This is a genomic window from Atribacter laminatus (assembly GCF_015775515.1).
Lineage (GTDB): Bacteria > Atribacterota > Atribacteria > Atribacterales > Atribacteraceae > Atribacter > Atribacter laminatus.
Window position 1 is genome coordinate 2998917 of sequence record NZ_CP065383.1, and the last position, 57671, is coordinate 3056587.

Below are 57671 nucleotides of genomic sequence, written 5' to 3' on the forward strand. Positions count from 1 at the left end.
TCGTAATAATAATCTTCCGGCTGAAGAATTTCCAATGTTTTTAGAAGAGCATTCCTCTCCAGTAACATTGAACCCAAGGTTGCCTGTTCAGCTTCAAGGCTTTGGGGAGGTACCCTTTCTATACTCAGGATTCTTTCACCTCTTTTGCATCATCCGGTTGAACACTTTCTTCAGGGACAATCTGAACTTGCACTGATCCATAAATGCCTTTCCCAAAATGGAGTTTAACTTCGGTTTCACCAATATCTTTGATTGGTTCTGGAAGATCAATAAACTTCCGATCCAATTCTAATTGCAGTTCTTCTCCAATTTTATCAGCTATTTCTTTTGAAGTTACCGAACCGTAAAGTTTTCCCTTTTCTCCAGCTTTTCTTATAAATTCAAGATGTAATCCATCTACCTTTTTCTGAAGTTGACGAATAGCGTCTAATTCTTTTTCTTCTCTTTGTTTTCTCTTGCGTTTCAAAACATCAATTTGAGTTAAACTCCCCTTGGTCGCTTTAATTGCCAATTTTTTTGGAAGGAGATAATTTCTAGCGTATCCTTCTTTTACCTCGATAACATCGCCTTCGTCACCGAGGTTCTCTACCTTTTGTAAAAGTATAAGTTGCATAGTATCACTCCTTTTCAACAATGAAACCTCTTTCCTCAAACTTACTAGTCCAACACAGCAAGAGGATTGAACTATTGAATTATCCCTTTGGTGAGCTCATTTTTCTAAAATCAAACCAGGTATCAAGAACTCCTAACCAGCTTAAAATTGTACTCAATATTGGTTGAAATACCACGAATAAAAGTATTATAATTTTTACACCGCGAGATTGAATATAGCGACTCAGAAAATAATATACAATGGCAACTCCCTGAACGATAAATAGAGATTGGGTTACAATCTGTAAGTTAAGACCTATTCTTCCGTATATGGTTTCCCCACCAAACAAGACAAACACCCAGCTCAGGACAAACATCCAAAAAACCGAAACCGGGAATTTCCAGTTTCGAAAAGCTGGATATTCAGGAAAAGGGATTCCTATTTTCTTCCCTACCCATGACCCCAAAAAGAAATTAATTGTTGTATCAAGTATGGAAGCTACTACCAATATTGCTGGGAGAGCAAGGTTTATTAAGGTAATTACTTGCTGAAAATTTTCCTCTCCAAACTCTCCGAAAATTTGAGAAGTCCTTTGGAAAGCTTCCTCCATGATTTGAAGGTTCTCAATAATCGGGTTGATTCCGGTGATGAGGAGTGCAAAACCGATTAATGCAATCTTGGATAAAAGCGATACCAAACTGCCAAAACCTATTACTTCAAAGAAAGAATATTTCTTTTTTATCGCATATCCTAAAAAAATCCCAATCAGAGTATAACTAATACAGATAAGAGCTGGAATTAAACCGGTAAAAGCGACTAAAAGAGTTGCTACACCAGCGGCTAAAGCACCAGTTCTTAAATCCCAGCGAACTACCAAAAACAATACCGGCAATGGACAAAAAAAGCTTAAAAAGAAACCAAATAACGGCAGATAAACACTCGATAAATACAAAACAACTGTTAAGGCAGCTAAAAAAGCTCCCTCAACAGTGGGTCTAAGTTTCCTCATTTTTTTCGATCGAGTCGAATTTAGTCAAGTGAATAGGGAAGCAAACCAATTTCCCGAGCTCTTTTGATAGCTATTGAAAGTTCCCGTTGATGCCTTGCGCAAACGCTGGTCACTCTTTTTGGGATAATCTTCCCTCTCTCACTAATAAATCGGCCTAAACGATTAATATCCTTATAATCAATTGGACCTTTTTCTACACAGAAAATACAATTTTTCTTCCGTGAACGCCTAAAAAATCTTTTTCCTGAATCTCGCTCAGTTCTCATCAGTATCTAACCTCTCTTAGCATTTTAATTTCTTATTATTGTTGAAGCCGAAAAATATCTTTAAGAATCACTTCAACTGTCGTTCTTTTCTGAGCACCCATTTCGCCAAAGGTGCGTATTTGTAATGATCCCTCACAATAAACCCAGCATCCTTTTTCAATTGACTGGTTGCAATAGAGGGCTTGATCATTCCAAGCAATAATCGGAAACACATCATATTCTTCTGCTTTACCGGTCGAGCTTGGATTTTCTCTGATCACTTCGACAGAAAAAGAACATATTGGAGAACCACTCGGTACATAACGAAGCTCTGGCTTATTGGTTACTTTGCCTATCAAAATGATCCTATTCAGATGGAGTTTGTACATCGTTGCTTTCAGGATCAGAGGCTTCTAATCCATCAGGTTGTGGCTCGGGACTGGCTGTATCTTCAGTCGTTTCCACCGGTTTTTTTTCTTTTGCAGCAGTCTTTTTCTTTTCATCCTTTACCAGGATATGGCGCAGAACTGAATCGATAAATTGAATAGTTCTAACCAGTTCCTTGACTGATTGGGGAGAAAGGGAAAAGTTGAGAAAAACATAAATTCCTTCAGTTTGTTTGTTGATGGGATGAGCGAGACGTCTCTTTCCCCATACATTGGTCTCGGTACACTCTCCTCCGAGCTCTGTTATCCGAGACTTTACATTTTCAACTACCTGATTCACTTCTTCTTCGTTCAAAGTTGAACGAAGAACCATTCCTAACTCGTATTGATTCATTTCATGTCCTCCCTTCGGTCGTTTGGTTTCATCATCTTGAAGATGAAACAGGGAAAAAATTCTTCATTTAATAAAAAAATTTAACTTCTGGATGATTGACTTTTATCGGATAACTTAAGTTCCTTCCTCCCAAGAAGCTAAATATTTCTTTTGACGAGGAGTGAGTTCCTCAATTTTAATCGACAAAGAAGAAAGTTTTAAATGAGCAACGTTCATATCGATATCATCGGGAACTTTATACACTTGATTTTCAAGCGAAGATGCCTGTTCTTTTAAAAATTTTACCGACAAAGCTTGGTTGGCAAAACTCATATCCATAACTGTTGGGGGATGGCCTTCGGCACAAGCCAGATTCACCAGCCGTCCTTCTGCTAAAAAGAAGAGTTTTTTTCCGTTAGATAAAGTAAACTCTTCAACCAATGGTTGGGCTTCCCTCCGGTTGACGCTCACCGATTCTAAATCATCTCGATCTATTTCAACATTAAAATGACCTGAGTTGCATAGAATTGTCCCATCATTCATTTGGAGAAAATGCTCCTTCCGAATGACAGAAATATTTCCAGTCACTGTTATAAAAAGATCCCCCCAAGCTGCGGCATCTAACATAGACATTACTTCATATCCGTCCATCAATGCCTCCAAAGCTTTTACCGGGTTAATCTCGACTATCCCGACTCTCGCACCCATTCCACGAGCTCGCATGGCAATACCTCTTCCACACCATCCATATCCGACTACCACAACTTTTTTCCCACTTAATAGAATATGAGTAGCTCGTAGAATTCCTTCTAAAGTACTTTGGCCGGTTCCGTACCGGTTATCAAAGAGATGTTTAGTATCAGCATCATTGACGGCAATCACTGGATATCGCAACTGCCCTGCCTTTGCCATGCTTTTTAAACGGACGACACCAGTGGTTGTTTCTTCCGTTCCACCGATAACCTGGGAAATCCGAGAACCACCTTTTTGATGAAGAGTTGACACTAAATCCGCTCCATCATCCATCGTAATCTGAGGGTTTCTTTCTAAAACTTCGTCAATATGTTGATAATAGGTTTCACGATCTTCACCGCATATGGCAAAGACGTTTATTCCAAAATCTTTCACCAATGAGGCAGCAACTTCATCCTGAGTACTGAGGGGATTGGAAGCACAAAGGGCAACATTAGCTCCACCTTCTTTTAAGGTGATCATGAGAACGGCTGTTTCTGAAGTCACGTGCAAGCAAGCTGCAATCTGTACTCCCTCCAAGGGCTTGTCTTTCTTCCATTGAGCTGCAATTCCTGATAGGACCGGCATCTCACGGCGAACCCACTCAATTTTTTTCTTTCCTGCCGGTGCAAGTTCGATATCTTTAATATGATGATCCATCTTATTCTCCTCTTACATCCCGGCTAAATCCTGGATGATCTCAACCTTATCAGTCTGTTCCCAGGTAAAATCGGGATCATTTCTGCCAAAATGACCGTAAGCAGCAGTTTTCTTGTAGATTGGTCTTCGAAGACGAAGGTCGCGAATAATTGCCCCTGGTCTTAGATCAAAGGTCTTCTTTATAATATCTAAAATCTCTTCATCGGTAATCCTACCAGTTCCAAAAGTTTCCACTGAAATTGAAACCGGTTTCGCCACACCGATGGCATAAGCAACCTGTATTTCACATCTATCGGCCAATCCAGCAGCGACAATATTTTTCGCTACATAACGAGCAGCATAACTGGCTGAACGGTCAACTTTAGTTGGATCTTTGCCGGAGAAACACCCGCCGCCATGACGACCGATTCCTCCATAAGTATCAACGATTATTTTTCTTCCGGTTAATCCTGTATCTCCTTGAGGTCCTCCGATAACAAAACGACCGGTTGGATTAATCAAAAAACGAGTTTGACTGTTGATATATTCAGCCGGAATCACCGGACGAATAACTTCTTCTACCAGATTTGTTTCGATAGTTTGATGGTTAATATCGGGATGGTGCTGAGCAGCAATAATTATCGTATCGATATTCCGAGGGATTCCATCAACATAATTTACTGTCACTTGAGTCTTTCCGTCAGGACGAAGGTAAGTAAATATTCCTTTCTTTCTGACTTCGGCTAAACGGTAAGCCAGTCGATGTGCCATTGCGATTGGAAATGGGAGCATCTCGATAGTTTCATTGGTAGCATATCCAAACATTAACCCCTGATCGCCAGCGCCCAGAGAAAGGTCTTCGTCTTCGGTTGTTTCACCCAATTTTGATTCGAGACTTTTATTAACTCCTAAGGCAATATCAGGTGATTGTTCATCAATGGCAGTAAGAACCGAACAGGTTGCATAATCAAATCCAAATTTGGCTCGCGTATAACCAATTTCACGAATAGTTTCTCTTGCCACTCGTGGAATATCGACATAACATGAGGTACTAATTTGACCTGCAATCATGACCATTCCTGTTGCTACTAAAGTCTCGACTGCAACACGACCTTGAGCATCTTGTTCGTAAATAGCATCCAGGACGGCATCCGAAATTTGATCTGCCATTTTATCGGGATGGCCTTCGGTTACTGATTCCGACGTTATTTGATATTTTTTTCCTGGCATTTCTTGACCTCCCTTACCATACCAACTTCATTTTTTCTTTAGCTATTTTATAAATTCGTATTCTTCCGCTGTCTCAACAGCATTTTTTACAATTTTAATAAAAAAAACTTTCTTTGTACTTTTTTACTTAGGGATTAAACTTAAAATAAGATGAGAACCCGAAGCTGTAAAATAACATATTCTCCAGCACAATGTCAATCTATTTCGTTAAACTTATTAACCTGCAATTCTTTTGAATAAACCAAAAGGGCATTTCTCCATAACTTTTCCAACTGATAATATTGTCTCTCTTCCTCTCGAAAAATATGAACAATAACGTCACCGTAATCCATAAGAATCCATTCGCCAGCATCGAATCCCTCAATATGAAAAGGTTGAACTGAGTAAGAGTCCAAGGTCTTTTTTATTTCCTCAGCAATGGCTTTGGTTTGAATAAAGGTCGCTGCACTTCCAATGATCCAATAATCAGCTACAGGAAATACATTTCTCAGATCAAGAACGACAACATCCTGCATTTTCTTTTCATCAGCAACTTCCAAAACGATTAAACATTTTTCCTTAGGATTCATTCAGCTGTTCCTCGACTTTTTCTTCTTTGAGAAAGAATTCGGCAATCAACTCTTTTGTTGTATCTAAATCTGGTTCCCAATAACTTACTCCTTCTATATAGGTAGCTTCTCCTGGCATCATATCAGTTATCATCACTCTTTCATTTAAGTCCTTAAACCAAAGGCCCAGGTTAATGAGTTCCTCATTGGAAAAATTGGTAACTAAAGCATGCCTGAGCTCTTGGATAATTTGGGGCATTTTCGGAAGGTTTAAGGGATTATCAATCTCATTAAACAAAGCCTGAAGAAAATTTTGTTGCCTTTTGATTCGACCAATATCTCCTAACCTATCATTACGAAACCGAACATATTGTAAGGCTTTATCCCCTTTCAGGCGCTGTTTACCTGCAGAAATATCAATTACCAAATCCTGGGCTCGATCAATGTATTTCATATCACTTTCTACGTCAATTTCTACTCCACCCAATAGGTCAATAACCTTTTCAAATCCTTGATAATTGATCTCCACTGTATATGGAACAGGAATGTTTAAGTTTTTTTCAATAGTTTCCTTGAGAAGCTGGATCCCGCCCTTGGCATAAGAATGGTTGACTTTATCATAACCATTGCCCGGCACTTCAATGCGGGTATCGCGCGGAATAGAAAATAAAAGGATTTCTTCACTCTTGGTGTTTAGACAAAGTAAAATAATGGTATCACTTCGTAAAGGCTTAATACTATCTTGCCCAACAATTAAAATAGTGGTATTTTCTGGTGGAGCATAACCCATAACTGTTTGCACCAATTTATTCCGAACATTATGATTATTGAGACCAAAAAAAAGGATTCCGCCTATAATAAATCCAATGATTAAATACAAATATTTATAGCTTTTCTTTCTTCTGCGTTTTATCATTCGTTTCCTCTAAGTATATTCCAATAATTTTGTTCCAAGCTTCCATGCTAGCTGGATAAATAATCTTTTTTGTTGCAAGTAAATAATTCACTTTCATTTCTATGGCTTTTATAAAAGCTGCTTGAAGTCCTCTTTGCAAGGCTTCTCGAATTGTATCACTTTCTTTGAATCGACGTCCACTTTCGGATAAATCGGCTACAAAAAGTATTTTATCAAAATTACTCATATCTTCACAGGCAGTTGCATGCCAGCAAACAGCTCGAAGTATCGAATAGTCGGTAATATCGAACTGGCTAGCAAGAAATCGGGGACCCGCAAAAGCATGAAATATAGCTGGAATAGAATATCCAATTGGAAGAAAAAAGGGCGGGAGATATTGGACCATCTCCTTACAAGAAAGAGCTCTTGCTGAATCATGGAGAAGACCTGCAATATAAGACTTTTCAGGATCTTCACCAAAATGAACAGCTAAATTCCTGGCTTCTTCGGCTACTCGAACTGAATGATTGAAACGTGAAGGAGAAATCATGCTTTTTAGTTGTTTAGTAATTAACTCATTCATTGACATAAAGCCCGTTTTTTTTAATATAGTTTTCAACAGCCTCGGGAACCAAATATTTAATTGATTCTCCCTTTTTAACCCGTCGCCGAATCTCTGATGAGGCAATAGCCAGAGCAGAGACCTCTATCATTTTCACCTTTTGCCGATATTTCTCTTCCATGCTCACCATTTTATAACCAGGTCGAGTTGCCGCTACAAAGGTACATAACCGGAAAAGCTCTTCAGGGTTGTTCCAGCTTGAAATCTGCGCAAAAGCGTCGGCTCCAGTTATAAAGAAGATTTCACTGTCATCTCCCCAAAATTCACGAAAATATCGCAAAGTATCAACGGCATAAGAAGGTCCAACTCGTTCCAACTCTACTCGGGAAACTCGAAAATAGGGATTAGTAATCGTCGCCAGCACCACCATTAAATAGCGATGTTCAGGGTTGGTTATCACCTGTCCAACTTTATGGGGTGGCCGTGCCGAGGGAACAAAAACTACCTCGTCTAAATGAAAATAATCTCTCACTTCTTCAGCGGTTACTAAATGTCCTAAATGGATCGGATCAAAAGTGCCACCCATAATACCTTTTTTCATAGAAACTATCTCTCCTTGGGATATCTGGTTCAAATAACCGTTATCTTATTTTAACTTTTCTAAGCGTTTCGAATCTGTCCGGTTCCATAAACCACATATTTTATTGTAGTTAATTCTTGCAATCCCATAGGTCCCCGGGCATGAAGCTTCTGAGTACTAATACCAATTTCAGCTCCCAAGCCAAATTGTTCTCCATCAGTAAAACGAGTCGAAGCATTGACATAAACCGCCGCCGAGTCAATCTTATCCATAAAATTTCTGGCATTCGAATAGTTTTCAGTAATAATAGATTCTGAATGGTGTGTTCCATAAGTGTTGATGTGTTCAACAGCTTCGTTAAGGTCCTTTACCACCTTAACGGCTATAATCAAGTCGAGATATTCAATTTTCCAATCGTCATCGGTGGCTGGAACCAAATCAGGAATGATTTGACGAGCTTGTTCGCAACCTCGAATCTCAACCCCGGCTTGTTTGAGAGAACTGGTGATTTGGGGGAGAAAAACTTGGGCAATTCCCTGGTGAACTAATAATGTTTCCGCTGCATTACATACACTTGGCCGTTGAGTTTTCGCATTCACCACAATCCTTTCTGCCATTGATAAATCAGCTTCTTCATCAACATAAACATGACAGTTCCCAACACCGGTCTCAATAACTGGTACTTGAGAATGATTCACAACATTATGAATTAAACCTGCTCCTCCTCGGGGGATCGCGACATCAATATATTCTCTTAAAGTTAACAATTGAGCAATGTCATCATGGCTAGTACTTTCAATCAGTTGAACCGAATTTTCTGGAAGAGAACATTGAAGGAGGGATTCACGAGCGAAAAGGGTTAGTAATCGGTTGGAATTGAGGGTGGAGCTACTTCCCCTCAAAACTAAGGCGTTTCCTGATTTAATTCCCAATCCGATGCTATCGATGGTCACATTCGGTCGAGCTTCATAAATAATCGCCAAGACTCCTAGTGGAACTCTCACTTTGGTTACCAATAAACCATTCGGTCTTTTCCAACCTGATATAACTTCCCCAACCGGATCAGCAAGTGCAGCTACTTGCCTTAAACCATCTGCCATTCCGTGAATTCTTTTTTCATTGAGGATTAAACGATCAATATACCCGGGTTTCATATTGTTTTTTACAGCATTTTTAACATCTCTTTGATTTTCTTGTTCAATCCTCGATTGTTCTGATTCTAAACGTTGAGCCAGATCATCGAGAAAATTATTTTTTTTCTGGGTTGAAACCGTTGCCAACAACTGAGCAGCCTTTTTTGCTTTTTGAGCTTGCACTTTCATATCTTCAACCATCGTTTTTCTCCCCCCCGATTAAATAAAACTAAGTTATCAACATGAATCACTTCAACACTTATCTCTTGATCAAAAAAAACTTCTTGTAACTCAGTCGTATGTAAACCACGTATTTTTTTTAATTCTGTCGATGAAAAGTTTACCAAGCCCTTGGCAACTGATTGGCCTTCTTCATTGACAACTTCAATACAGTCACCTGAATCAAAAATACCTTCTACTGCCTTTATCCCCGCTGGTAATAGGCTTTTATTTCTCATCAAAGCAGAATAAGCTCCTTTGTCGATGAAGACCCGACCTCGGGCCATCATTCCAAAAGCAATCCACCGTTTCCGGTTTTTGAGGACCTTGGTCTGAGGGTAAAAAAAAGTTCCAACCTCTTCACCAGCAAATATTCTTTGAATTACTGAAAAGTCTTTTCCTAAAGCCAAGATGACTCCAATACCTGAAAAGGTCGCCATACGACCTGCCATAATTTTGCTTTTCATCCCACCAGTCGAAATGTTACTTCCTTCCCGACCGGCCATTTTTTCAATATTATCGTCTACCCTCTCAACTTCTTTAATGAGAAGAGCCTTAGAATTTTTTTTGGGATCAGAAGTAAATAAACCCTCAATATCAGAAAGAATGATAAGCAGCTGGGCATTGATGAGCGATGCCACTAAAGCCGATAAGCGATCATTGTCACCAAATTTTAATTCTGCTATGGCAACGGTATCGTTTTCATTAACAATCGGTAGTACATTATAATCAAGAAGGGTTTGAAAGGTATTGCGGGCATTGAGATACTTATGCCGATTATGAACATCTTCCGGTGCCAACAATATCTGGGCTACTGGAATACCAATTCGTGAAAATACCTGGCAATAATTCTGCATGAGAATGCCTTGGCCCACCGCCGCCAAGGCTTGTTTGAACGGGATATCGTTTCTTTTCCGTTTCAGCCCTAAACGACTCATACCACAGGCCATTGCGCCTGAAGTTACTAAAATGACCTTTTTACCCCTTTGACGGAGTTGATGAATGCTTTGAGCTAATTCTTCTAATCGGGAAATTTCTAAAATATAATTTTTAACCAACAATGAACTTCCGACTTTTATAACGACCACCTGGCTGTTTTCAATAAAATCAATTCGCTTCATTGGTTTATTCAGTTTTTCATTGGGAATAGGTTTTATCGGTTTCAAGGTGTTTTCCAGTCCAAATAAAATTTAAATCTCCTATTTCAACTATTGATCCGGGTTTAATAGCCGAAAAATATCTTAGGAAGTCGGAATGAACTAATTTCTGATTAAATATAGAAAGCGCGTTATCGGAGTTCCAATCGATTTCAGTCATTAAACGATCAAGAAAAGGCGTTGAAAATCGATAATGCCGGGGCTGGGCGGGATTCGATCCAATATTTTTAGAATGAGAAAGAATTTCTTCGGTAATAATTTCGGGGGCATTTTTTAAAAATTCGATAATCGCATCGAGCAGTTGATTTATCCCTTCCTTGGTCAGAGAAGATATTCCAAAAACTGGAATATCTTGCTGTTCAAGAGTTGATTTAAACTCACCAAAATTTTGAGCAGCTTGAATAAGGTCAAGCTTGGTAGCCACGACAAAAAAAGGCTTAGCTGCCAAAGAAGAGCTATGGGCCTCAAATTCATGACGAAGGGTTAAAAAATCATCGTAAGGATTATTCTTAGAATAGAATTGGGATAGATCAACACAATGGAGGATAAGGCGTGTCCTTTCTATGTGCCGTAAGAATTCTAAGCCTAAACCAACACCTCGGCTGGCTCCTTCAATAATTCCCGGAACATCGACCATAATAAACTGCTGGTCATGATGGTTCACAACGCCTAAATTTGGATGAAGAGTAGTAAACGGATAATCGGCTATTCGTGGTTTCGCAGCACTTACCACTGAGAGGAGCGTTGATTTTCCTGCATTGGGCAAACCACTAATGCCAACATCAGAAATCAACTTAAGTTCTAAACGAATCTCTCTCGCTTCACCCGTTTCTCCTTTTTCAGCAATACGGGGAGCTTGATTGGTTGGTGTTGCAAATGAACTATTTCCTCGTCCACCTCGTCCACCTCGGGCAATTATGACTTCTTGCCTTTCTTTCGTCAAATCAGCAATGATTTGATTATCCTTTTGATCAATAATTTGAGTACCTATGGGAACAACTAAAACTGTGTCAACTCCGTCTTTTCCGTATTGGTTCTTCCCCTTGCCTGGTTGACCATCCGATGCTTCATAGACTTTCTGAACAGCAATATCATATAAAGTTTTTTTCTGAGATGAAGCAATAGCAACTACGTTCCCTCCTTTTCCACCACTTCCACCAGCCGGCCCACCTCGAGGGACATATTTCTCTCTTAAAAAACTGATCGCACCATCGCCACCACGACCGGCACGAACTCTTAATATAGCTTGGTCAACAAACAATTAAACACTCCAAGATACTCAATCAACTATACGGTTCTCCAATAATAGGTTACCACAAGTTGGATAATGAAAAGGAGATTTTCTTATTATCAAATCCATTGATGCCAACAATTATGAATCCCGAGAAGGCATCTCAGGGAGAATCGAGACATATTTCCTTCCAGCTTTCTCTTGATAAACAACATATCCAGCTTGAAGGGCAAAAAGGGTGTAATCTTTAGCGGTCCCTACATTTGTCCCTGGCTTGATCTTGGTCCCTCGTTGTCGAATGAGAATGTTGCCAGCCAAAACGTACTGACCACTAAATTTTTTCACGCCAAGCCTTTGTGCATTGCTATCGCGTCCGTTTTTTCCGCTTCCGCCTGCTTTCTTGTGTGCCATAGTTATTAAAGCCTCCTCAATGGTTAGGATTCAATTGATTGAATTCTTATTAAGGTCATTGGCTGACGATGACCATTCAAACGTCGGTATTTTACCTTTGGTTTATATTTAAAAACCATTACTTTTTTGGCTTTCCCATTTCTTAATACCATACCTTTAACTTTAGCGCCTTCCACATAGGGATGACCGACAACTACTTGGTCTTGATTACGAACCAATAATACTCGCTCAAAAATTACTTCATCTTTTAAGTTTCCTTGAAAACTATCCAGCTGAATGATTGAGCCTTCTTGTACCGGATATTGTTTTCCACTGGCTTCGATAAGGGCGAACATGAATAATCTCCTCCATTTTTTCCTAAGTTATGATTCTATCCTGAAAACGCACTAATATTTAAAAATGCTGTCATCCTGAGCCCTCGCCTTTTGAGGGCGTGAGGATCTCATCTTTTTAATTCTTTTTTAAAAAAATTACTAAATGAGATTGCCACGTCACTTCGTTCCTCGCAATGACGGAGTGGGTGGATGAGATTGCCACGTCACTTCGTTCCTCGCAATGACGGAGTGGGTAACAATTCAAATCCCCCCCCACCACCTTTGTACGAAGGGGAAGATTGGTTTTTACCCTTCTTTTTAACGGTTAAGACTGTATCAAGATTAGAGGACTTTGTCAAACAGAACCAGTGCTGATTATTCAATTTTATTGATAGATTCTCGATCCTCGTCTTCCACAACTTCAACAATCGAATAACGACGAAGAGATAAATTTGGATCGATTTTCCAAGCTAATTCTTTGCTATAGACCCTTTTCAAATTATTTAAAAATATTTTCCCATTGTTTTTTAAATATTCCCCCAATTCTTGCCCTACTGTGAAACTAACTGTCATTGAATGAGAATGGCGGCAAATCTCTTCAACTCGTCTTAGAAAATTAATAGCAATGGTCTCTACCGAAAGAACTCTTCCCTCACCCTGACAACAATTACATGGCTCACAAAGAATCGCATCCAAATTTTTTCTAACTCTTTTTCGAGTCATTTCTACTAAACCCAGCTCGCTCATCTGAACCAAACTGGAACGGGTTCGGTCATGAGACAGAAATTGCTCAAAAACATTCATAACCATTTTTTGATGCTCTTTCTTCCCCATGTCAATAAAATCAATTAAAATAATCCCACCAATATCTCGGAGCCGTACTTGCCGTGCAATTTCTTCCGCCGCTTCTAAGTTGGTTTTTAAGATGGTTTCTTGGAGGTCTTTCTTTCCAATATATTTCCCGGTATTAACATCAATCACTGTCATTGCTTCGGTTCGATCAAAAACCAGGTACCCTCCACTCTTTAGCCAAACTTTCCGGCATAAGGCTTTTTCTAATTCTCTATTCAAGTTAAAATGCTCGAAAATATTTTCTTTACTATCAAAGAAATGAATACGATCAACAAAACGAGGAATGATTGAATCAATAAAATCTTTTAACTTCTGAAACCCAAAATAGGAATTAATCCAAATCTCACCTAAATTATCATCGACAACATCTCGTATGAGCGTATAAATCAGGCTTGCTTCTTCGTAAAGAACCGCTGGGGCTGAAATGAGTTCGGCTTTTTTCATAATTCGATTCCATAAACGAAGCAATGATTCGATGTCTTCTTTTATTTCTTCATTACTTTTTCCCTCAGCAACCGTTCTCACTATGACTCCCATGTTTGCAGGCCGAATTTTATCAATTAATTTCTTCAGCTTATCTCGTTCTTCTGAAGAAGAAATTCGATGAGAAATACCCATATTATTCATCCCGGGCATTAAAACCACATATCTTCCTGGTAAGGAAATTTTGGTCGTCACTCGTGCTCCCTTCGTTCCCATTGGTTCTTTGGCTACTTGAACAACAATTTCCTTTCCGGTTTGAAGAAGCTGATCTATGCTATTTACTTTTCCTTTTTCATCCAGCAGGATATCTCCAATAAACAAAAAAGCATTTTTATCAAAACCAGTATTAACAAAAGCCGATTGTATGCCGGGAAGTACATTTTCTACGACCCCTTTAAAAATATTCCCTGCTAATCGTTTTTCGGCCGCTCTTTCAAAGAAAAACTCTACTACCTGTCCATTCTCTAAAAGGGCAGCGCGTACTTCGGCTTCAGACATATCTATGACGATATCTTTTTTCAAAGCTTAACCCTCCACTGAGTAAGACCAATGATAATTTTGCTTTATAACTTCCAGCAGGTTTTCTCGATTAAAACCCGATTCTTTGGATATAAATTCTAATGATTTATAAGGATTCATAAGTATATTTTTTTTCTTAAATAAGAATGATACCATACATTTTTGATTTTCCAGTTTTTTTCTTTCTAATTCTTCAATATCTTCTATAGAAAAAAATCCATGGTGATTGCTCATTTTACCATCATCTTTAAAAATAAAAACATATTGGACACTGTTTATCGATTTCATAATACTGGGAAAGTCGAGAGGGATCGAATTAATTTCGACAATTCTCATTGCTTCTGGAACCTGAGAATTAAGAAGGTTTTTAATTTGTTCAGGTTCTATCGATTCATAAAAGGTCATATCAAGACATTCAGTCCAACTTATCACACCAGTCACAGTAGCCGGTCCAAAGGATAACAAGGGTCGTGGATTAAAACCCTGAGAAAAAGCTATTGGAAGCTCCGCCCGACGTAAGGCCCGGTCCCAAAAACGATTCAGGTCTAATTGGGAAAGAAGATGAAAAGGCACTAACTTAAGGTGTCGACAGCGATAACGGTAGCGATCGAGAAGATTCATGATGAACAAACCCCACAGCCCATACACTCCTGAAAATGAACACATCGGGGGGTAACCTCTTGACGGTGGGATTTTTCCCACTCTTTTAAGAGATATTCCTTTTTCACTCCAGAGGAGATATGATCCCAAGGAAGAATTTCTTTTGGATCCCGCCATCTTTCCGAATAAAAGCGATAATCCAAACCCGCTTCTTCAAAAGCTTGTTTCCATCTTTCAAAAGAAAAAAATTCTCTCCAACCATCCATAATTTGACCTAATTGGTAGGCTTTTTCAATCACTGTTGATAGCCTCCGATCACCGCGGGCTAATACTGCTTCGAGAGCACTTTCTCTAAAATCCGACCAATTCATACGGATCATACGACGATCTCTGAAAAAACCAGCTTTTATCCTCTGGATTTTTTCTTCAAACTCTTCAAGACTATTCTGGCCTATCCATTGAAAAGGAGTATGCGGTTTTGGTACAAAAGCAGAAACACTTAAATGGATGCTGACTTTTTTACCGCGTATTTTTTTTCCCATCTGAAGACCTTCATTCACCAATTGCGAGATCCCTACCAAATCTGATTCTTTTTCTTCGGGAAGTCCAAACATAAAATAAAGTTTAACATCATCCCAACCACCTTCAAAGACTTTTTCCAAAGTTGAAAATATTTCCTGATCGGTTAATCCTTTATTGATAATCCGACGAAGACGATCGGTACCTGCTTCAGGAGCAAAAGTGAGACCACTTTTCCGAACACGTTTTAAATTCTGAGCAATTTGAACTGAGAATGTATCCATTCGTATGGATGGAAGGGAAATATTAACATTTTTTGCTTCAAATAGTCGAGAGAGGCCTGAGATGATTTCTTCAATTCGAGAATGATCGGTACTACTTAAAGAAAGAAGAGATATTTCTTCATAACCGGTTGAAGCTACCAATTTTTTTGCAAGACGAAGGATATTTTCAGGCGATCGTTCTCGTTGAGGTCGATAAATCATGCCTGCTTGACAAAAACGACAACCCCGGGTGCAACCCCGTGAAATTTCAAGAGGAATTCGGTCATGAACGATACTTATATAAGGAACTGGTATTGTCTCTGGGTAGGAAGCTCTATCCAAATCTTCAAGCCATCTTCTCTGAATCTGAGGAAATGCCCTTTTATCCATGGTTTGAATATTTGAAACAACTCCATTCTCTGAATAGTCAACCTGATAAAAACTTGGCACATAAACTCCAACAACCTTTGCCAATTCGGATAAAATGTCACCTTTTCTTTGACCTTTCATAGCCGAAACAATTTGGACGATTTCAACCAAGGCTTCTTCTCCTTCGCCAATCAAAAAAGCATCAAAAAAATCACTGATTGGCTCTGGATTACAGGTTGATGCTCCGCCGCCAATGATAATTGGAAAGTCATCTCCCCTTTCCGAGCTTCTGAAGGGTATTTGAGCTAAATCAAGAAAATAAAGGATGTTGGTATAGTTCATTTCGGTTTGCAGGCTTAACCCTACTATATCAAAAAACCGGATGGGAGTTTTATTTTCTAAGCTAAAAAGCGGGATGTCCTTTTCTTTCATAAGCTTTCCTAAATCTGGCCAAGGAACAAAAGCTCGTTCAGCGCGAACTCCGGAAAGATCATTTAATATCTGATAAAGAATTTTTAATCCTAAATGAGACATTCCTATTTCATAGATATCAGGAAATCCAAGAACAACTGAACAAGTCGTTTCGGAAGGATTTTTTATAAGAATATTCCATTCTTCTCCTATATAACGTGCTGGCTTGGTAATCTTGAGTAATTCGTTTTTAAAAAAATTATCTTGATCTGGTATTTTTTCTACCACTATTCATTTCCTCCCGATTTGGCGATATTCCATACCATCCCCATAGCTATCATATTGATAAATAGCGAACTCCCCCCATAACTAATAAATGGCAAGGGAATGCCGGTTACCGGCATAACACCCAAATTCATGCCAATATTAATGAACACTTGAAATACAAACATTGAACCAAATAAAGTGGTCAGTATTTTGCCCTCCAAATCAGGTGTTTCTATCCCAATTCGGAACACTGACCAAATAAGCCAGAAAAATAGACCAAGGATAACTATGCCTCCAACAAAGCCCCACTGCTCGCACCATGAAGCAAAAATAAAATCGGTATAATGAGCGGGAAGAAAGCGAAGTTGGGATTGAGTTCCCGAAAGCCATCCCTTTCCAAAAAAACCTCCTGCTCCAATAGTAATTTGAGATTGTAGAACATTATATCCCGTTCCCAGGGGATCGGATTGAGGAGCAAAAAAAGCCAGCAGCCGCTTTTTTTGATAATCGTGCAAAAATAACCAAAAAAATGGAATGAAACCCCACAAACTAGCAAAAACAGCCAAGATTTTTTTCCAATGAAACCCACAAAAAAACAATGCCGAAAACCAAAGAATGATTATGACCAGGGCGGTTCCTAAATCCGGCTCGAGGAATATCAAACCAGTTGGGATAATTGATAAAAGCGAAGCTTTTAAAAGAAGTTGCCAGCTTCCATACTCTTCAGGTTGAGCACTCAAAAACGCAGCTAAAAAAACCGCCATTCCAACCTTGGAAAACTCCGAAGGTTGAACAGAACGAAAAAATAACCAACGCCGAGCTCCTATATCATCCCCGCTTCCAAAAAGCAAAACTGCTATCAAAGAGAGTATTATAATCAAATAAAGCATCCATCCCAACTTGATAAACCAATGGTAATGGATACGACTGATTCCCCAGAAAACCAACCATCCCAACAGACACCATATCAGTTGTCTTCCAAAAAATGTCTGAAAAAAGCCAGCTTCACCACGAAGTGGATCAGTACTATATACGGCCAGAAGGCCTACTATATTAAGAGAAAGAATAATGAAGGGAAATATTTTAACCATTTTCATTAAGCGTACTCTCCCGATGCTCATAGATCCATTGAATTAAATCCTTACTTCGATGAGCTGCTTCTCCACTTCCATCACCACCATTTTCAACTAAAACCACAAAAACATAACGGGGACTTTCAACCGGGAAAAAGCCCGCGAACCAAGAATGATCGTTGCCATGAGGATTTTGAGCGGTTCCAGTTTTCCCAGCTATGGGGATTGGCAAGTCCCGACAAGCTCTACCAGTTCCCTCAGCGACCCCCTTCGTCATTCCTCGAATCAGTCTTTCCCAGGTATCCGGCTTTAACTCTATTCGATTTTTTACTTTTGGGAGCACTCGTTCGATTACCTCTCCCTTATCGTTTTGTATTACCTTTAAAAAATGTGGAGTATATAAAATCCCCCGGTTGGAAATTGTAACGACACTTTGGAAAATTTCAAAAGGAGTGACCAAGAGATACCCTTGCCCTATAGAAAGATTTATGGTATCTCCCGGATACCAAGGTTCTCCGATTTTCTGTCTTTTCCAACGAGAGGTAGGCAAAAAGCCGTGGTTCTCCCCCGGTAAATCAATTCCAGTACCCGCCTCAAAACCCAAACGCCTCGCCATATCAATTATTCTCTCTTGACCTAACTCCAAACCTAAGGTGTAAAATGTAACATTACATGATTGAGCAAGGGCATCCTCATAGGTCAATCTCCCATGACCGGATTTTCTCCAACAAGGATACCTCTGATTGTTGTATTCATAGTACCCTGGACAAAAAATTGTTCTATCTCTTGAAACGATATTCGCTTCTTGAGCAGCTAAGCCAACTATTAATTTAAAAATCGAACCGGGTGGATAGAGAGCTTGAAGAGAACGTGTTGTTAAGGGTTTTTGAGGATCTTCAATTAATTCATTCCATTCCTCTTGGCTTACCCCATCAACCAAAAGATTGGGTTCAAAAGAAGGTTGATTGGCCATTGCCAATAATTCTCCGTTAGTTGGATCTCCAACTATAATTACACCACTTTTCCCAGCTAAGAGTTCATTGCAATATCTTTGCAATTCCATATCTAAAGTGAGGGTTAAGGTATACCGAAATCGGGGAAAGTCGGTGTCTAAAATGCGGACTATCCTTCCCAATGCATCAACCTCAATTTTTCTATACCCTTTTTCACCTCTGAGGAATTCTTCATAATTAAGTTCAATTCCACTTTTTCCGATAATGTCTTCATTGTTATAATTGGTCTGACCAAATCTTTTTAGTTCCTCACTATTAATTTTCCCCACATATCCAACAATATGGGCAATATCTTCACCGGGTGGATAAACTCTCATTGGATAGGCTTCTATCATGACGCCAGGAAGTTCTTTTCTCGCTTCTTCAACCATTGCCACTTCCTCGATACTCATCTGTGTAGTAAGAATGATTTCTCCAGAATATCGGTCACGTAGCGGCTCTTCAATTTTCCTCTTAATAATTTTTTCCAAAGTCTGACGGCTTTTTTCCGGATCTGCACTTCCTGGTAACAAGACGGCTGCAAACTTCGGAACATCTTGAGCGAGTATCTGACCATGTCGATCGGTTATTATACCTCGAGGTGCTTGGAGCGGGATAACTCGAATCCGATTACGTTCAGATTTTTCCTGATAGAGACCAGATTGCAATACACTCAAATACCACAAATTAAAAAAAAGAAAGGCAAATATTCCAAACAAAATCCAGGTAAATAATTCTATTCTATGATTTACGGCTATTTTTGGTTTTTCATTCCACATTATTTAACCCCTCAGGTGGGAAGTAATACAACCAAGCAGAAAGCGCAAGGAGGTTTAAGAAAAAAGAAAGGATCAACAACTCGATCCAAAACAACCAAGAATATTGAATGCTTCTGGTAAATAATTGTAAGATTATAATAAAAAATATTTCAACACTGGGAGCTGTCAAACAAAAACCAAAAAGTGATCCACTGGAAATCGAAAAAAAGGAAATCCAGGTCTGTGCCAGTAAAAAAAGTCCGATACTCAATAATATTTGCAAATTAAAGATAGAAAAAGAAAAAATTTCTGCTAGAAAAGCTATGAAAAGACAGGAAATCAGAGCGAGAAACCATCTTTTTTCAGAAACGCAAACCACCCATATCATAAAAGGTAAAAAGGAGAGTTGACCCAATATTGGCCAATATTGGGTCATTACATTATTTTTAAAAAAATTTAATGAAAAAAAAACTAAAATAATCAGCAGCAATTTACTGAGCGTCATTACTATCACCGTGAATAGTAGGCCGAATTATAAATAGCTGATCTAATAGAGAAAAATCACATTCCGGTTGTATGATGACATCTTTAAAAAGGCTTCCTTCAGATTCTTTAATGTCTAACACCTTGCCAATAACAATACCTCGGGGAGTGCTAGTGCCCAAACCGGATGTTATTGCTAAATCGCCAACTTCAACCTGGGAAGCTCGATAAACATACCGCATAACGCATAGCCCTCTTCCATCCCCTTCCACTACGCCCAAATCTCGACTCTTTTGAAGGATTGCACCAGTTGCTATTTCAGGACTTAAAATCAGACGGACAATGGAATAATTGGGATATGTTTGTTCTACTCTTCCCACCAAACCTTGATAGGTGACAACCGTTAAATCAGGAATTATCTCATCGCTGGTTCCTTTGTCGATGATCAGCTTGCCAAACCAATCATAAGGATCTCGACCAATTACTAAAGATGGAATGACATCAAAAGGTATTTGCTTTTCGATAGTTCCAGCGGTAAATTTCATCTCTAACTCACGGATTTGTTCAGTTAAAATAGTTAGTTCGTTCTGAAGTCGGCCAACCTCTTTTTGAAGATTTTTATTTTCTTCCAGTAAAAATCTTTTTGATGTGAAACTGGAAACCACCTGGTCTAACCCATTCTGAACAACTAGCCATCCACGATGAAAGGGAATAGCAATCCACCGGAATAATCCTAACCAACTTGATGACTCATGTTTTTGAATAGAAAAAACCACCAGTTGAAAAGAAACAATTGTAATGATGAGAATAAACAATATCTTTTTATTCATGGATGAATTTTATCCGTCGAATCCTTTTGAAATATTTTTAAGGCAGCATCATTCATAACTAACTTTTCATCGGTTTGTATAGCAATAATAGCCACACCAGGAAACCGTCTTTCCACAACTGGGATCAGCTCAGGTCCACCTGCCATAACCGCTGTCGAGATAGCATCAGCATCTGCTGCGTTCGGATAAACCGCTGTCACGCTGGAAAAATAGCTCGCGGGGTATCCGGTATAGGGATTGATTATATGATAATAGCGAATACCATCCTGTTCAAAAAAACGATAATAATCACCCGACGTTGATACCGCCTGATTTTTTACTTCGATAACTCCAACCAATGATTCTTGTCGGGGATGCATAACACCTACTCGAAAATTTTTCCCCAAAGCAAAAACTGTGCCACCCGCATTTACCAACGCTGGTGATATTTGTTTTTTCTCTAACTCAACTATGATTTTATCTACCAGGTACCCCTTAGCTATTCCTCCCAAATCTATCTTCCCTTGTCCAGTTCTTTGAGCACTTCTTTTTTCTCTATTAATGATAATAGTAGATTCAGCAATTTGTTCAATTAGATCTTGAATCCGCTCGGAAGAAGGAAGTCGAGGATTACTATTAAAACTCCATTCATCCATCAATGATCCAAGAAAAATGTGAAAAAAACCTTCGGTTCGATTTTGCAGCTCTTGAGCATGTAAAATCAAGTCGCAGGTTTGGCTACTAATCTCTATTAACTCTTGGCTTTGGTTTATTTTCCCTATTTCACTCTTTTGATCAAATCGATCCCATTTTTCATCCATTTCTTGGATAATTGTTGCAATATTGTTTGAAAAACCCTGATGCCGGGCTGGAAGGTCAACTTCAATCCAAGTATCAAAACCTTCATAAATAAAATGTTGTAAAGAACTAGGCCTTATAACCATCCATATGGTAAAAACGGCTCCCAAGCCAAAAAGAAAAATCAATAAATAATGATATTGTTTCATTCATCTATCAAAGGAAATGGAGTTCCACAATTCTGACAATGACCCTTCTCCAAATGACTAAAAGAAGTCCGGTAACCCGTACGGGTGATTAAAGGTCTTCCACAATGTGAACAATAGGAGTTTTGTCCTTCGGTTCCGGAATAGTTCCCTAAATAAACATAGTGCAATTTTTCTCGAGCAATTCGATAAGCATCAAGGAGTACCTTAGGATCGGTTGCTGGTGTTTCCATCCGATGAGCTGGGAAATACCGAGAGAAATGGAGGGGGATTTCAGGACTCACTGAAGCAACAAAATCAACCAAACGCTGGATGTGTTCAGGAGTATGATTAAGACCAGTTACTAAAAGATTGGTAATTTCAATATGTACTTTATTTCGATAACTCAATTCAATGGTCTCCAAAACCGGTGATAAAGATCCGCCACAGTATCTTCGATAAAAGTCATCGTCCATCGCCTTTAAATCAATGTTCATCGCATCGATAAAGGGAAGGAGTTCCAGGAGTGGTTGTGAATTAACGTATCCGTTCGTTACCAAAACATTCTTCAAATGAAGCTTTTTTGCTTTTTCACTGGTTTCTCGTATAAATTCCCACCAGATAAAAGGTTCATTGTAGGTATAGGCAATTCCTATCGATCCTTGAGATTGAGCAAGTGAAATAATTCTTTGGGAGTCCATTTGAGTAAGATTATCAACAAAACCGCTTTGAGATATCTCCCAATTTTGACAAAATTGGCATTTCAAATTGCAACCAACGCTTCCAACCGAAAGAATTTCCTTTCCAGGAAAAAAATGGTATAAAGGTTTCTTCTCAATCGGATCCATATGAACAACGGAAATCCGGTTATAGGTTAAGGCGTACAAGACCCCGGATCTGTTTTCTCGTATTTGGCAAAGTCCACGTCCTCCTGGATTAATTCGGCACTGATGGGGACAGAGCACACATCTTACTTTCTGAGCAGACTCGGCTGTCCAATATTGAGCTTCAATCATCGGTGATCATCCTCATTATTTTCTAATTCACTATATCGTTCAACCCCAAACCGAAAGAGTTCAACTGGTTCATTGGCTCTAATCCCAGCTTTGGAACGAGCAATGCGGATTTGTTCCTGGATAGAATCAACTCCTTCAATATCAGGAAGCAAAAGACCTCTTTGCCAACCCTTTTGAACAATAACTCCATATTTCTTTGGATCAAGTTGATCCGGAGAGGGAATAGATTCAGGAGGAGTCAGAACATCAACGGTAATATGAATATTGGGAAGATCTTTAAGAGTAACCGGAGAAAAGCGGGGATCCTCAACAGCAGCGCTTACGGCATTATGAATAATTTCTGAAATTAAATGATCTTGCTGGGGACGAAAAGTACCGATACATCCTCGAAGTTTTCCATGAACTTTGAGACAAATAAAAATTCCCGCTTTTTGGTCGTACAACTCCCGAGGAAGATCCTTAGGTACCGGAAGATTGGTTTGGTGAATTAAATAATGTTCAATGGCCTTTCTGGCCAAATTGGTTAAAGTAGAACCAATATCATGAGGTAACATCATGGTCGTCACCGTCCGATTTATTATGAAAAAGATAGCGCTGGCCGATTATTACCGCCGACCAATCATCAATCGCTACCGAAGGGACTAAAAAACCTTTTGGTAAAAGCTTTTTAAGGCCTCGAGGTGGATTCATTTTAAAATAAAGTTTTCGAGCTTCCAAAGTACTGAGTCTTTCTTCAATAAACTCATAGTTCATTTTCATTTTTTTCATTAATTGTACTACCTTCTTGCGGCCAGTACTGTTCCCAATGATGACTTTCAAAGGTGAATATGTTTTGGATAATTTGTTTATTGAGGGTTCTAATTCGTCAACCGGCAGGATTGCCTGGTGAATCACCCCTCCTTTTTGATCTAAAAGCGCAATTCCGCACTTTTCGGTTCCAGGATCAATTGATAAAATAACCTTATCCATAGAAATTCATTGTACTCGAGATTCAATTTCCTTACAAGAGAGACCGGGAAGGATTAAAGCAGGAAAACACACATTCCGTTCCCCTTTTATACAGTTAAGGGGAACGGAATGATTAGCTTAAACAAAAATTTTTAATTGTTTAAAACCTAATTCATTACATTTTTTCCCGACAGGTGTAATGGGTATGTAATAGATGATGCGACTTTTCACTGTTCGGTTCGCCAAGAAATTCTTCATAGAGTTTCTTAATAGCTGGATTATCATGAGATTTCCGAATTGGAAGGTTTCGATCAACCTCATAAATCGCTTCAATTCTCTTCATACGAATCTCCAAATTAGTTGGGATAGGTTGACCTCCTCCACCGATACATCCTCCGGGACAAGCCATAATTTCAATAAAATGATATTTTGAGTTACCCTGATTGACTAAATCCAATACTTTCCGTGCATTTCTCAATCCATGAGCAACGGCAACATTCACCTCTAACCCACCAACTTTAATGGTTGCTTCTTTTACTCCATCGATACCGCGGACATCGGTGAAGTCAATCCGAGGTAATGTCTCTCCAGTTAAAACCTCATATACCGTTCGCAGAGCTGCTTCCATGACTCCACCGGTAGCACCAAATACCGCTGCCGCACCGGTTGAAATACCCAGGGCTGGATCAAAGTCTTCTTCAGGCATATCCTTGAGATCAATACCCTTTTCTTTGAGCATTCGAGCTGCTTCTCGGGTAGTAAGAGAATAATCGACATCCTGGTATCCGCTGGATTTCATTTCATCCCGTTGGCACTCATATTTTTTTGCAGTGCAAGGCATGATAGATACAACCACTATATTCTGAGGATCAATACCCATTTTTTGGGCATAATAGGTTTTTGCCATGGCACCAAACATTTGTTGAGGAGATTTACAGGTTGATACATTCTCCATTAGGTCCGGGTAAAAATGTTCCATAAACTTGATCCAACCTGGACTACAGGAAGTAATCAAGGGTAATTTCCCACCCTTTTTCACTCGATTGATAAATTCTGTTCCTTCTTCAAGAATAGTTAAATCTGCAGCAAAATTGGTGTCAAATACAACATCAAAACCTAAACGGCGTAAGCCAGCTACCATTTTTCCGGTTGATATACTTCCAATGGGCATCCCAAATGGCTCACCAATACTAACTCGCACCGCAGGAGCGGTTTGTAGAATAACATATTTCTCCGGATCGTCAATGGCATCCCAAACCATCTCAACATGACTTACTTCCGAAAGAGCACCGGTAGGACAAGCTAAAACACATTGACCGCAATTGATACAAACACTCTCACCCAGAGGAAGCCCCAATGAAGGACTGACATAGGTATTGAACCCACGATCGGCAAAATCAATTGCAAAAACGCTTTGAATTTCAGCGCAGGTCCGAATACATCGGCCACAAAGGATGCATCGATCAAGATCCCTTTTTACGGCCGGGCTGCTGGTATCAACCGGATGAGTTTTTCTTTCTCCCTGAAAGCGAATCTCTCGAACGCCAAATTCATAGCAAAGGCTTTGCAGTTCACAGGATTGGTTTCTATCGCAGAGCTGGCAATCTAATGGATGGTTCGATAAAATCAGTTCAAGATTAGCTTTTCGGGCTTCTCGTACTTTTTTTGAAGCCGTAAGAACTTTCATCCCTTCCCGAATTGGTGTAACACAGGAAGCAACCAAATTAGGTTGGCCTTCTACCTCAACCACACAGATTCGGCATCCACCCCAGGGCGTGAGACCATCCATGTAACAGAGGGTTGGAATATGATATCCTTCCATTCGGCAGGCTTCTAAAAGAGTTAAATTTTCTGGGACATGACATTCTCGTCCATCAATGAATATCGTTACCAGCTTTTCTGGAGATTCTTTTTCATTTCTATTTTGTATGACTTTTGCCATTCTCTTCTCTCCTTTCTCTTAATCAGACCTTCAATGATTTTATTTTTTTTGGGCTTTCCATTGGACAAACATTAAGCGGACACTGTTTTTCAATGACGTGGGACTCAAATTCCTCTCGGAAATAATCCAAGCATCGGAGTAATGGATTTGGAGCTGCTTGACCCAATCCACAGAAGGATGTTCTTTTGATATGTTCACCTAAAAACTGAAGTTTTTCTATATCGTTTTCGGTACCTTTTCCCCAAGAAATCCGTTCTAGCATCTCAACGATTCTTTTATTTCCAATTCGGCAGGGGGTACATTTCCCACATGATTCATGAAGAAAAAACTCACAGAAATTCTTTACAACATCGACTATACAATGAGTATCATCGATCACAGTCAATGCACCAGAACCAAGCGCCGATTGGTAACGAGGAAGAGTATCAAAAGCCATAGGAACATCAAGCAAATCGGGAGTCATTGTCCCACCAGAAGGACCTCCGGTTTGAACTAATTTAAGCCCACGGCCGTTTTTGATTCCCCCACCTGCTTGATAAACTAATTCTCGAAGAGTGATTCCCATGGGAACTTCAATAAGTCCCAGATTGATCACATTCCCGGTTAATGTAAACACCTTGGTTCCCGGACAGGTAGGTGTCCCAATATTTTTAAACCATTCTGGTCCATTAAGAAAAATTGGTGGAATGTTGGCAAGAGTCTCGACATTATTGATAACCGTCGGCTTTCCCCATAAACCTTTTTGAGGAGGGTAAGGCGGCTTGATTCGAGGTTCTCCTCGACCACCTTCCATCGATTCCAAAAGCGCGGTTTCTTCACCACATATATAGGCTCCTGCCCCTTTTCGAATGCCAATTCGGAAAGAAAATCCCGAATTGAGTATGTTGTCACCCAAGAGGCCGTAATCCAGAGCTTGGGAAATGGCTATTTCCAAATGACGGATACTTTCCGGGTATTCGCCTCGGACATAAATATATCCCTGATGAGCTCCCACTGCATACCCAGCAATAGCCATTGCTTCCAGGATAGAATGAGGATCTCCCTCGAGAATCAGACGATCTTTAAAGGTCCCCGGTTCACCCTCATCAGCATTACAAACTATATATTTCTCATCTCCTTGGGCTTTTAGAGTATACTCCCATTTCAATCCGGTTGGATAACCGGCACCGCCTCTACCAAGTAATCCAGAATTCTTTACTATTTGAATTGCTTCTTCAGGAGAACCAGATAATACATTTCCTAAAGCTATATATCCGTCCCGCGCAATATAATCATCAATATTGGTTGGATCAATATAGCCACTATTCCTCAAAACCACTCGCTTCTCTTGTGCTAAAGGAGAAAGAGGTTGAAAATGTTGAGGAGCGGTTTCGGTTCGACCTGAATACATAAAGTTCTTGACCGGCCTACCCTTGAGAAGGTGGTCTTCAACAATGGTTTTAACTTGATCAAGCTTGATCGGAGCATATACAACATTATCCGGAAAAATAACCACAAAAGGAGAAGGGAGCCCTGCTCCAAATGATCCGGTATCAAGAACCCGGATTTCCTGAGAAAGACCAACCCGTTCAATTTCTTTCTCAAATTTTTCTCGGACCTGAGCAGCGCCTAACACAACCGAACTACTCGTCATTTCAACCAATACATGTGCACGAAAAAGCATAGATAAAATCCCCCCTCTCGGTCATCGATATAGAGCAAATATTTCTCGAATACGTTCGGTATTTAAGTTTCCATAAGTAACATCATTAATCATCATTGCCGGTGCGACACCACAAACTCCTAGACAACTGGTAACTTCAAGGGTAAATAAACCATCCTTGGTGGTTTCGCCCTCTTTCACTCCTAATTCCCTCTTTACGGTTTCTAACACATCGGTAGCGCCTAAAACATGGCAGGGAGCATTCTTACAAATTCGAATGACATACTTCCCCACTGGTTTGGTTTCAAAAAAAGAATAAAAAGTTGCCACCCCGTATATTTTACTCGAAGGAATACCGGTTTTATGGGATATTCGTTCTAAAATATCCTTGGGGAGATAACCGTAAATTTGAGAAATATCCTCAAGTATAGCCATCAATGGGGTCTTTTCCTCTTTATATCGATCGATGATTTCATCAACCTTGGAATAGACCAATTCAGCATCTACCGTTTTGATCATTGTTCTTCCTCCTCCACAGCAACAAGTTGATGAAGCTTTTTCATCCTCTTTTCTAAATCACATCGTAAGCACCTTTCTGCTTCTCGTTTGGCATCGGCTTCACTCATACACATTTTCACTTCAGCAAAACTACAGATCCGTTCTTTCACTGGTAATTCAGATATATAAACCCTTTTTATTTCTTGAAGAACCGGTGGTTCTTCAACAGTTCTCATTCTTTCCGGTTCAGCAATATACTCTTCATCTTCATCACCTTTTAATTCTCGGAGATATTGATGAATACTATAGGCAGCCTTTTTCCCAAAAGCCATAGCATTAACAACGGTTGCTTCAGCTCCAATCATATCGCCTCCAGCAAAAATGCCTGGTCGGGAGGTGGAAAGAGAATAATGATTGACGGTAACATTCCCCCATCGATCGGATTGTAAACCGTCTCCAAGTTCATCAATTTCAGGCATTTGACCAACGGCTGGTATGACCATATCACACTCGATTATCATTTCTGCACCTTCGATTGGAGTCGGTCTTTTTCTTCCGCTTCGATCAAATTCACTCAAACGCATACGCTGCAATTTAATCGCCTTGACCTTTCCATTTTCATCTCCGACTATTTCTAACGGGGCCATCAGGTAATGGAAAATAATTCCTTCTTTCTCGGCATCTTCGATTTCTTCTGGGATGGCTGGCATTTCCGAATGGGTCCTTCGATAAACAATATTCACCTGCTCAGAACCCAGTCTTAAAAGAGTTCGAGCAGCATCCATGGCGGCATTTCCACCACCTAAGACCACAGCATTTTTAGGAACTTCAATCGTTCCTCCTAAATTGATGGTTTTTAAGAGATCGAGCGCCGGAACAACGCCATCAAATTGCTCCCCAGGAATTCCCAGAGGGGCGCTTTTCCATGCTCCAATCCCCAAAAAGACGGCATCAAACTTTTCTTGTAATTCGTTTAGGGAAATGTCTTTACCAATAGTTGTGTTTAAATGTATTTTTACACCCATTGCCCGAATCTGATCGATATCCCAGTTGAGCGGTTCCCTTGGTAGACGATAGGCTGGAATACCGGCAGCCAACATCCCTCCTGCAACCGGTAGTGATTCATAAATGGTTACCGAATATCCTTTCCTCGCTAAATAATAAGCACAGGTTAAACCAGCTGGTCCTGACCCGACTACGGCAACAGTTTCATCCCGCTTACGGTCCATCATAACCGGCAACATGATATGATTTTTCATGGCATAATCGGCCACAAAGCGTTTTAAATCGTCAATGGCTGCTGGTTCGTCAAGCTGGCCTCGTCGGCATTTCGCTTCACAGGGTCGATGACAAACTCGCCCACAAACCGACGGCAATGGATTGGATTCACGAATGACTCGGAGAGCTTCAACATACTCACCCTCTTTAATGAGCGAAATATATCCTGGTATATCAATTTCCAAAGGACAGGCATGTTGACAGGGAGATTGGAATAAAGAACGACAAACGACAGCTGGGCAGCGTTTTTCACGAATATGCATCTCATATTCTTCGCGGAAATACTTCAGGGTGCTTAAAACTGGATTGGGAGCGGTTTGCCCTAAACCGCAGAGTGCGGTATTTTTAATCTGAACTGCCAATTCTTCCAACAGCTCAATATCTCCTTCTCGACCTTGGCCTTCGGTGATTCGTTGTAAAATTTCTAACATTCGCTTGGTTCCAATTCGACAAGGAGTACATTTTCCACAGGATTCATCTTGGACAAACTCTAAAAAATACCGAGCCAAGTCCACCATGCAGGTGTCTTCATCCATGACAATCAAGCCACCGGAACCCATAATGGCTCCTAATTCTTTCAGAGAATCATAATCAATCTTTACATTCAGGAATTCTTTGGGAATGCACCCACCCGACGGGCCACCAATTTGGACAGCTTTGAACTTTTTTCCATCGCGGATGCCACCACCCAGGTCATAAACAATTTCACCAAGGGTCATTCCCATTGGAATTTCTACTAATCCGGTATTGTTAATATCGCCAGCAAGAGCAAATACCTTGGTTCCTTTGCTATTCCCGGTTCCGATGGAAGCAAACCATTCCGGACCATTATTCATTATTGATGGAATGTTCGCCCAGGTTTCAACATTGTTGATGACAGTTGGCTTATTCCATAAGCCACTTTGGGCTGGAAAAGGTGGCTTGGGTCTGGGCATTCCCCGTCGTCCTTCAACTGAAGCTATCAGTGCTGTTTCTTCTCCACAAACAAAAGCTCCAGCCCCAATACGAATTTCAACATCGAAGTCGAATCCACTGTTCATAATGTTTTTGCCAAGGAGTCCCAGCTCACGAGCTTGGTCAATTGCAATGGATAGGCGTTCAATTGCCAGCGGATACTCGGCACGCACATAAACATACCCTTGATTCGCACCAATGGAATACCCGGCAATTGCCATGGCTTCAAGAACTGAATGGGGATCGCCTTCTAAGATGCTCCGATCCATAAACGCTCCTGGATCACCTTCATCAGCATTGCAAATAATATACTTCGGAGTATCCTGGCTTTTTTTGGTCAATTCCCACTTTAATCCGGTTGGGAAGCCAGCTCCTCCTCGTCCGCGAAGCCCAGATTTTTTAACCATTTCGATAACTTCCTCGGGCTTCATCGACGATAAAACTTTTCCTAAAGCAAGATATCCATCTCGAGCAATGTATTCTTGGATATTCAGAGGGTTGATAAAACCACAATTCCGTAAGGCTATCTTAACCTGCTTTTGGAAAAAATCAATTTCTTCAATAAACTTCTTTCGCTCATCTTCGGGTCCTTGGAAAAGAAGCCGGTTGACCACTCTTCCTTTTAAAAGGTGTTCTTCGACAATTTCCTGAGCATCTTCGGGAACTAACTTTTGGTAAAAAACTCCTTCTGGATAGATGATCGCCAATGGACCCATATTACAAGGCCCAACACACCCGGTTTCTACTAACCGGACTTCATTTTCTAATCCATTTTTCTGAATTTCACGGATAAGTGCGTCTTTGACCAGCAATGCACCTGATGAAACACATGCTGCTCCAGCACATAGCAATATCTGGCTTCTTTCCATCTCAGCCATAATGTTTATCCTCCTATTAAGTTCTATCGTTCAGTATGTACGACCCATTCTCCAATGATTTGACCGTTTACCACATGGGAAGAAATGATTTGTCGCGCTTTGTCCGGTGATAAATCGCCATAATATACCTTTTCTCCGCCTTTTTCTACACTAATTAAGGGCTCCCTGTCACAGAGACCAATGCATCCGGCTTGGGTTATAATGACATTTTTTAGATTCCTTTTGGAAACTTCATCAAGAAGAGAAGACATCACTTGGCGAGCACCAGCTGCTATACCACAAGTCCCCATACAAACGACGATCTTTATATCAGCGGTTCCTTCTCGAAGTAAGGTGTTTTTTTGAGCTTCCTCTTTGATTCTCTTTAAATCTTCAATACTGGTAATTTTCATCCCCCTACACTCCTTCCTGAATTTGGTTTTCATGATATTGTATCCACTCTTTAATTCCCTGAAGAACTGGAAAAATATCTTGTGGTTCTTGAAGACCTAACTCTTGAAACATTTTTTTGGTATTAAATGACCAGCGACAATTATCCTTAACATGTTCAAACTCGATTTCAACTTCTGGATGAGAGGCAAAGAGCACCAAAAGAGTTTCGGGGAGATCGCCGAGAGGTGGAAGATCGATGTGGCTCTTTTGAAAGGTAGCTTGAATCATTGTCCCTTCCCCAGGTTGGGAAACAATATCAAGTTTACCACCACACATCGAAGCCAGTTGTTCTAAAAGAGGAATACCCATGCCCACCTTCTTGTTTTGGCCTGTAAAAAAAGGATCTCTTACTCGAGCGAGGACCTCTTTATCCATACCTTTACCGTTATCTTGAATAGTGAGAATGTATTGATTTGAGCAACTATTTTCAACAAGAGAAACATATATTTTGCTTGCATTAGCTCGTATGGAATTTTCCATAATGTCAAGGATATGCAAGGCTAACTCTTTCATTATTGATAGTTTTTAAGAATGTTGGTTATATGAGAGGGATTGACACGTTTATGGACATCGCTGTCGATACGAACTACAGGAGCCAAACCACAAGCCCCTGCACATCTCATGACTTCCAAAGAATAAAGTCCATCTTCAGTGACCTCTCCAACGTCTATTGAAAGTTCCTTTTGTAGTTGAGTAAGAATTTCCTGACCTCCCCGAACGTAACAAGCAGTTCCAAGACAAACCTGGATAACGTGCTTTCCCCGAGGTTTCATAGAGAAAAAATGATAAAACGTCACTACTCCATACACTTCACTTAAAGATATATCAAGCACTTTTGCTACTGTTCTTAAAACTGGGGGAGGAAGATATCCAATAAGATTTTGGGCAGCATGGAGTGCCTGGATAAGCATGCCAGGTTTTCCCTGATAGTCACCTAAGACATGCTCCAGTTCACTTAACTGCTCCGGAGATATTTCTAACACATTTGCTTTTTCTGGTACTTCAGTTTGGGCCACGTGTTACCCTCCTTCGTATGGTATTCTGAAACATTCGAGCAATATTATAATTCTTTTATTTAATTTTATCAAATAACCAAATCAAACTTTTGTTCCATAAAACCAGGAACCATTCAGGAACCAAATACCGTCCTCATCTTGATCCAGTATTTTTAAAATCCAGTTGTAAGAATTTCAATTTATCGCACCTGGTTAAAGTAGCGACATGCCATGGCATGTCGAATCCTTTCTATCATCGCTATCTAGTGATGCTATGCAGCATGAGGGTCGATCCTGGAAATACCATCAAATGAATTCCGCCATTGAAGGGAGTTTGGGAGATGTGCCTTTAATCCGTCATCCTTGATCCTCTTTTTCTCGCCCTGATATTGTGAAGTGGCATGAGGGGTTATTCTGTAAAAATCAATCGAGTTTGATGAGTCAAGCCCTTAAAAAAGATTTTAAAAATTGAACGGGCGCAATTCAATGCGTCCGTTCACCAGAAAATTGAATTTGTTGATCAGGACCCATTTTCACCTGTATGGTTTGTCCAGGCTGGAAAGTGCAGCGGATTAATTCGCTGGCTAATGGACTTTCTATTTTTCTTTGAATCAATCGTCTCAGTGGACGCGCCCCAAAATCAGGGTCATATCCATTTTGGGCTAAAAAGTCTTTTACTTTGTTATCAAGAACAATGTTCAAGCCTTGTTCCTGAAGTCGTTTTTCCAGATGAGACATCATTAGATCGACAATTTGATGAATTTGGTCTTTCGATAAAGGTCTGAACACGATGATTTCATCAACACGATTAACAAATTCTGGTTTGAAATGTCTTTCAACTTCCGCCAGAACTGCTTGCTTCGCCTTTTCAAATTCTCCCAACTGGTCACTGGGAAGATTTCGGAACGTCTGGCTGCCTAAATTTGAAGTCATAATAATTACTGTATTGCGAAAATCGACCGTTCTCCCTTGTCCATCAGTTAATCGCCCGTCATCTAAAATTTGCAATAAGATGTTAAAAACATCAGGGTGGGCTTTCTCTATTTCATCAAGGAGAATAACCTGATAAGGACGCCTTCTCACGATCTCAGTCAGCTGACCGCCCTCTTCATATCCTATATAGCCAGGAGGTGCTCCAATTAAACGGGATACGGTATGTTTTTCCATATATTCTGACATATCAATCCTTAGCAAGGCTTCATCGCTTCCAAACATAAATTCCGCCAATGCTTTTGCCAATTCAGTTTTCCCAACACCAGTAGGCCCAAGAAAGAGAAAAGAGCCAATTGGTCTTCTTCCTTCGGTTATGCCCGCTCGGGATCGTCGAATTGCCTCAGCAACCGCATGAATTGCTTCATCCTGTCCAACTACTCGCCGATGAAGTTCATCTTCCATGCGAAGCAATCTTTCCCTTTCCTTTTCCATGAGTTGAGTCGTGGGTATTCCAGTCCAAGAAGAAACGACCTCAGCGATATCGGAAGCTGAAACCACTTCGCTCATTTGCTGCGCTTGAAGCCACTTATCTCGTGTTTCTTGATAGCGAAGACGAAGCGCTTCGGCTTGGTCTCTCAAGGCAGCAGCTTTTTCATATTCTTGAGCCTGAACAGCTGCCATTCCTTCTTGAGCCATTTTTTGCAGCTCAAGTTCCATTTCCTTTATTTCCCGTGGAACACTTTGGATATCAATGCGTTTTTTACTGGCGGCTTCGTCTATTAAATCAATCGCTTTATCAGGAAGAAAGCGATCGCTTATAAATTTCGCCGACAACTCGGCTGCGGCGTCTAGAGCGTCATCTCCTATTTTAACTTTGTGGTAGGCTTCATATTTATCCCTCAGTCCTTGAAGAATTTTCTTGGTTTCTTCAATACTGGGCTCACCAACAAAAACCGGTTGAAAACGCCTCTCTAAAGCTGCATCTTTCTCTATATATTTTCGATATTCGTCAAGAGTAGTTGCACCTATGGTCTGCAGCTCCCCTCGCGCTAACAATGGTTTCAAGATGTTCGCAGCGTCAATGGCTCCTTCGGCTGCTCCTGCACCCACAACAGTGTGGAGTTCATCAATGAATAGAATTATTTTCCCTTCCGATTTTTGAACTTCTTCTAAAACAGCCTTTAAACGTTCTTCAAATTCTCCTCGGAATTTTGCACCTGCCAGGAGAGAACCCATATCAAGAATAACTACTCGTTTCCCCTTTAAGCTTTCTGGAACATTCCCTTGGATAATTTTTTGGGCTAATCCTTCTACGATAGCGGTTTTTCCAACTCCAGGATCCCCAATAAGAACTGGATTATTTTTCGTCCGTCGGCTTAATATTTGAATAACTCTATTCACTTCGTTATCCCGCCCTATCACTGGGTCTAACTTGCCATCTTGAGCATATTGAGTTAAATCCCTTCCATATTTTTCTAATGCCATATAACGTCCCTCCGCATAAGGATCGTCTACTTTTCTTTTGCCTCGAATTTCTTGTAGAGCTCGGTATATTTTTTCAACATCAACATTATAATTTTTTAAAATCTTGTTGCTCAAACCACTTTCCTCTTTTGCCACGGCAATTAAAAGATGCTCTACGCCAACATAAGAATCTTTTAATCTCTTAGCTTCCTCAATTGCTCCGTCTATAACCGATTTTGCTCGTGGTGTTATATAGATCTGTGCTTCACTACTTGATTGAAAATACACCGAAGATCTTTTCTCTAAAGAGGTTTCCAACTCATTTTGGATAGCTTCCGGAGAAACCTGGCAGCGTTCTAATATTTGGCCAGTAATTCCTTCCGGCTGTTTAACTAATGCTAAAAGAATATGTTCGACATCCAGCTGATTGTGATGATACTCCAATAAGATATTTTGTGCCAAATTTATGACTTCTCTGGCTTTCTCGGTAAAGTGTTCAAAGTTCATAACAAAATTTCACCCCCTTTAGAAACTCTCATTTCTAAATCTTTAATTCGATTTTTCATTTTTTTTCTTTCTTTTTCCCATTGATTTTGAATTATTTCTATTTGCTCGGTTAAATGAAGGATGATTTCAACTCCAGCTAAATTGACTCCCATGTCCTGAGTTAGAGCTTTAATCTGTCTCACTCTTTCAACATCTCGATGGGAATACAACCGGATATTTCCACGACTTCGATTTGGTTTAAGTATTCCCATTTTTTCATAGTATCGGAGAGTCTGAGGATGTAAGTTAGTCATTTGAGCAACCACTCCGATTACGAGATATTCATCCTTATGGTTATTTTTTGTCATCTTTTATACATCCTCCTTTAAATCCTTTAAGCTCCTCTATATAAACAGATGAGATCGTGGATTTTCTTTTCTCATTGCTGATAAGTCTAGAAATAATCTCTTTTCTTTTTCATCAAGATGGGTAGGTAAAACAACTCGAATTTTAACTAATTGATCACCCATTAATCCAGTTTTTCTATCTTTAATCCCCAGTCCTCGAAGCCGTAAGATCACACCATTTTGGGTTTCAGGAGGGATTTTCATCTTTACCCTTCCTTTAATGGTCGGTACCTCAACTTCAGTTCCTAATAGAGTTTCGTATAAAGTTAATGGGAGGTCGAGATGAATATCGTTCTTTTCTCTCCTAAAAAAGGGATGGGATTGGATTTTAACTACTAAATATAAATCGCGACCATTGAGTACTCCAGGCACTCTCAATTTTCCACCATCTTGAATCCCGGCAGGAATACTGATATCAACCGTCTTTTTTCTTTTGACGATCCCCCGGCCATTACAAGTAGAACAATTCTGATTCTGACCCCCACATTGAGGACAAGATTCTTCGAATTCCAAATGAAAATTCTTCCGAGTTCCTAAAATGCTTTCCATAAAGCTAATTTCTATCGGATGGGAGGAAGATTCTGCTACATGCTCTTGAGGATATCCATTCATCCAATCATTTCTTTTGGTAGAACGAAAACGAGTCGTATGAGTTCGAGCACTGGAACCTCCAAATAAATCGCCAAAAAATGTTCGGAAAAAGTCGCTGAAATCTGTCCCTTCAAAGTTGGAAGAATAGGTCTGCTGGTATGAGGTTCCACCTGATCCATATTTGTTATAATAGTCTTTCCAAAATTGCTCAGTATCTCTTTGACCATAGCTATTCCAAGCTGATCCCAGTTCATCGTATCTTTTTCGCTTTTCTGGATCGCCCAAGACTTCATAGGCTTCGTTTATTTCTTTGAAGCGCTTTTCTGCATCTTTGTTTCCGGGATTGAGGTCGGGATGATACTTGCGAGCCAATCGACGATAGGTTTTTTTTATTTCTTTATCATCAGCATTTCTATTTAAACCTAATATTTGGTAGTAATCTTTAAATTCCATGGAGTTTCATCCCCCTTACCGGAAATACTTTTTTGAAATTATTTAACACAAAGAAGGGATGGTTTTAACCATCCCTTCTTTTCTAAGCAACTTATTCTCTCAACATAACCGATTCATTCATGTTATTCAGTTTGAATGGATACCTTTCTGGGTTTTAATTCCATCGGTTTTGGTAGGTGTATTTCTAAAACCCCATCTCGATAAGAAGCTGATATTTTTTCGGTTTCAACAGGCAAATTGAGTTGAAAAGTTCTTGAAAAAGGACCTATGACTCTTTCTCTGCGCAAGTATTTTCTCTGGTTAGACTGGTCGAGCTTCTTTTCGCCCTTAAGGGTAAGTTGGTCGCCATTAATTGTGATATCAACCTCTTTTTGACTCACCCCTGGCAGATCTACCCAGAGAATAATTTCATTCTCATCTTCGGTTATATCCACCACCGGAACCCAAGCTTCATTTGGTGATGGTTGTCTCTCTCGTTGAACCAAACTGTCATCAAACAGCCGATTTATCCGATCCTGCAAAAGAGTTAAATCAGCAAAGGGATCAAAACGATTCACAATAATCACCATTCCTTTCTTTGATGTTGTTTGACTTTGACATTTAAAAGTATAAGACTTGATAAAATGATTGTCAAGGGTACAAAGGAAAAAATTTAAATGCGGGATGAAAAATTTGGTTTATAAGCCCAGTTGAGGTGATATTTTTTGCATTGCGTGCAAGGCAATCAACAAAAAATCATTCAGGTTTAACTGTAGATCATTACAAGTTTGGATTTGGTTACGGTCGGCGCCTCGAGCAAAACTCTTTTCTTTGAAGCGGTTAAATAGAAAATCAAGATCCAATCCACTAAGAGTCCGATTCGGATGTATCAGAGCACAGGCAACGATAAATCCACTAACCGGGTCCACCGCGTATAATGCTTTTTCTAAAACACTATTCGGAACATGGCCAGTTGCAGGATTGTGGGAGCGTAATGCAGCAATAACGTTATCCGAAAGACCAGCTTCACTTAATATCCGTGCGCCTTCTATACCATGGGATTCGGGGCAATCCTTAGTGATTTCATAATCTATATCGTGCAATAACCCAACCAAGGCCCACTCTTCAGGGTCTTGGTTGTAACCAGGTGCTAGATCCTTCATAATTGCTTCACAGGCTAAGCAATGTTTTAACAGATTCTGGTTCTTTAAATATTTTTTAAGCAGCGCTAAGGCATCGTTTCGATTCATCAATTATTTTCTCAGCTGACTCATTGGGTTAATTGCAGTTCCTTTTTGGCGAATTTCAAAATGGCAATGATTCCCGGTAGCATTGCCCGTTGCACCTACTCGTGCTATCGGATCGTTTTGATTGACTCTCTGACCTCTGGTTACTAAGTTGACACTGTTATGAGCATAGACAGTTTGATCACCATTGGCATGAGTAATGATTACCATTCGTCCATAATTTCCTCTGGTACCGGAAAAAGTAACTACTCCACTCTGGGCAGCTCGAATAATCGTTCCTGATGGAGCACAAATATCAATGCCGTTATGCATTCGCCCTCCGCGCATGCCAAAGGGTGAACTAACTCGTCCCATAACCGGCCAGATATATCCTCTTTGTGATTCGCCGTAACCATCAGAAACATAGGTTGGAATGCGGATCTGCTGACCTATTCTCAATCGGCTTTGCTGATTTAATCCATTAACATTCATCAATAAATCCAAAGATACTCGATAACGTCGGGCTATGGACCAGAGACTATCACCCGATTGTACCTGATAGTTTTGGTATTTGTTCGAGGTGTCTCCAGGAGAAGGTCTTTTTTCACTTGACGAAACCCAGATTTTTTGATTAATCTGTAACCGGTCAGCACTCTTCAAATTATTGACTTTCATCAAAGTATTAACACTCACTCCGTGCTTCCGGGAAATATTCCATAGGGTGTCCCCTGAAACGACTGTATAATAAAATCCTTCTTCCCCTGCGGTTTGGTTTTTCTGACCATTTTGAGCGACCAAAACCTGAGGCGCTTCATTATGCTGGGTTGGAATCTTCAATTTCATACCAACTTGGAGAATCGAATCCTCAGAAAGATTATTCGCAGTCATAATGGTTTTAATGCTAACTCCAAAAACCCTGGAGATGGTCCACAAAGAATCACCTTTCTTAATTTCATAGGATTGAATAACTGTGGTTGCCGCTTGGTTCTTCGTAGATTGGGTTGTTCCTTGATGATTTTGTGATCCAGAGATTATGATCTTTTGGCCAATCCTTAATATCGAGCTCTCGGTAAGATTGTTGTCTTTAAAAATTTTTTCCTGAGAAACACCATATTTCTTAGCAATTGACCAGATATTATCTCCGGCGCATACTGTGTGAGTAGTGGTTTCTTGGCTGCTTTCTTCCTGACTTTTATCAATTAAAATTTTTTGTCCTATTTTTAATATTGAATTTTTATTCAAGGCATTCATTTCCATTAAGCTTTCTAAGGAAACTTGATAATGTCTTGAAATACTCCATAAGTTATCTCCGGCTTGAACAGTGTGATATGTGGATGCCAAACCCTCTAGGGAAATCGCCATAAGAAACAGACCAATTAAAAAGATACCAAAAAACGACTTCACTAGAGTGGGTGATGATTTCTCATTCCACATTTTTTCACCTCTCCAAAGTCAGATTAAAAGAATATTCACCAAAGGAAAATTCACGAGTAAAAACATTTTGGAGTGAATTTTCATATAAAATTTCATAAGCTAAAGTTTCATCTTGTATAAACTGCTCATTCTCTTGAATGAGAATCCTGGCTATTTGATTGGTCCCATCATTCACTCCAATTCGGATTCGATCCTCAACTTCAAACCCAGCTTCTTTTCTTAATAACTGAATTTGATGAACTAAATCTCGAAGATATCCTTCTCTCAAGAGAAAATCATTTAATTGAGTATCAAGAACGACTGCATACCCCTCCATGCTTTCCACCGAAACCGAACCACTCGCTTTCAATAGGATATCAACTTCTTGTCGTTCAATCAACACTTTTTCCCCAGAAACGAAAATAAATAAATGTCCTTCTTCCAAAAGCTGAAGAGCAGTTTGTCGATCAACCTGAGACAGAGCGCGTGCAACCTCCTTTACCTTAGAACCATGTTTAGGGCCTAAAACCGAAAAACGAGGTTTTAAAATTAGTTCTATTCCTTCAGGAAGCGTCGCTGTCCACTGTGCTTCTTTGACATTTAACTCTTCCTGGATAATATCTTCAAATTGTATTGCTCCTTCTCGCTCTTTTTGATTCGGAATCACCAAAATCGCCTTAGACAAAGGCTGTCTAATTTTGATATTCACTTTATTCCGAACCGAACGTCCCAATATGGTAATTTTTCGAGCAACTTCCATAAAAAGAAGTAAATCGGAATCGACCCGTAAGGAATTAGATGATGGATAATCTTCAAGGTGGACGCTCTCTTTTCGATGACTATTATTTTTATTTAAACTATCATAAACCATTTCTGCAACAAAAGGGATAAAGGGAGCGACCGCTTTCGCCAATTCAGACAATATTTCATATAGGGTATAATAGGCAGCTCGTTTGTCATCGTCCCATTCAGATTTCCAAAATCTCCTTCGAGATCGGCGAATATACCAATTGCTTAAATCTTCAATTACAAAATTTTCAATCGCCTTAGCGGCTCGTGATACTTCGTAATCATCCAGCCAATCCCGAACTTGTTGAACCATGGTTTCAAAACGAGAAATTATCCATCGGTCGAGTACATTACGGTTCTTGAATTCAGTGACAACATCTGCTTTCGGTTCAAAACCATCAGCGTTAGCGTAAAGAACAAAGAAATGAAAAACATTCCAGAAAGTCGTAAAAAATTTACTATAAACTTCTCCAAGCGTTTGTTTGCCAAATCGTTTTGGCACCCATGGTGGTGATACAGAAAAAACGTACCAGCGAAGGACATCGGCGCCATAGGAAGATACCAACTCCCAAGGGCTAACCACATTCCCGATATGTTTACTCATTTTCTGCCCCTTTTCATCCAGTCCCAGTTCGGTTACTAAACAATTTTTAAAAGCTGGGCTTTGGAAAAGGATGCTGGCTAAAACATGGAGACTATAAAACCAACCCCGGGTCTGATCGATAGCTTCACAAATAAAATCAGCTGGAAAAAGACTGGAAAAACGCTCCTGATTTTCAAAAGGATAGTGATTTTGGGCAACAAACATCGCTCCCGAGTCAAACCAGCAATCAAGAACCTCTGGAGTTCTTCTCATCTCTCCTCCACACTGAGAACAGGTTAAAGTTATGGCATCGACATACGGCCGATGAAGTTCAATTTGATCTATTTGCTGATTCGCACGCTGGTTAAGTTCTTGTCTTGATCCTATAGCTTCTTGATAACCGCAGCTTTCACATTTCCAAATATTAAGAGGAGTACCCCAATATCGTTCCCGGCTTAAAGCCCAATCTACTACGTTCTCCAAGAAATTTCCAAACCTACCGCTTTGAATGTGTTCTGGATGCCAATGAACTTTAAGGTTATTTTCTAACAAAGTATTTTTAACCGCTGTAGAACGAATGAACCAACTTCCTTTGGCATAATACAGGAGTGGGGTATCGCAACGCCAACAAAAGGGATAGGTATGGCGATGGGTTTCTTGTCGATACAACTGGCCAGTTGATTGAAGATATTTTATAATTAAAGGATCAGCGTCTTTTACCCAAAGACCCTGCCAGAGTGGTACGCTTTCATCATAAGTCCCATCAGCTTTAACCGGATGGAGCACAGGAAGGTCATGGATTTGCGCCAACCTCATATCGTCTTCTCCAAAAGCTGGTGCTATGTGAACAATTCCAGTTCCTTCTTCGGTTGAAACGAAGTCTCCGTGATATACTTTATACCCTTTTTTTGCCGTTAAAAAGGCCATAAGAGGATGATAGGACATGCCAATTAGTTCTTTCCCCTTCATTTCTTTAATCAGGGTATATTCTTCAGGTTGAAACAGTACTTCCAAACGTTCACGATTGAGGATGAAATGCCTGCCGGTCTCATTTTCTTGAATTTCCACATAATTGAGGTCTTGGCCAACTGCCAATGCAACATTTGCTACCAATGTCCAGGGGGTGGTTGTCCAAACCAAGAAAAATGTATTCTCTCGATTTTGGACTTGAAAAAGAAGATAAACTGACGGATCAACTACATCTTGATAGCCCTGAGCTACCTCATGACTGGAAAGAGAAGTTCCACATCGTGAACAATAGGGTAAAACCTTATATCCTTGATAGAGAAGATTTTGATTAAAGAGCTGTTTGAGAATCCACCAAAGACTTTCAATATAATCATTATCGCAAGTCACATAGGGATGGTCCATGTCCATCCAAATCCCCATTCGTTCGGTGATCTTTTCCCATTCTTTTATATATTTCCAAATACTTTCCTGGCATTTCTGGTTAAAACGATCAATCCCATAATTTTCTATATCCTGCTTCCCAGAAAACCCCAGCATTTTTTCCACTTCCAGTTCGACAGGAAGTCCGTGGGTATCCCAACCAGCTTTACGAGGGACATAATATCCGCACATGGTTTTATAGCGGGGGATCAAATCTTTCATGCTCCTGCCAATAATATGGCCGGCATGAGGGTACCCGTTGGTGGTTGGCGGTCCTTCATAAAAAATAAAACGTTGGTTCCCTTCTCTATGTTGATAGCTTTTCTGGAATATCTTTTTCTCCCGCCAAAATTCAAGTATCTTTTCTTCGCGAAAACTTAACTCGGAGACTTTTCCTAATGATTCAAACATGTTGTCACCTGCCTGCAGTGATAAGCTGGAAAGATAGTTCGAAAGAACCTTTTTTTTATCTCTATCCGAGAAATACTTAAACAATATAACCGAATTCAGGATTTTTTGCAATTTATTAGGGTTTATAGCTGTCTCTGAAAATGACTCATTTTTTTCTGGATGGGATTCACCGTGGTAAAGTTTCTTAGGAGAAATCCCATCCTTTGCTTTTATTGCTCGGCTTGCGGATTGGATGTTTCTGGATTGGTTTCAGTTGTTGGAGCTTCGGTCACTTCATCTTCGGGAAGGTTTTCCTCGAGAATGGCAATTTCCGATTTATTTTTCATATCTTCGATCATTTTTTCAAATGATTCTTGTTGAACTTTGGGAAGCAGTTTGGAACGGATTTCTTCTTTTACTTCAGCAAGGTCTTTCAGCCGAGGTTGCATATGATCTTCGACTAAGAAAATATGAATGCCATAGTCGGTTTCGATTGATTCGCTCACATTGCCTGGAGCGAGATCAAATAAAATCTTTTCCATCTCCGGATCAAGATCGCCCTTACGAATCATTCCCATCTCTCCACCCGTCTGGGCATCAGGAGATTGAGACTTTTCTTGAGCAACTTGTTCAAAAGGTTTTCCTTCTTTAAGCTCCTTTTGAACTGCATCGGCTTCTTCCATCGAATTCACCATGATATGTCTGGCTTTCACTTGTTCCGCCTCAGTGTAAAGAGTCGGATTCGATGAATATTCTTTTTCGATTTCTTCATCAGAAACCACAGCCTTATCAATTACTTCTCGAGTCACAAATTCTTGAATCATGATCTGTTGGGCTACGTTTTCAATCTTTTTCTTCACATCTGGATCATCAGCCAAACCAAGTTTCTTCGCTTCTTGGACTAAAAGAACTTGACGAATCCATTGCTCTAATAAATCTCTAAATCCTCCTGGAAACTGGACTCGATAATTTTCCGGCATAGTATCCCATACTTCTTTAAGCTCTGCTAAATAAACCGGCTCTCCGTTTACTTCAGCTATGACGACTTGTTCGGTTGCAACCGGCGTTTCGGCATTCTGTGCTTCTTCTACGACACCTTCAGTATTCAAATTATCTTGAGCCATACTTTGGATCGAAAACAAAAAAATACCAATCATAAAAATAATACTGACTATAAAAACTGAATATTTCCCTTTCATTATATATCTCCTTTCGAATCTAATTCATCTTTTTGATCTTCAAATGCTTCAAAACTAAAAGAATCTTCAACGTCCACTGAATTTTTCATATTCCCCCTTTCTTCAGTCAAACTCAACAACAAAGAAAATTTTTCTTCCATTTTTTTTAAATTTTCATTATTTTTATGTATCATCAACGAAATACTTTTCAAACGTTCATTCACAACCCAAAACAATACCAGTCCATACAAAATGAGAATGATGATTAAGAGTCCAAGGATCAAAGGACTAACCTCCCTCCAAGATTTCTTTTTTACGCTATCCCATAATTACTGATCCACTTTTCAGCTCAGTAATTTTCCCAAAACGATTGGTGGAGACATTAATACCAATTAAACAATTTCGAGGAATTACTGAATGAGGAGGAATCTGCGAATTCTTACCAACCAAATTAACACCCCAACTCAGGATATCCGGTCGAAGTCGGTTGGGAGTGTAATCATTTCCTGCTCCTATAATCGAACTCTGCCCCACAATAACATTTTTATCCAATATACTTCTCTCCACCACTGAACCAGCTTTAATTATTGAATCATTAAAAATTATCGAATCGTAAATTTTTACATCTTTTTCAATCACTGCCCCAGGAAAAACAACCGAATGGACCACCTCACCATGGATAACTGTTCCCTCACCAATTATTGATGACTGGACTAAAGCTCCCTTTCCAATCTTGGCCGGAGGATTTTGTGGTCGATTGGTATAAATAACCCAATTCGGATCATACAAGTTAAAACAGGGAAGTGGATCTAATAAATGCATATTCGCTTCCCAATAGGCCTTAATTGTTCCGGTATCAAACCAACAACCATCATAGAAGAAAGCTTGGGTTTTAATTGAATTTAAATTTTCAATAATTACATTCCTAACTAAATCGTATTTCGATTCTTGAACATTTTTTTGTAAACACTCATTTAAAAACTCTAAACGAAAAATATAAATTCCCATGAAAGCAATATTGGTTTTTGGTTGTGATGGTTTTTCTTCAAAACCAAAAACTCGGTTCCCATCATCAACTTCCAAAATACCAAATCGTGTCCGATCTTCAGTTTTTACCCGTGTCACCACCAAGGTAACGTCGGCATTATTATCCAAGTGATAATCCATAAGAGAATTATAATCCATCATATAAGCATGATCTCCGGAAAGCACCAAGAGATGATCCAATCTTTTTCTATTAATAATATTCAAATTCTGATAAATAGCATCTCCGGTCCCACGATACCAGCCTCCAACGGTTTTTCCCAAATAAGGCTGAAGGAGTTCTATCCCGCCTTTTTTTCGGTCCATGTCCCAGGGGCGCCCAACTCCAATATGCTCTATTAACGAACGCGGTTGGTACTGAGTTAAAATACCAACATCATAAATGCCAGAGTTGACACAATTACTCAAGGGAAAATCAATCAATCGATAAAAACCTCCGAAGGGAACAGCTGATTTGGCTCTTTCTATTGACAAAACACTCAAGTGATTCCCTTTCCCACCAGCTAAAATGAGCGCAAATCGAATCGACATCTGGCTCACCTCCTATGCATGACCATTAAACCATTATGGATCTGTGACCATTTGCTGAGAATTTTTATCATCAAACAGCTGCACCCTCAATTTCAGTTGTGGGGCATTAGATCTTATCGGGTATATTTTTTCTGAGAACTTCCGCTGCATCTTCAGGAATTACTGGATTAATATAAAACCCGGTTCCCCATTCAAACCCAGCAACCTTCGTTATAGTGGGTAGCATTTCCATGTGCCAATGATAGCTTTCCAGGTATGATTTTTCTCCCTTTCGTTCAAAAGGAGTGGTATGAAGAATTAAATTGTAGGGAGAATCATTCAGTGACTTTTTCATGGATACCAGGAGTTTTTTCAATATTTCTGATAAATAACTTAATTCTTGATCTTCAGTTTTCATAAAATGAGATACGTGTTTTTTGGGTAATATCCATATTTCATAAGGAAATCGAGGGGCATAGGGAACAAACGCTAAAAAATGATCGTTTTCGACAATCATCCTTTGATTATTATTTTGGTGGTATTGCACGATATCACAAAAAATGCAACGATTTTTTTCTTGATAATATTTATCAGCACCAAGAAGCTCTTCTTTTACCCTTTTAGGAATCACTGGGATAGCAATAAGCTGAGAGTGAGCATGTTGAATCGAAGCCCCCGCTGAAGCTCCTTGATTTTTGAAGATTATACAATAACGAAAACGATGGTCTTTTTCCAAGTTGCGCATTCTTTCCCGATAAACATACATAACTTCAGTAATATGATCCACCGAAAGATCTCCGAGTTCTAAATAATGGTCAGGAGTTTCAATTATCACTTCGTGTGCTCCGGAACCGCTGAGAGATTCGCAAATTCCATCTACACAATGGGCAAAGGGTTCTTCTATTCGCAAAGCTGGAAATTTATTAGGAACTACCCGAACTGTCCAACCCGGTTGATTTTTTTCAGTATGATTACCTCGAATGGAAAAAACCTCTTTCGGAGTGTGTGTTTCCATCCCTTCACAAAAAACACAAGGACCAGGCTTTCGTAGTTCTCCATGTACCCCAAAATCATAAGGTTTTAAACTTCTTTCATTGGCAATAATGACCCACCGGTCTATAACCGGATCTTTTCTCAGCTCCGACATGACTTTCCTCCAAATTTCTTCAAGCTCTTTATTTCCTCGACTAGATTCATTTTTATGAATTAACTATTTGGTAAAATCAAATTTTTAAGGTATCCAATTTTCTTCAGGATGAATGCTTTCTAAAAATCCGACCAATAAATGTATTGCTGCATCTAAATCATCACAATCGATGACTTCGGAGGGAGTATGCATATACCGATTGGGAATGCCTAACAAACCGGTAGCAACGCCTTGACGATTAATTTGAATGCTATTAGCATCTGTCCCAGTGGCACGCGATTCAGCTTGTATCTGATAGGGAATATTTTTTTGATTAGCGATATTGATCAGCTTTTGAAAAATATGAGGATTAATATTTGGACCTCGAGATATAACTGGACCTTTGCCCAAAGACACGTCCCCAATCTTTCTTTTATCTATATCGGGACAATCAGAAGCAAAGGTCACATCAATAGCAATTCCTAAGTGGGGATCGATTCTAAAAGCACTGGTTCTTGCTCCCCTGAGACCAAGTTCTTCTTGAACCGTACTTACACCATATACACCGCACTGCAATCTCTCTTTTTGAACCTTCCGAAGAACCTCGGCAACAACAAAAGCTCCAACTCGATCATCAAAACCTCGACCAGCAACTCGACTTCCAAGGAGTTGGTCAAGACCAACATCCATGGTAATCGGATCTCCTATTTGCACAATTTTGGTAAGTTCTTCTTTATTTTTTGCCCCCACGTCAATCCACTGCTCTTCAATTTTTACCACTTTTTGACGTTCTTTTTCCTCCATCAAATGGATGGGTTTTTTTCCAATTACTCCTCTTACTGGTCCTTGAGAACTATGAATTATGACTCTCTTTCCAGGGGTGACATGGGCATCGATTCCTCCAATTGTTGAAAAATAAATATATCCCTGATCACTGATATATTCCACCATCAAACCGACTTCATCACAATGACCCGCCAACATAACTCGAAACGAAGCATCAGGATGAATAATACCAATAGCATTTCCATGGTAGTCTTTAATAAATCGGTCAACCTTGTCTTGAATTCTTTCTCCAAATATTTTTTGAACCTGTTCTTCAAACCCCGATGGACTAGGAGTTTCAATGAGTTTTTTTAAAAATTCTTCTCGAGATTTTTCCATTTTGATATTCCCTCTTTCTCATACCAACTTAAGTTGAATTCGAACAAAAATGTTAATTAGCTGATTCAATCAGCCATTATATCTCTTAAAGAGAAGAAGTTTTTTTCTTTTGAACCATTCGGGGTGATTTTTTTAAGGTAATTTTAAGGACTTCGTCTATAGTTTTGACTAAATGGAATTTCATTTTTTTTCTTACATCAGCTGGTATATCATCTAAATCATTTTCGTTTTCACGGGGCAGAACAACTTCTTTAATTCCCGATCGATAAGCTGCTAAAGATTTCTCCTTCACTCCACCAATTGGAAGCACTTTTCCAGTAAGGGTTAATTCTCCAGTCATTGCAATGGAATGCTTTACCGGTATTAGCGAAAGAGAAGAAACCATTGAAACAACAAGGGTTATTCCAGCTGACGGACCATCTTTTGGTATAGCGCCAGCAGGAACATGAACGTGAATATCATGTTTTTCGTAAAACTTCTCATCAATTTTCCATTTTTTCGCCCGTTCTCGCACACAAGATAGTGCAATGCGAGCCGATTCTTGCATAATATCTCCCATATTACCGGTTAATATCAAGTTTCCCTTACCCGAGAGAACCGAGGACTCGACAAAAAGGATTTCTCCACCGGTTTGAGTCCAAGCTAAACCGGTAGCAACTCCAACCCGATCCTTCCCAGACATGACCTCATCAAAATAAATCCTTTTCCCTAAATACTTTCTAAGATTTTCTTCATCAACTACAAATGGTCCTTTTTTCCCTGAGGCGACTTCTTTGGCAACTTTTCTGCAAACTGTCGCAATTGTTCTTTCCAGATTTCTGACACCGGCTTCACGGGTGTATTCTCGAATCATTTTTGTTAAAATTTCATCGCTTATCGTAACAGTTTGATCCTCGATACCATTTTCTTTACTCTGCTTGGGTATTAAATATTTGCGAGCAATGGCAATTTTTTCCGGATCGGTGTAACCTGGAATTCGGATGAGTTCCATTCGATCCAACAAAGCTGGAGGAATGGTATCCAGAATATTCGCAGTTGCGATAAAAATAACCTTAGAAAGGTCAAAAGGAACTGCCAAATAATGGTCAACAAAAGTTGAATTTTGCTCGGGATCTAAAACTTCGAGAAGAGCAGCAGAAGGATCTCCCCTGAAATCTAAACCTATTTTATCAACCTCGTCTAACATAAATACCGGATTATTACTTCCTGCTTTTCGGATTCCCTGAATAATCCGACCTGGGAGCGCTCCAACGTAGGTTCGACGATGGCCTCTTATTTCCGCTTCATCCCGTACTCCGCCCAAGGATATTCGTACGAATTTCCTTCCCAACGCCCGGGCAATCGATTTTCCCAATGAGGTTTTTCCCACACCCGGGGGACCAACAAAACAGAGTATTGGACCTTTTAAATCTTTTTTTAAATGACCCACTGCCAAATATTCAAGAATTCTTTCTTTTACTTTCTCCAAATCATAGTGATCTTCGTTCAACACCTTTTCAGCTTTTTTAAGATCTAAACTGTCTTCGGTTCGGATGTTCCAGGGAAGTTCGGTTATCAAATCAAGGTAATTACGAATAACTGGGTATTCGGCTGAAACCGGTGGAATTCTCGATAATCGCTCCATTTCTTTTTCGGCTTCTTTTAAAACTTCTGGCGGGAGCTTGGCTTTTTCAATTTTTTCTTTCAATTCATTTAATTCAATGGTTTTTTCATCCATTTCTCCAAGTTCTCGTTGAATAGCTTTCAATTGCTCTCTTAAGAAATACTCTCGTTGGGTTTTTGCCATCTCCGATTGAATTTGAGTTTGAATCTTGCTGCCAATTTGGAGAATATCCAGTTCTCGAGTTAAATAGTAGTTTACTTTTTTTAATTTTTCGATGAGTTCATTGGTGGATAAAATATTTTGTTTACTTTCAACATCTAAATTTAAGTTCGAAACGACAAAATGGGCTAGTCGTGAAGGTTGTTTGATATTCATCGCAGCAACAAATATTTCTTTGGGAAGATAAGGAGCAAGTTCGACGACCTTTTGAAAAAGAGTTAATATGTTGCGGACTAAAGCTTCAGTTTCATCGGTTTTTATTTCTTCTTCTTTGATGATTTCAATTTTCGCTATGGGATAAGGATCCCATTGAATCCATTCAACAATGCGAAACTTATTTAAGCCAAAAACCAAAATTTGAATAGCATCTTCAGGAAGCTTTAACAAACGGGATATTCGCCCTACAACACCGATATCATAAAAATCCTGAGCTGAAACGGCGCTATCCCCTTCTTCTTTTTTGGTGCGGAGGGTTAAAACTCCAATCATTTTATTTCCTAAAACCGCATCGTTAAGTAATTTAACCCACTTTTCTCCGTGGACAACCCAAGGCATGACCAACTCAGGAAATAAAACGTTCTCATCCAAAGGAAGAACCGCAATTGTTTCTGGAATATCAAAACCTTTTTTATCCTGATCAATGGATTCGGAAATCACATTCTGGTTATCCGTAATCTCTGAAGGCTCTTCCGAAAGCGCAAACCAATTGTCAATATACTCTTCCATGTCTGATCCTTTCCTAATAAACAGTATTCTTATCAAGAAATGGGTCGATATATTTATAATGAACTCTATCCGTATGAAAAAATTCTCTACTTATTCCAGTATTTTTTATGATTGAGAACATTTGTTTACTCAAGAGGAATCCTCCGTTCAGTAATTACCTTTCTCTTTTTGCATTCAACTATGAGGAACCCTTCCCGATAACGAGCATTAATGGTCTCTCCATCAACCTCTTCGGGAAGTTCGATTTGTCGTTGAAAGGGACCAAAGGGAATTTCCATTTGGTGATAATCCCTTTTAGGCGGTGAAGGAACTTCCTTTCTCACACCCTTAAGTATTAATTTTCGTGATTGAATAGTCAAGTCAACTTCATTGACCAAAACCCCAGCGAGCTCTACCACAACAATAAAGTTATCATCAGTTTCAAAAACATCACACAAAGGCTCCCAAGCTTTTTCAGAAAGTCCCAAGAAATAAGGTTTTTTTCCAGAAACATGCTCCATGAAACGTTGCATTTCTTTCTGCATTGAATCAAACTCTTCCCACCAATTATCTTTAAATGGCATTATATTACCCACCTACCCTGCTTTTCGGTGTTATAAAAAAATATTTTAAATTATTCCTCTCTGAAAATCCATGAATGATTTTTATAGTTAACTCAATTATAGCAACTAACCAGAATCTCTTTCTGGGCTTACATTTTCATCCTCATCTGGTACCACACAAGTGGCACGGGAGTTTATTCTTTAAACCACTTGTTGGTTTAAAAATCAAGCTTTTACAAAAAATTAAAATTACCTGGGCTCAATTTATAGCTTCCGAATAATAGAGAGTTATGCCATTTACCTGGTTTACACTCTCATCTATGACCACAAAATTATATCAACGTTTGTGGTAATGATATTTTATCGATACGTATTCAATACCACCCACACAGATTCTAAAAAACTAGCAATAAACGCTGGATAGCAAAGAAAGCACTTTCGTCTGGAGATTGCACTTCAATTCGTAATTGATTTTCTCCCGGCATTAAAAATTGATCTAAATGGAAAGATTGGAATTCAAAAGGAGATATCTGACCACCAACAATGTTTCCCGAGAAAATTTTATTATCATTGAGATGGACGTGGATAATTGCACTTCCATTTGATTTTCCCCAAATAAAGCAAGCTGCATTGCTCCACCCTTCTGGAACTTGGAAATTTACATTCAAATACTCACCCGAACTCATGGCAAGAACCGAAACAGAGTTTTGAGTGAAGCCCGAGATATTCTCTCCGCGATAAATACTTTCCTCGAAGTTCGTTTCAGGCTTACCGCTGGAAAAATCGATAAAATAGGTACCTCGTCCAGATACGATCTCGATCCCTTCAACTGATCCAATTGAGTTATCCTCAGACTTAGCATAATTTATTACTCCCCTAAAGTTTACCTTTAATTCCACCGGTATTTTTACCACTGAAGTAGGCACCATCCAAAGATTGGATGAGATTCCATCAAATTCTGTCGTTGTCATTCTTTTTTCCCATTGACCAACATTAGAAGACCATATTAGTGTTTGTCCGGATAAAGGGTTTCCATCATTATCGGTTAACCGGGCTTGGAAACTCATGCTCTCACCACTTACGACTAAAAAATCCTTTGGGGATAGAACCAAGATACTCGATTTCTTTTCAGGTTGTACAACAACAGTTACGATCCCCTCCATAGGGCTATAGGCAGTGTCGCCTTCATAAGCAGCTTGTATTTGGACCTGAGTTTCCTCCGAAACAAATGGAGCCATAAACCAAATGTCTGATTCTCCAGCAGTATTGGTGTAGGTCTGATATGAATCCAAGCTTCCGTGGCTGGCATACCACTGAATTCTTCGATTTACCAAAGGGTTATTGTTTTTATCCGTCATGACCATTCGAATTCTCAAATTTCTTCCGCTTAAAATTGATTCAGGAACGGGATGAAAACGAATAGCTACCGACTCTTCTTTTCTCTTTTCAACAATCTGAATAGTACTCCGATTGAGATAAACATTCTCACCAATAATCTCCTTCATTCGGGAGGGATTATTCATAGCCTCAACCAAGATACGGTCGGGAATAATCCGTGGAGAAAGAAGAACGAGAAATCGTTCCATCCCTTCTGGTTCGGTAACTATACCTTGAATCATTTTTTTTGTACCCGGCGAAACTGGTTCATTATTCTTTAAAATCCGCACCCTTTCATCTTCGGTGTAATCTAATATACTCACATAGCCGGTTTTCATTGCTTCATAAGCCAGAGAAATCGGATCACCAATGAAGTAGGTTGCTAAGTTACCCCTATCAGGAAGAACGGTTATAAATGGTGAAACTGGTAACATATCAAGATAGGTTTGTTCATTCAAGCTGACCTGAAACTCGTATATCTGAGCCAAAGCCGATTGAACACCAAACACCAAAAAAAACAAAACCATCAGCAAAAAAGAAATCTTTTTCATAACTAAACCTCCATCGATGGTTTTTCAATTGTCTCTCCACTAAAAACAATCAACGATGGGAAATCGTTCTCGTCCACATCTGCACCAATAATACAATTTTTTCCTATTTCGCATCCTGAAGGAATACGGGAATTTTTTCCAATGATGGTAATTCCGCTCCACAAAACCTCAGGATACTTTTTGTTAACATTCAATACTTGACCCCCTCCAACCCGAGATTCTTCACCGATCATAACTCCTTTATCTAAAATCACTCTCTCCAATTGGGAGTTCTTTCCAATATAGCAATCATTCATTAAAATCGATCCCTCAATCTTTACTTCTTCGCTTACATATACCCCATTAAAAATGACTGATTGACTTACTTTCCCATTAATAATAGCTCCTTCGCCAATAATACAGTTTTCAACTTGAGCATCACGCCCAAATTTTACCGGAGGCCGATCAGCAACTGGAGTATAAATTGGCCAATCTATATCCTTAAATCTCAAAGGACTTTCTTCTCCCAATAACTCCATGTTGGCTTCCCAATAAGAATCAATCGTACCTACATCCTTCCAATACCCCGAAAAGGAATAGGTAAAAACTCTTTTATCCTGAATCATGCGAGGAATGATGTCTCGCCCAAAGTCAAAAGACGTCCCTTCACGCATAGCTTCCTTTTCCACTTCTTCTTCTAAAACCTCTCGATTAAAAACATAAATTCCCATGTTTACTAAATTACTTTGGGGATTTTCAGGTTTTTCATCAAAACGAATGACCTCACCTTCTGCGCCAACGGTAATAATGCCAAAACGATGGGCTTCCTCAATCGGAACTTGGATGACCGCTAACGTCAAATCAGCCTTTTTTTTCTTGTGAAACTCAATCATATGTCGGTAATTCATAGTATAAACATGGTCGCCAGAAAGGATGAGTACCAGCTCAGGAGCTCGATTTCGAATAAAACGAAGACTTTGGTATATCGCATCAGCAGTTCCCCGATACCAATCGGTATCAGCATCACTGATAAAGGGTTGTAATAAAAAGACTCCACCATTGAGTCGATCAAGGTCCCAATCTTTCCCAATCCGAATATGTTCATGAAGTGATCTTGGATTATATTGAGTTAAAACACCTACACAATATATGCCCGAATTGACACAATTGCTTAAGCAAAAATCGATGATACGGTATTTCCCTCCAAAAGGAACAGCTGGTTTTGCTCTTTTAGCCGAAAGAATATTCAACCGACGTCCTTCCCCACCAGCTAATATCATCGCAACCACTTCATTTTTAAACACTGCTATCCCTCCCCAGGATATTTCTCACCAATTAAATCACATATTTTCTTCAATAGAGATAAAAATTGCTTTCGAAATTCCTCTTTTTGTACCGAGGGATTATCTGGACCCAACCACCAAAACCAATCGCTTCCTTCTGCTTGATACAAAATATTATAAACTTCTTGCTTTCGTTCCCCATCTAACTCTTTTTCCTTTTCAGCCAGTAATTTTCGGACTAAGAAAAGCTGATCCCACGCCCAATTCTTTTCCTCATGACCAATCCAAGTATTAAAGGAACCGTAAATCCAGGAACCAGGTTTTAAAGCATTGAGAGTGGGTTTTTGGTTAGAACCTGTTAAATGTTCCGAGGGAGTTGTTGTGATTATCCTGGAATGTTGTGTTAAAGCCTCATATAAGCCGCTTAGAAATTCAAATCCATTATTATTATAATACTCCCAGGCGTTCTCCCCATCAAGGATTATAGAAACGATCGGGTTAAAACTGTCGGGAAGTCGATCTATAATTCTTTCTAAATTAGAAATCATATCTCCAACTGCCTCATGATAGGCAAGATGTTGGTAGGCAAAACCGATCAAGTCAGAAAGATGACGGTCACGGAAAAAGATAGCTACATTATTATCATCGGTGTGAAAAAACCAAGGTTGATAGAGATTTTCACCCTGATTTAAAAGACCATTTTGATCCCTCACTATAGGTAATCCTAAGGTATTAAACAAAACTTCCTCTCCAGTCGCTGTCCAGGAAAATCCATTTTGAGCAAAACAACTCACCGCTGCAGTACTTACTGAGCCTTCCGAAGGCCAAATCCCATGCATTTCTGTGTTCCAAATTCTTTCTACCTCATCTTTGGCTTTATGGATTTGTGCCTGAGCATCATCTAAATATTGAAAACGATACTTAGGAAGTTGAGTTCCAGGTAATGATTCACTAGCAACCCAATTATCGATTAATAATGGAATAATCGGATGGTATAAAGGTGACGTTGAAATTTCAATCTGTCCTTTAGCCTTTAATTTCTTATACATTGGTATAATTTCAGCAATTATTTGTTGAGTAACTTGCTTAATGATAGCCTTATCCTTTTCGGTATATTCTTTCCCCCGTTTTATGAGCTCGCTCAAGCCGAAATTTTCTTTGATGGTTATCGGATCAAACCAAAGGAGCTGATAGAGAACCTGGAGATCGAGCCAATCCTGGGTTGAGAAATTATGAATATTGTGTTTGGCTTTCTCTTTTAAGGTTTCATAAAAAGGGAAATGGCTGGTTTGAGTTTTTGAAGGGGCTAAGAAGAAATTAGCTAAAATGAAGTCTTTTTCTTTTTTACTGAGTTCTTTAGCTTCTTTCTGAAAGTGATTCCATACTAAATCAGTTTTTCCCTGCGAATAAAGATTTATTTGGTTTATAAGAGATGGAGTAAAATTAAAGGTCATGTGCAATTGAGGAAACCTATCGGCTAATTTCGCCATAAAAAGATAATCTTTGGTCGCATGGGTCCTTACCCATGGAAGGGTAAAAAGATCTTGGTTCAAATCATAATAATAGGGTTGATGCATATGCCAAATGATGTTTAAATACATTTTTTTTGCCATCAATTCACCTCAAGTTAATGATACGATTATTATTTCATTAATACTTCCTTTATCGATTTCCATCCGAGCATAGGAAAGGTAGGGAGTAAAGATTTTATCAGTTGGACTCCCTGGGTTCAAATACCATACTCCATTTTCATTGGTTAATTCTGGTTGATGGGAATGACCAAAAACTAAAACCTGCAAGTCATATCCCTCAAAAAGTGAACGAACATAAGACTTGACTTGATTTGGGGCACCCCGGCCATGGACGAGACCAATTTTAACTCCATCAACCTCAACCACATCCTGGTCGGGGAGAGTGATTTGTAACTCTTTCGAATCCATATTTCCCCGTACTGCCCGAATTGGAGTGAACTGAGCAATATTTTCAAGAATCGATGGTTTAACTGCATCCCCGGCATGAAGGACTAAATCAGCTTTTTTTATCTCTTCCCACAACTGTTGAGGAATATCTTTTGCTCTTTGTGGAATATGAGTATCAGAAAGGACAGTTATTCTGGTCATTCTTTTGACTCACTCCCATAAAAGTATTTAAAGCATTAAATTAAAATCAAAAAAACTCTCTTTTGAACCTGAAGCCAATCCTATCTATATTTAAACTTTATAAAATGATCAGCAATATATTTATTGAAGATTTTAGAATAATATTACCCGTGCAAGGTTCTTTCTGCTGATTTAACCGTATTGGCCATCAACATGGCAATTGTCATTGGTCCAACTCCACCTGGAACTGGGGTAATAAAAGAAGCTTTATCCACAACGCTGTCAAAATCAACATCGCCAACTAATTTGTCTTCCACCTTATTGATGCCTACGTCAATGACCACAACCCCCTCTCGGATCAATTCTCCAGTGATCATTTTAGGAGAACCAGCAGCTGCAATCAAAATATCAGCCATTTGAGTATGTTGGGCAAGGTTTTCAGTTCCAGTATGACAAATGGTTATGGTAGCGTTGGCTGCCTTGGCTTTTTGTACCAGCATCATAGATAACGGTTTCCCAACAATATTACTTCTTCCAACGATTACTACGTGTTTCCTCGAAATATCAATTTGGTATCGAGACAATAACTCCTGAACGCCCCAGGGAGTACAAGGTAAAAAAATAGGATCACCAATCATAAGACGACCTAAATTGTAAGGATGAAAACCATCAACATCTTTGAGTGGATTAATGTGATAGAGAATCTTTTTTTCATCCAAATGCTTGGGAAGTGGCAACTGGACGAGAATACCATGGATGGCTGGATTATTATTCAATTCGTCAATGAGATGAAGGAGGTCATTTTGACTAGTGGTTGAAGGGAGCTGGTGTTTCAAGGAATAAACTCCCAACTTTTCACAGGCTTTTTCTTTGTTTCTAACATACACTTGGCTGGCAGGGTCGTCTCCAACTAAAATAACCGCCAAACCTGGTTTCAAGTCTTGTTGAATCAAATTTTGGACACGTGGTTTTAATTCTTCCCGAATTTCTTGTGAAACCTTTTTTCCATCAATTAAAGTCGCTTTCATCGCACTCTACCCCTTATCTTAAGAAATGAATTCATAAAAGATTGAAACATTGCCGGAGAAGCATTGATAATATACTCCTTGGGGAAGTCGACACTTCCCAATAAATCTAAGGACAACTGATAATCACCAACTTCATCACAATAATGAGCATCACTGGTTACTACTATATAGCCGCCCTGTTTTTTGACCTCTTGCGCAATCATTTTACAGTTTTCCAAGCTCCCCTTGCGGCTAACGCGAAAGGAACTATTATTAATTTCAATAACTTTATTGCATTCAATCGCCTTCTTCACTACCAATGGATAATCCACCGGATAACGGGGATTCCCCAAATGAGCGATAATATTGATATAGGGATTTTCCAAAGCTTTTAGTAAAATTGAGGTATAGTCGGAACGTATTTCTCCTCGATATACTTGAGGATGAAAAGAAATAATTCCATAATCAATTTTTTTTAAACTTGGACCGTCTAAATCTAATGTTGAATTTTCGTCCAAAATATCAATTTCAGCTCCAAAGAAAACTTCGATATTATCAATTTTTTTAGGGAAATGGCCTCGAGCTTCGAAATAGATTGGATCAGGGCCCCCGGGCATACTTGGTCCATGCTCAGCCAAACCAATATATTGTAATTTTTTTTGTTGCGCAACCAGGGCTATTTCTCGAACGGTACTAAAAGCATGTCCACTCGCTATAGAGTGAATGTGTAAATCGCCAATAATTTGATACATTTGATAGATCTCTCCTAAAGAAAATTAACTGGTTTTTTTTGCCTACACGAATTACTGTTTTTTTATAAATTTCCAAATAAGCCGGTCGAATTCAGCAAAGGGTGGGTCGTTTAAAACATCATATCCTCTCAGCCAAGAACTATAACAAGCAAAATAATAGAAATAAGCTACCAACAAACCTAAAGCGT

The 57671-nt window shown here is 39.4% G+C and carries 56 protein-coding genes (2 of these 56 cut by a window edge); all 56 read right to left on the reverse strand.

Going from position 1 to position 57671, the window contains the following annotated elements; all coding sequences use genetic code 11:
* A protein-coding gene (dnaB, locus tag RT761_RS13565) for a replicative DNA helicase (RefSeq protein ID WP_218113427.1) crosses the window boundary here: on the reverse strand, positions 1-131 show its start. It extends 1222 nt beyond the left edge of the window; only the first 131 of its 1353 coding nucleotides appear in the window; the start codon lies at positions 129-131; its stop codon lies off the left edge, out of view.
* Positions 125-613 (reverse strand): 50S ribosomal protein L9, encoded by a 489-nt coding sequence (gene rplI, locus RT761_RS13570; protein WP_218111955.1) that lies wholly within the window; start codon positions 611-613, stop codon positions 125-127. The genes dnaB and rplI overlap by 7 nt, the downstream gene beginning before the upstream one ends.
* A 79-nt stretch (positions 614-692) precedes the next feature.
* A complete protein-coding gene (locus tag RT761_RS13575) occupies positions 693-1601 on the reverse strand; it encodes a YybS family protein (RefSeq protein WP_218111956.1) in 909 nt (302 codons plus the stop codon).
* Between the two features lie 20 nt (positions 1602-1621).
* Positions 1622-1867, reverse strand: a complete 246-nt coding sequence (gene rpsR, locus RT761_RS13580; protein WP_218111957.1) for a 30S ribosomal protein S18 — start codon at positions 1865-1867, stop codon at positions 1622-1624.
* Between the two features lie 35 nt (positions 1868-1902).
* Positions 1903-2205 (reverse strand): single-stranded DNA-binding protein, encoded by a 303-nt coding sequence (locus tag RT761_RS13585; protein WP_218111958.1) that lies wholly within the window; start codon positions 2203-2205, stop codon positions 1903-1905.
* Between the two features lie 7 nt (positions 2206-2212).
* Positions 2213-2626 carry a 30S ribosomal protein S6 gene (gene rpsF, locus RT761_RS13590; protein WP_218111959.1) on the reverse strand — a complete coding sequence of 138 codons (414 nt, stop codon included), beginning with the start codon at positions 2624-2626 and terminating at the stop codon, positions 2213-2215.
* Positions 2627-2740: 114 nt separating this feature from the next.
* Positions 2741-3997, reverse strand: coding sequence for an adenosylhomocysteinase (gene ahcY / locus RT761_RS13595; RefSeq protein ID WP_218111960.1), 1257 nt, complete (start codon positions 3995-3997; stop codon positions 2741-2743).
* Positions 3998-4009: 12 nt separating this feature from the next.
* Positions 4010-5206, reverse strand: a complete 1197-nt coding sequence (metK, locus tag RT761_RS13600; protein ID WP_218111961.1) for a methionine adenosyltransferase — start codon at positions 5204-5206, stop codon at positions 4010-4012.
* Between the two features lie 194 nt (positions 5207-5400).
* Positions 5401-5775, reverse strand: coding sequence for a ribosome silencing factor (rsfS, locus tag RT761_RS13605; protein WP_218111962.1), 375 nt, complete (start codon positions 5773-5775; stop codon positions 5401-5403).
* On the reverse strand, positions 5765-6670 hold the full coding sequence (locus tag RT761_RS13610) for an LCP family protein (RefSeq protein ID WP_218111963.1): 906 nt from the start codon (positions 6668-6670) through the stop codon (positions 5765-5767). Before RT761_RS13610 ends, rsfS begins: the two co-directional genes overlap by 11 nt.
* On the reverse strand, positions 6639-7232 hold the full coding sequence (gene yqeK, locus RT761_RS13615; protein ID WP_218111964.1) for a bis(5'-nucleosyl)-tetraphosphatase (symmetrical) YqeK: 594 nt from the start codon (positions 7230-7232) through the stop codon (positions 6639-6641). The genes RT761_RS13610 and yqeK overlap by 32 nt, the downstream gene beginning before the upstream one ends.
* A complete protein-coding gene (gene nadD / locus RT761_RS13620) occupies positions 7225-7812 on the reverse strand; it encodes a nicotinate-nucleotide adenylyltransferase (RefSeq protein ID WP_218111965.1) in 588 nt (195 codons plus the stop codon). Before nadD ends, yqeK begins: the two co-directional genes overlap by 8 nt.
* Positions 7813-7871: 59 nt before the next feature.
* Complete coding sequence (locus tag RT761_RS13625; protein ID WP_218111966.1) at positions 7872-9125, reverse strand: glutamate-5-semialdehyde dehydrogenase; 1254 nt, start codon at positions 9123-9125, stop codon at positions 7872-7874.
* On the reverse strand, positions 9110-10309 hold the full coding sequence (proB, locus tag RT761_RS13630) for a glutamate 5-kinase (RefSeq protein WP_218111967.1): 1200 nt from the start codon (positions 10307-10309) through the stop codon (positions 9110-9112). The genes RT761_RS13625 and proB overlap by 16 nt, the downstream gene beginning before the upstream one ends.
* Positions 10281-11561, reverse strand: a complete 1281-nt coding sequence (gene obgE, locus RT761_RS13635) for a GTPase ObgE (RefSeq protein WP_218111968.1) — start codon at positions 11559-11561, stop codon at positions 10281-10283. The genes proB and obgE overlap by 29 nt, the downstream gene beginning before the upstream one ends.
* A 111-nt stretch (positions 11562-11672) precedes the next feature.
* Positions 11673-11942: a 50S ribosomal protein L27 gene (gene rpmA / locus RT761_RS13640; RefSeq protein ID WP_218111969.1), complete on the reverse strand. Its 270-nt coding sequence runs from the start codon at positions 11940-11942 to the stop codon at positions 11673-11675.
* A gap of 23 nt (positions 11943-11965) precedes the next feature.
* Positions 11966-12277: a 50S ribosomal protein L21 gene (gene rplU, locus RT761_RS13645; protein WP_218111970.1), complete on the reverse strand. Its 312-nt coding sequence runs from the start codon at positions 12275-12277 to the stop codon at positions 11966-11968.
* Between the two features lie 354 nt (positions 12278-12631).
* A complete protein-coding gene (locus RT761_RS13650; protein ID WP_218111971.1) occupies positions 12632-14113 on the reverse strand; it encodes an Rne/Rng family ribonuclease in 1482 nt (493 codons plus the stop codon).
* Between the two features lie 3 nt (positions 14114-14116).
* Positions 14117-14731: a TIGR03936 family radical SAM-associated protein gene (locus tag RT761_RS13655; RefSeq protein ID WP_218111972.1), complete on the reverse strand. Its 615-nt coding sequence runs from the start codon at positions 14729-14731 to the stop codon at positions 14117-14119.
* Positions 14728-16560, reverse strand: coding sequence for a TIGR03960 family B12-binding radical SAM protein (locus RT761_RS13660; protein WP_218111973.1), 1833 nt, complete (start codon positions 16558-16560; stop codon positions 14728-14730). The genes RT761_RS13655 and RT761_RS13660 overlap by 4 nt, the downstream gene beginning before the upstream one ends.
* A complete protein-coding gene (rodA, locus tag RT761_RS13665; protein WP_218111974.1) occupies positions 16560-17636 on the reverse strand; it encodes a rod shape-determining protein RodA in 1077 nt (358 codons plus the stop codon). Before rodA ends, RT761_RS13660 begins: the two co-directional genes overlap by 1 nt.
* A complete protein-coding gene (gene mrdA / locus RT761_RS13670) occupies positions 17623-19383 on the reverse strand; it encodes a penicillin-binding protein 2 (protein WP_218111975.1) in 1761 nt (586 codons plus the stop codon). Before mrdA ends, rodA begins: the two co-directional genes overlap by 14 nt.
* On the reverse strand, positions 19373-19867 hold the full coding sequence (locus tag RT761_RS13675) for a hypothetical protein (protein WP_218111976.1): 495 nt from the start codon (positions 19865-19867) through the stop codon (positions 19373-19375). The genes mrdA and RT761_RS13675 overlap by 11 nt, the downstream gene beginning before the upstream one ends.
* Positions 19854-20675, reverse strand: a complete 822-nt coding sequence (gene mreC, locus RT761_RS13680) for a rod shape-determining protein MreC (RefSeq protein WP_218111977.1) — start codon at positions 20673-20675, stop codon at positions 19854-19856. Before mreC ends, RT761_RS13675 begins: the two co-directional genes overlap by 14 nt.
* Positions 20672-21661, reverse strand: coding sequence for an FAD:protein FMN transferase (locus RT761_RS13685; protein ID WP_218111978.1), 990 nt, complete (start codon positions 21659-21661; stop codon positions 20672-20674). The genes mreC and RT761_RS13685 overlap by 4 nt, the downstream gene beginning before the upstream one ends.
* A complete protein-coding gene (amrS, locus tag RT761_RS13690) occupies positions 21658-22653 on the reverse strand; it encodes an AmmeMemoRadiSam system radical SAM enzyme (RefSeq protein ID WP_218111979.1) in 996 nt (331 codons plus the stop codon). Before amrS ends, RT761_RS13685 begins: the two co-directional genes overlap by 4 nt.
* Entirely contained in the window at positions 22650-23210 is a 561-nt protein-coding gene (gene amrA, locus RT761_RS13695; RefSeq protein ID WP_218111980.1) for an AmmeMemoRadiSam system protein A, read from the reverse strand. Before amrA ends, amrS begins: the two co-directional genes overlap by 4 nt.
* Complete coding sequence (gene ruvX, locus RT761_RS13700; RefSeq protein ID WP_218111981.1) at positions 23194-23622, reverse strand: Holliday junction resolvase RuvX; 429 nt, start codon at positions 23620-23622, stop codon at positions 23194-23196. The genes amrA and ruvX overlap by 17 nt, the downstream gene beginning before the upstream one ends.
* 154 nt (positions 23623-23776) lie before the next feature.
* Complete coding sequence (locus tag RT761_RS13705; protein WP_218111982.1) at positions 23777-25543, reverse strand: NADH-dependent [FeFe] hydrogenase, group A6; 1767 nt, start codon at positions 25541-25543, stop codon at positions 23777-23779.
* Between the two features lie 22 nt (positions 25544-25565).
* The gene (gene nuoF, locus RT761_RS13710) at positions 25566-27206 is read right to left on the reverse strand and encodes an NADH-quinone oxidoreductase subunit NuoF (RefSeq protein ID WP_218111983.1); all 1641 of its coding nucleotides are present in this window, start codon (positions 27204-27206) and stop codon (positions 25566-25568) included.
* Between the two features lie 21 nt (positions 27207-27227).
* Positions 27228-27704: an NADH-quinone oxidoreductase subunit NuoE gene (gene nuoE, locus RT761_RS13715; RefSeq protein ID WP_218111984.1), complete on the reverse strand. Its 477-nt coding sequence runs from the start codon at positions 27702-27704 to the stop codon at positions 27228-27230.
* Entirely contained in the window at positions 27701-30793 is a 3093-nt protein-coding gene (gene nuoF, locus RT761_RS13720; RefSeq protein ID WP_218111985.1) for an NADH-quinone oxidoreductase subunit NuoF, read from the reverse strand. The genes nuoE (RT761_RS13715) and nuoF (RT761_RS13720) overlap by 4 nt, the downstream gene beginning before the upstream one ends.
* A 23-nt stretch (positions 30794-30816) precedes the next feature.
* Positions 30817-31185, reverse strand: a complete 369-nt coding sequence (locus RT761_RS13725; RefSeq protein ID WP_218111986.1) for a (2Fe-2S) ferredoxin domain-containing protein — start codon at positions 31183-31185, stop codon at positions 30817-30819.
* Between the two features lie 4 nt (positions 31186-31189).
* Positions 31190-31738 carry an ATP-binding protein gene (locus tag RT761_RS13730; RefSeq protein WP_218111987.1) on the reverse strand — a complete coding sequence of 183 codons (549 nt, stop codon included), beginning with the start codon at positions 31736-31738 and terminating at the stop codon, positions 31190-31192.
* Entirely contained in the window at positions 31738-32241 is a 504-nt protein-coding gene (gene nuoE / locus RT761_RS13735) for an NADH-quinone oxidoreductase subunit NuoE (RefSeq protein WP_218111988.1), read from the reverse strand. The genes RT761_RS13730 and nuoE (RT761_RS13735) overlap by 1 nt, the downstream gene beginning before the upstream one ends.
* 462 nt (positions 32242-32703) lie before the next feature.
* The gene (locus RT761_RS13740; protein ID WP_218111989.1) at positions 32704-35124 is read right to left on the reverse strand and encodes an ATP-dependent Clp protease ATP-binding subunit; all 2421 of its coding nucleotides are present in this window, start codon (positions 35122-35124) and stop codon (positions 32704-32706) included.
* Positions 35121-35471 (reverse strand): heat shock protein transcriptional repressor HspR, encoded by a 351-nt coding sequence (locus tag RT761_RS13745; protein WP_218111990.1) that lies wholly within the window; start codon positions 35469-35471, stop codon positions 35121-35123. Before RT761_RS13745 ends, RT761_RS13740 begins: the two co-directional genes overlap by 4 nt.
* 36 nt (positions 35472-35507) lie before the next feature.
* A complete protein-coding gene (locus RT761_RS13750) occupies positions 35508-36554 on the reverse strand; it encodes a DnaJ C-terminal domain-containing protein (RefSeq protein WP_218111991.1) in 1047 nt (348 codons plus the stop codon).
* Positions 36555-36676: 122 nt separating this feature from the next.
* A complete protein-coding gene (locus RT761_RS13755) occupies positions 36677-37111 on the reverse strand; it encodes an Hsp20/alpha crystallin family protein (protein ID WP_218111992.1) in 435 nt (144 codons plus the stop codon).
* A 120-nt stretch (positions 37112-37231) separates the two neighbouring features.
* A complete protein-coding gene (locus tag RT761_RS13760) occupies positions 37232-37783 on the reverse strand; it encodes an HDIG domain-containing metalloprotein (RefSeq protein ID WP_218111993.1) in 552 nt (183 codons plus the stop codon).
* A 3-nt stretch (positions 37784-37786) separates the two neighbouring features.
* A complete protein-coding gene (locus RT761_RS13765; protein WP_218111994.1) occupies positions 37787-39193 on the reverse strand; it encodes a LysM peptidoglycan-binding domain-containing protein in 1407 nt (468 codons plus the stop codon).
* 4 nt (positions 39194-39197) lie between these two features.
* Positions 39198-42344 carry an isoleucine--tRNA ligase gene (gene ileS, locus RT761_RS13770; protein WP_218111995.1) on the reverse strand — a complete coding sequence of 1049 codons (3147 nt, stop codon included), beginning with the start codon at positions 42342-42344 and terminating at the stop codon, positions 39198-39200.
* Positions 42345-42553: 209 nt separating this feature from the next.
* Entirely contained in the window at positions 42554-43522 is a 969-nt protein-coding gene (locus RT761_RS13775; protein ID WP_218111996.1) for a peptidylprolyl isomerase, read from the reverse strand.
* The gene (locus RT761_RS13780; protein ID WP_218111997.1) at positions 43522-43785 is read right to left on the reverse strand and encodes a hypothetical protein; all 264 of its coding nucleotides are present in this window, start codon (positions 43783-43785) and stop codon (positions 43522-43524) included. The genes RT761_RS13775 and RT761_RS13780 overlap by 1 nt, the downstream gene beginning before the upstream one ends.
* Positions 43786-43819: 34 nt before the next feature.
* Positions 43820-45076, reverse strand: a complete 1257-nt coding sequence (gene glgD / locus RT761_RS13785; RefSeq protein WP_218111998.1) for a glucose-1-phosphate adenylyltransferase subunit GlgD — start codon at positions 45074-45076, stop codon at positions 43820-43822.
* Between the two features lie 106 nt (positions 45077-45182).
* Complete coding sequence (galT, locus tag RT761_RS13790; RefSeq protein ID WP_218111999.1) at positions 45183-46202, reverse strand: galactose-1-phosphate uridylyltransferase; 1020 nt, start codon at positions 46200-46202, stop codon at positions 45183-45185.
* 84 nt (positions 46203-46286) lie between these two features.
* Entirely contained in the window at positions 46287-47345 is a 1059-nt protein-coding gene (locus RT761_RS13795) for a M42 family metallopeptidase (protein ID WP_218112000.1), read from the reverse strand.
* A gap of 85 nt (positions 47346-47430) precedes the next feature.
* Positions 47431-49893 carry an endopeptidase La gene (lon, locus tag RT761_RS13800; RefSeq protein ID WP_218112001.1) on the reverse strand — a complete coding sequence of 821 codons (2463 nt, stop codon included), beginning with the start codon at positions 49891-49893 and terminating at the stop codon, positions 47431-47433.
* A gap of 125 nt (positions 49894-50018) precedes the next feature.
* Complete coding sequence (locus RT761_RS13805) at positions 50019-50456, reverse strand: Hsp20/alpha crystallin family protein (RefSeq protein ID WP_218112002.1); 438 nt, start codon at positions 50454-50456, stop codon at positions 50019-50021.
* A 374-nt stretch (positions 50457-50830) separates the two neighbouring features.
* Positions 50831-52363 (reverse strand): hypothetical protein, encoded by a 1533-nt coding sequence (locus tag RT761_RS13810; protein ID WP_218112003.1) that lies wholly within the window; start codon positions 52361-52363, stop codon positions 50831-50833.
* A 2-nt stretch (positions 52364-52365) separates the two neighbouring features.
* Positions 52366-53646: a glucose-1-phosphate adenylyltransferase gene (locus tag RT761_RS13815; protein WP_218112004.1), complete on the reverse strand. Its 1281-nt coding sequence runs from the start codon at positions 53644-53646 to the stop codon at positions 52366-52368.
* Between the two features lie 2 nt (positions 53647-53648).
* Complete coding sequence (locus tag RT761_RS13820) at positions 53649-55238, reverse strand: glycoside hydrolase family 57 protein (RefSeq protein ID WP_218112005.1); 1590 nt, start codon at positions 55236-55238, stop codon at positions 53649-53651.
* Between the two features lie 9 nt (positions 55239-55247).
* Positions 55248-55745: a metallophosphoesterase family protein gene (locus RT761_RS13825; protein WP_218112006.1), complete on the reverse strand. Its 498-nt coding sequence runs from the start codon at positions 55743-55745 to the stop codon at positions 55248-55250.
* Between the two features lie 143 nt (positions 55746-55888).
* The gene (gene folD / locus RT761_RS13830; RefSeq protein ID WP_218112007.1) at positions 55889-56752 is read right to left on the reverse strand and encodes a bifunctional methylenetetrahydrofolate dehydrogenase/methenyltetrahydrofolate cyclohydrolase FolD; all 864 of its coding nucleotides are present in this window, start codon (positions 56750-56752) and stop codon (positions 55889-55891) included.
* A complete protein-coding gene (locus RT761_RS13835; RefSeq protein ID WP_218112008.1) occupies positions 56749-57483 on the reverse strand; it encodes a phosphatase in 735 nt (244 codons plus the stop codon). The genes folD and RT761_RS13835 overlap by 4 nt, the downstream gene beginning before the upstream one ends.
* A 51-nt stretch (positions 57484-57534) precedes the next feature.
* Positions 57535-57671, reverse strand: the final stretch of a protein-coding gene (locus tag RT761_RS13840; RefSeq protein WP_218112009.1) for a hypothetical protein. The gene runs 1081 nt beyond the window's last position; 137 of the gene's 1218 nt are visible here — the last part of the coding sequence; its start codon lies beyond the right edge, outside the window; its stop codon occupies positions 57535-57537.

Excerpts from the sequence above, each read along its gene's own strand:
- rplI (WP_218111955.1), bottom strand. The coding sequence starts at position 613 with ATGCAACTTATACTTTTACAAAAGGTAGAGAACCTCGGTGACGAAGGC.
- RT761_RS13575 (WP_218111956.1), bottom strand. The coding sequence starts at position 1,601 with ATGAGGAAACTTAGACCCACTGTTGAGGGAGCTTTTTTAGCTGCCTTA.
- rpsR (WP_218111957.1), bottom strand. The coding sequence starts at position 1,867 with ATGAGAACTGAGCGAGATTCAGGAAAAAGATTTTTTAGGCGTTCACGG.
- rpsF (WP_218111959.1), bottom strand. The coding sequence starts at position 2,626 with ATGAATCAATACGAGTTAGGAATGGTTCTTCGTTCAACTTTGAACGAA.
- ahcY (WP_218111960.1), bottom strand. The coding sequence starts at position 3,997 with ATGGATCATCATATTAAAGATATCGAACTTGCACCGGCAGGAAAGAAA.
- metK (WP_218111961.1), bottom strand. The coding sequence starts at position 5,206 with ATGCCAGGAAAAAAATATCAAATAACGTCGGAATCAGTAACCGAAGGC.
- rsfS (WP_218111962.1), bottom strand. The coding sequence starts at position 5,775 with ATGAATCCTAAGGAAAAATGTTTAATCGTTTTGGAAGTTGCTGATGAA.
- RT761_RS13610 (WP_218111963.1), bottom strand. The coding sequence starts at position 6,670 with ATGATAAAACGCAGAAGAAAGAAAAGCTATAAATATTTGTATTTAATC.
- yqeK (WP_218111964.1), bottom strand. The coding sequence starts at position 7,232 with ATGAATGAGTTAATTACTAAACAACTAAAAAGCATGATTTCTCCTTCA.
- nadD (WP_218111965.1), bottom strand. The coding sequence starts at position 7,812 with ATGAAAAAAGGTATTATGGGTGGCACTTTTGATCCGATCCATTTAGGA.
- RT761_RS13625 (WP_218111966.1), bottom strand. The coding sequence starts at position 9,125 with ATGGTTGAAGATATGAAAGTGCAAGCTCAAAAAGCAAAAAAGGCTGCT.
- rpmA (WP_218111969.1), bottom strand. The coding sequence starts at position 11,942 with ATGGCACACAAGAAAGCAGGCGGAAGCGGAAAAAACGGACGCGATAGC.
- rplU (WP_218111970.1), bottom strand. The coding sequence starts at position 12,277 with ATGTTCGCCCTTATCGAAGCCAGTGGAAAACAATATCCGGTACAAGAA.
- RT761_RS13655 (WP_218111972.1), bottom strand. The coding sequence starts at position 14,731 with ATGAATCTTCTCGATCGCTACCGTTATCGCTGTCGACACCTTAAGTTA.
- rodA (WP_218111974.1), bottom strand. The coding sequence starts at position 17,636 with ATGAAAATGGTTAAAATATTTCCCTTCATTATTCTTTCTCTTAATATA.
- mrdA (WP_218111975.1), bottom strand. The coding sequence starts at position 19,383 with ATGTGGAATGAAAAACCAAAAATAGCCGTAAATCATAGAATAGAATTA.
- RT761_RS13675 (WP_218111976.1), bottom strand. The coding sequence starts at position 19,867 with ATGACGCTCAGTAAATTGCTGCTGATTATTTTAGTTTTTTTTTCATTA.
- mreC (WP_218111977.1), bottom strand. The coding sequence starts at position 20,675 with ATGAATAAAAAGATATTGTTTATTCTCATCATTACAATTGTTTCTTTT.
- RT761_RS13685 (WP_218111978.1), bottom strand. The coding sequence starts at position 21,661 with ATGAAACAATATCATTATTTATTGATTTTTCTTTTTGGCTTGGGAGCC.
- amrS (WP_218111979.1), bottom strand. The coding sequence starts at position 22,653 with ATGATTGAAGCTCAATATTGGACAGCCGAGTCTGCTCAGAAAGTAAGA.
- amrA (WP_218111980.1), bottom strand. The coding sequence starts at position 23,210 with ATGATGTTACCTCATGATATTGGTTCTACTTTAACCAATTTGGCCAGA.
- ruvX (WP_218111981.1), bottom strand. The coding sequence starts at position 23,622 with ATGGATAAGGTTATTTTATCAATTGATCCTGGAACCGAAAAGTGCGGA.
- RT761_RS13705 (WP_218111982.1), bottom strand. The coding sequence starts at position 25,543 with ATGGCAAAAGTCATACAAAATAGAAATGAAAAAGAATCTCCAGAAAAG.
- nuoF (WP_218111983.1), bottom strand. The coding sequence starts at position 27,206 with ATGCTTTTTCGTGCACATGTATTGGTTGAAATGACGAGTAGTTCGGTT.
- nuoE (WP_218111984.1), bottom strand. The coding sequence starts at position 27,704 with ATGATCAAAACGGTAGATGCTGAATTGGTCTATTCCAAGGTTGATGAA.
- nuoF (WP_218111985.1), bottom strand. The coding sequence starts at position 30,793 with ATGGCTGAGATGGAAAGAAGCCAGATATTGCTATGTGCTGGAGCAGCA.
- RT761_RS13725 (WP_218111986.1), bottom strand. The coding sequence starts at position 31,185 with ATGAAAATTACCAGTATTGAAGATTTAAAGAGAATCAAAGAGGAAGCT.
- RT761_RS13730 (WP_218111987.1), bottom strand. The coding sequence starts at position 31,738 with ATGAAAGAGTTAGCCTTGCATATCCTTGACATTATGGAAAATTCCATA.
- RT761_RS13740 (WP_218111989.1), bottom strand. The coding sequence starts at position 35,124 with ATGAACTTTGAACACTTTACCGAGAAAGCCAGAGAAGTCATAAATTTG.
- RT761_RS13745 (WP_218111990.1), bottom strand. The coding sequence starts at position 35,471 with ATGACAAAAAATAACCATAAGGATGAATATCTCGTAATCGGAGTGGTT.
- RT761_RS13750 (WP_218111991.1), bottom strand. The coding sequence starts at position 36,554 with ATGGAATTTAAAGATTACTACCAAATATTAGGTTTAAATAGAAATGCT.
- RT761_RS13760 (WP_218111993.1), bottom strand. The coding sequence starts at position 37,783 with ATGAATCGAAACGATGCCTTAGCGCTGCTTAAAAAATATTTAAAGAAC.
- RT761_RS13765 (WP_218111994.1), bottom strand. The coding sequence starts at position 39,193 with ATGTGGAATGAGAAATCATCACCCACTCTAGTGAAGTCGTTTTTTGGT.
- ileS (WP_218111995.1), bottom strand. The coding sequence starts at position 42,344 with ATGTTTGAATCATTAGGAAAAGTCTCCGAGTTAAGTTTTCGCGAAGAA.
- RT761_RS13775 (WP_218111996.1), bottom strand. The coding sequence starts at position 43,522 with ATGAAAGGGAAATATTCAGTTTTTATAGTCAGTATTATTTTTATGATT.
- glgD (WP_218111998.1), bottom strand. The coding sequence starts at position 45,076 with ATGTCGATTCGATTTGCGCTCATTTTAGCTGGTGGGAAAGGGAATCAC.
- galT (WP_218111999.1), bottom strand. The coding sequence starts at position 46,202 with ATGTCGGAGCTGAGAAAAGATCCGGTTATAGACCGGTGGGTCATTATT.
- RT761_RS13795 (WP_218112000.1), bottom strand. The coding sequence starts at position 47,345 with ATGGAAAAATCTCGAGAAGAATTTTTAAAAAAACTCATTGAAACTCCT.
- lon (WP_218112001.1), bottom strand. The coding sequence starts at position 49,893 with ATGGAAGAGTATATTGACAATTGGTTTGCGCTTTCGGAAGAGCCTTCA.
- RT761_RS13805 (WP_218112002.1), bottom strand. The coding sequence starts at position 50,456 with ATGCCATTTAAAGATAATTGGTGGGAAGAGTTTGATTCAATGCAGAAA.
- RT761_RS13810 (WP_218112003.1), bottom strand. The coding sequence starts at position 52,363 with ATGAAAAAGATTTCTTTTTTGCTGATGGTTTTGTTTTTTTTGGTGTTT.
- RT761_RS13820 (WP_218112005.1), bottom strand. The coding sequence starts at position 55,238 with ATGGCAAAAAAAATGTATTTAAACATCATTTGGCATATGCATCAACCC.
- RT761_RS13825 (WP_218112006.1), bottom strand. The coding sequence starts at position 55,745 with ATGACCAGAATAACTGTCCTTTCTGATACTCATATTCCACAAAGAGCA.
- folD (WP_218112007.1), bottom strand. The coding sequence starts at position 56,752 with ATGAAAGCGACTTTAATTGATGGAAAAAAGGTTTCACAAGAAATTCGG.
- RT761_RS13835 (WP_218112008.1), bottom strand. The coding sequence starts at position 57,483 with ATGTATCAAATTATTGGCGATTTACACATTCACTCTATAGCGAGTGGA.